The 46,224-nt window shown below is 51.5% G+C and carries 45 protein-coding genes; 8 read left to right on the top strand and 37 right to left on the bottom strand.

The features are described 5' to 3' along the window. From B5D58_RS07575 to B5D58_RS07585, 3 genes are all read right to left on the bottom strand, one after another. Window positions 1-1,510: TonB-dependent siderophore receptor (locus B5D58_RS07575; protein ID WP_234989034.1), on the bottom strand; the 1,510-nt coding region annotated here is incomplete at its 3' end. A 265-nt stretch (window positions 1,511-1,775) separates the two neighbouring features. Beyond that, on the bottom strand, window positions 1,776-2,207 hold the full coding sequence (locus B5D58_RS07580; protein WP_011111666.1) for a type II toxin-antitoxin system VapC family toxin: 432 nt from the start codon (window positions 2,205-2,207) through the stop codon (window positions 1,776-1,778). Further along, window positions 2,204-2,452 carry a FitA-like ribbon-helix-helix domain-containing protein gene (locus B5D58_RS07585; RefSeq protein WP_011111667.1) on the bottom strand — a complete coding sequence of 83 codons (249 nt, stop codon included), beginning with the start codon at window positions 2,450-2,452 and terminating at the stop codon, window positions 2,204-2,206. The genes B5D58_RS07580 and B5D58_RS07585 overlap by 4 nt, the downstream gene beginning before the upstream one ends. A 245-nt stretch (window positions 2,453-2,697) precedes the next feature. Between B5D58_RS07585 and B5D58_RS07590 the strand changes: the two genes are divergently transcribed. From B5D58_RS07590 to B5D58_RS13965, 3 genes are read left to right on the top strand one after another with little or no spacing between them, the layout of a single operon-like run. Beyond that, entirely contained in the window at window positions 2,698-2,955 is a 258-nt protein-coding gene (locus tag B5D58_RS07590; protein ID WP_011111668.1) for a type II toxin-antitoxin system Phd/YefM family antitoxin, read from the top strand. Then, window positions 2,955-3,110, top strand: coding sequence for a PIN domain-containing protein (locus B5D58_RS13960; RefSeq protein ID WP_198407862.1), 156 nt, complete (start codon window positions 2,955-2,957; stop codon window positions 3,108-3,110). Before B5D58_RS07590 ends, B5D58_RS13960 begins: the two co-directional genes overlap by 1 nt. Before the next feature lie 30 nt (window positions 3,111-3,140). After that, window positions 3,141-3,404 (top strand): PIN domain-containing protein, encoded by a 264-nt coding sequence (locus B5D58_RS13965; protein WP_011111669.1) that lies wholly within the window; start codon window positions 3,141-3,143, stop codon window positions 3,402-3,404. Here the strand turns inward: B5D58_RS13965 and B5D58_RS07600 are convergent. The 26 genes from B5D58_RS07600 to B5D58_RS07730 form a co-directional block, all read right to left on the bottom strand. Beyond that, window positions 3,385-3,603, bottom strand: a complete 219-nt coding sequence (locus B5D58_RS07600; RefSeq protein ID WP_041356644.1) for a FecR family protein — start codon at window positions 3,601-3,603, stop codon at window positions 3,385-3,387. The two genes, B5D58_RS13965 and B5D58_RS07600, sit on opposite strands and share 20 nt — an antisense overlap. A 30-nt stretch (window positions 3,604-3,633) precedes the next feature. Next, window positions 3,634-3,963, bottom strand: a complete 330-nt coding sequence (locus tag B5D58_RS07605; protein WP_041356646.1) for a helix-turn-helix domain-containing protein — start codon at window positions 3,961-3,963, stop codon at window positions 3,634-3,636. Beyond that, window positions 3,947-4,204: a type II toxin-antitoxin system RelE family toxin gene (locus B5D58_RS07610; protein ID WP_041356648.1), complete on the bottom strand. Its 258-nt coding sequence runs from the start codon at window positions 4,202-4,204 to the stop codon at window positions 3,947-3,949. The genes B5D58_RS07605 and B5D58_RS07610 overlap by 17 nt, the downstream gene beginning before the upstream one ends. A gap of 205 nt (window positions 4,205-4,409) precedes the next feature. Further along, window positions 4,410-5,378: a FecR domain-containing protein gene (locus B5D58_RS07615; protein ID WP_011111670.1), complete on the bottom strand. Its 969-nt coding sequence runs from the start codon at window positions 5,376-5,378 to the stop codon at window positions 4,410-4,412. A gap of 7 nt (window positions 5,379-5,385) precedes the next feature. Continuing rightward, window positions 5,386-5,922, bottom strand: a complete 537-nt coding sequence (locus B5D58_RS07620) for a sigma-70 family RNA polymerase sigma factor (protein WP_011111671.1) — start codon at window positions 5,920-5,922, stop codon at window positions 5,386-5,388. Between the two features lie 270 nt (window positions 5,923-6,192). Beyond that, window positions 6,193-8,469 (bottom strand): TonB-dependent siderophore receptor, encoded by a 2,277-nt coding sequence (locus B5D58_RS07625; protein WP_234989035.1) that lies wholly within the window; start codon window positions 8,467-8,469, stop codon window positions 6,193-6,195. A 552-nt stretch (window positions 8,470-9,021) separates the two neighbouring features. Beyond that, window positions 9,022-9,186, bottom strand: a complete 165-nt coding sequence (locus B5D58_RS14360) for a helix-turn-helix domain-containing protein (RefSeq protein WP_425311373.1) — start codon at window positions 9,184-9,186, stop codon at window positions 9,022-9,024. A gap of 100 nt (window positions 9,187-9,286) precedes the next feature. Next, window positions 9,287-9,664 carry a HepT-like ribonuclease domain-containing protein gene (locus B5D58_RS07635; RefSeq protein ID WP_011111673.1) on the bottom strand — a complete coding sequence of 126 codons (378 nt, stop codon included), beginning with the start codon at window positions 9,662-9,664 and terminating at the stop codon, window positions 9,287-9,289. Then, the gene (locus B5D58_RS07640) at window positions 9,661-9,951 is read right to left on the bottom strand and encodes a nucleotidyltransferase family protein (RefSeq protein ID WP_011111674.1); all 291 of its coding nucleotides are present in this window, start codon (window positions 9,949-9,951) and stop codon (window positions 9,661-9,663) included. Before B5D58_RS07640 ends, B5D58_RS07635 begins: the two co-directional genes overlap by 4 nt. A gap of 85 nt (window positions 9,952-10,036) precedes the next feature. Continuing rightward, window positions 10,037-10,354, bottom strand: coding sequence for a CcdB family protein (locus B5D58_RS07645; protein ID WP_011111675.1), 318 nt, complete (start codon window positions 10,352-10,354; stop codon window positions 10,037-10,039). A gap of 143 nt (window positions 10,355-10,497) precedes the next feature. After that, entirely contained in the window at window positions 10,498-10,761 is a 264-nt protein-coding gene (locus B5D58_RS07650; RefSeq protein WP_011111676.1) for a type II toxin-antitoxin system CcdA family antitoxin, read from the bottom strand. 168 nt (window positions 10,762-10,929) lie between these two features. Continuing rightward, a complete protein-coding gene (locus B5D58_RS07655) occupies window positions 10,930-11,973 on the bottom strand; it encodes a FecR domain-containing protein (protein WP_011111677.1) in 1,044 nt (347 codons plus the stop codon). Window positions 11,974-11,977: 4 nt separating this feature from the next. Further along, on the bottom strand, window positions 11,978-12,496 hold the full coding sequence (locus B5D58_RS07660; protein ID WP_011111678.1) for a sigma-70 family RNA polymerase sigma factor: 519 nt from the start codon (window positions 12,494-12,496) through the stop codon (window positions 11,978-11,980). Between the two features lie 106 nt (window positions 12,497-12,602). Then, entirely contained in the window at window positions 12,603-13,985 is a 1,383-nt protein-coding gene (locus B5D58_RS07665; RefSeq protein ID WP_011111679.1) for an efflux transporter outer membrane subunit, read from the bottom strand. An 8-nt stretch (window positions 13,986-13,993) separates the two neighbouring features. After that, the gene (locus B5D58_RS07670; RefSeq protein ID WP_011111680.1) at window positions 13,994-15,973 is read right to left on the bottom strand and encodes a MacB family efflux pump subunit; all 1,980 of its coding nucleotides are present in this window, start codon (window positions 15,971-15,973) and stop codon (window positions 13,994-13,996) included. Continuing rightward, window positions 15,967-17,163 carry an efflux RND transporter periplasmic adaptor subunit gene (locus tag B5D58_RS07675; RefSeq protein WP_011111681.1) on the bottom strand — a complete coding sequence of 399 codons (1,197 nt, stop codon included), beginning with the start codon at window positions 17,161-17,163 and terminating at the stop codon, window positions 15,967-15,969. Before B5D58_RS07675 ends, B5D58_RS07670 begins: the two co-directional genes overlap by 7 nt. 159 nt (window positions 17,164-17,322) lie before the next feature. Further along, on the bottom strand, window positions 17,323-17,667 hold the full coding sequence (locus B5D58_RS07680) for a DUF3325 domain-containing protein (protein WP_011111682.1): 345 nt from the start codon (window positions 17,665-17,667) through the stop codon (window positions 17,323-17,325). A 1-nt stretch (window position 17,668) separates the two neighbouring features. Continuing rightward, complete coding sequence (locus B5D58_RS07685; protein WP_011111683.1) at window positions 17,669-19,615, bottom strand: PepSY-associated TM helix domain-containing protein; 1,947 nt, start codon at window positions 19,613-19,615, stop codon at window positions 17,669-17,671. Between the two features lie 99 nt (window positions 19,616-19,714). Next, on the bottom strand, window positions 19,715-20,728 hold the full coding sequence (locus B5D58_RS07690; protein WP_011111684.1) for a FecR domain-containing protein: 1,014 nt from the start codon (window positions 20,726-20,728) through the stop codon (window positions 19,715-19,717). Between the two features lie 58 nt (window positions 20,729-20,786). Further along, complete coding sequence (locus tag B5D58_RS07695) at window positions 20,787-21,299, bottom strand: sigma-70 family RNA polymerase sigma factor (protein ID WP_011111685.1); 513 nt, start codon at window positions 21,297-21,299, stop codon at window positions 20,787-20,789. Window positions 21,300-21,582: 283 nt separating this feature from the next. Further along, complete coding sequence (locus B5D58_RS07700; RefSeq protein WP_011111686.1) at window positions 21,583-24,084, bottom strand: TonB-dependent siderophore receptor; 2,502 nt, start codon at window positions 24,082-24,084, stop codon at window positions 21,583-21,585. Window positions 24,085-24,286: 202 nt separating this feature from the next. Beyond that, window positions 24,287-26,740, bottom strand: a complete 2,454-nt coding sequence (locus B5D58_RS07705) for a TonB-dependent siderophore receptor (protein WP_011111687.1) — start codon at window positions 26,738-26,740, stop codon at window positions 24,287-24,289. 123 nt (window positions 26,741-26,863) lie between these two features. Further along, window positions 26,864-29,059 carry a TonB-dependent receptor gene (locus B5D58_RS07710; protein WP_011111688.1) on the bottom strand — a complete coding sequence of 732 codons (2,196 nt, stop codon included), beginning with the start codon at window positions 29,057-29,059 and terminating at the stop codon, window positions 26,864-26,866. Window positions 29,060-29,422: 363 nt separating this feature from the next. Beyond that, the gene (locus tag B5D58_RS07720) at window positions 29,423-29,689 is read right to left on the bottom strand and encodes a type II toxin-antitoxin system RelE/ParE family toxin (RefSeq protein ID WP_011111689.1); all 267 of its coding nucleotides are present in this window, start codon (window positions 29,687-29,689) and stop codon (window positions 29,423-29,425) included. A 67-nt stretch (window positions 29,690-29,756) separates the two neighbouring features. Further along, the gene (gene relB / locus B5D58_RS07725) at window positions 29,757-30,212 is read right to left on the bottom strand and encodes a type II toxin-antitoxin system RelB family antitoxin (protein WP_011111690.1); all 456 of its coding nucleotides are present in this window, start codon (window positions 30,210-30,212) and stop codon (window positions 29,757-29,759) included. A gap of 425 nt (window positions 30,213-30,637) precedes the next feature. Further along, on the bottom strand, window positions 30,638-32,296 hold the full coding sequence (locus B5D58_RS07730; RefSeq protein WP_050731248.1) for a TonB-dependent siderophore receptor: 1,659 nt from the start codon (window positions 32,294-32,296) through the stop codon (window positions 30,638-30,640). Between B5D58_RS07730 and B5D58_RS07735 the strand changes: the two genes are divergently transcribed. Beyond that, window positions 32,283-33,806: an IS1182 family transposase gene (locus tag B5D58_RS07735; protein ID WP_011111691.1), complete on the top strand. Its 1,524-nt coding sequence runs from the start codon at window positions 32,283-32,285 to the stop codon at window positions 33,804-33,806. The genes B5D58_RS07730 and B5D58_RS07735 overlap by 14 nt on opposite strands. 167 nt (window positions 33,807-33,973) lie before the next feature. On the opposite strand, the gene B5D58_RS07740 is transcribed toward B5D58_RS07735, so the two are convergent. From B5D58_RS07740 to B5D58_RS07765, 6 genes are all read right to left on the bottom strand, one after another. Then, complete coding sequence (locus B5D58_RS07740) at window positions 33,974-34,804, bottom strand: TonB-dependent receptor (RefSeq protein ID WP_041356658.1); 831 nt, start codon at window positions 34,802-34,804, stop codon at window positions 33,974-33,976. A 175-nt stretch (window positions 34,805-34,979) separates the two neighbouring features. Further along, window positions 34,980-36,011: a FecR family protein gene (locus B5D58_RS07745; RefSeq protein WP_011111692.1), complete on the bottom strand. Its 1,032-nt coding sequence runs from the start codon at window positions 36,009-36,011 to the stop codon at window positions 34,980-34,982. Between the two features lie 14 nt (window positions 36,012-36,025). Beyond that, the gene (locus tag B5D58_RS07750) at window positions 36,026-36,541 is read right to left on the bottom strand and encodes a sigma-70 family RNA polymerase sigma factor (protein ID WP_011111693.1); all 516 of its coding nucleotides are present in this window, start codon (window positions 36,539-36,541) and stop codon (window positions 36,026-36,028) included. 243 nt (window positions 36,542-36,784) lie between these two features. After that, window positions 36,785-39,259: a TonB-dependent siderophore receptor gene (locus B5D58_RS07755; RefSeq protein ID WP_011111694.1), complete on the bottom strand. Its 2,475-nt coding sequence runs from the start codon at window positions 39,257-39,259 to the stop codon at window positions 36,785-36,787. Between the two features lie 93 nt (window positions 39,260-39,352). After that, window positions 39,353-40,339 (bottom strand): FecR domain-containing protein, encoded by a 987-nt coding sequence (locus B5D58_RS07760; RefSeq protein WP_011111695.1) that lies wholly within the window; start codon window positions 40,337-40,339, stop codon window positions 39,353-39,355. Between the two features lie 13 nt (window positions 40,340-40,352). Further along, window positions 40,353-40,856 carry a sigma-70 family RNA polymerase sigma factor gene (locus B5D58_RS07765; protein WP_011111696.1) on the bottom strand — a complete coding sequence of 168 codons (504 nt, stop codon included), beginning with the start codon at window positions 40,854-40,856 and terminating at the stop codon, window positions 40,353-40,355. Window positions 40,857-41,408: 552 nt separating this feature from the next. On the opposite strand from B5D58_RS07765, the gene B5D58_RS07770 reads away from it, so the two are divergent. After that, window positions 41,409-41,918, top strand: coding sequence for a sigma-70 family RNA polymerase sigma factor (locus B5D58_RS07770; RefSeq protein ID WP_011111698.1), 510 nt, complete (start codon window positions 41,409-41,411; stop codon window positions 41,916-41,918). Between the two features lie 24 nt (window positions 41,919-41,942). Next, window positions 41,943-43,001: a FecR domain-containing protein gene (locus B5D58_RS07775; RefSeq protein WP_011111699.1), complete on the top strand. Its 1,059-nt coding sequence runs from the start codon at window positions 41,943-41,945 to the stop codon at window positions 42,999-43,001. A 31-nt stretch (window positions 43,002-43,032) separates the two neighbouring features. Here the strand turns inward: B5D58_RS07775 and B5D58_RS07780 are convergent, their stop codons facing one another. Together B5D58_RS07780 and B5D58_RS07785 are read right to left on the bottom strand one after the other, a co-directional pair. Continuing rightward, window positions 43,033-43,527: a GNAT family N-acetyltransferase gene (locus B5D58_RS07780; RefSeq protein ID WP_011111700.1), complete on the bottom strand. Its 495-nt coding sequence runs from the start codon at window positions 43,525-43,527 to the stop codon at window positions 43,033-43,035. Beyond that, window positions 43,524-43,796, bottom strand: coding sequence for a type II toxin-antitoxin system TacA family antitoxin (locus B5D58_RS07785; RefSeq protein WP_011111701.1), 273 nt, complete (start codon window positions 43,794-43,796; stop codon window positions 43,524-43,526). Before B5D58_RS07785 ends, B5D58_RS07780 begins: the two co-directional genes overlap by 4 nt. 244 nt (window positions 43,797-44,040) lie before the next feature. Here B5D58_RS07785 and B5D58_RS07790 point away from each other — a divergent pair, with 244 nt between their 5' ends. Continuing rightward, window positions 44,041-45,909, top strand: a complete 1,869-nt coding sequence (locus B5D58_RS07790) for a TonB-dependent siderophore receptor (RefSeq protein ID WP_050731249.1) — start codon at window positions 44,041-44,043, stop codon at window positions 45,907-45,909. Between the two features lie 24 nt (window positions 45,910-45,933). Further along, window positions 45,934-46,224, top strand: a 291-nt coding sequence (locus B5D58_RS07795; RefSeq protein WP_078737667.1) for a transposase, incomplete at its 3' end; no start/stop codon positions are given.

Here is a 46,224-nt window from a genome sequence, read left to right on the forward strand (position 1 = left end):
ATCGGTCAACCCAGACAGATGACAGTGGTTCGTTTCCGAAAGATGCTCCCCAGTCTGGCTCCGGTAAATTCTTGAGTTCATCCAGTGAAAGGCTTGTGCCAGATCGGGAAACAGGGCCGTTACCACGCACAAAGTAATCATAAAGAGTAGAAGAATAGCCAAGCGTCAATTTGTGGTCGACAGCAAAGGTTGAGAAGCGAGTATCCAGGTAAATATATCCTCCATAATTTTCATGCTTTTCCCAGGGTGAGTTTGATATTCTGACGGGAATAAAGGTCCTGTCCACCTGCTGATTTAAAGATATTTGATTGACTCTCATCCGGGTATCCTGATAGAAAAAAGCACTTCTGAGCGTAAAATACTTACTGGGATCCCAGCGCAGGCTGGTATAGGCTTTATGGCTTTCTATATCATTAGAAGTCCATTTGGGAGAGTAGCGTTTACTGGTATCGATAGAGATTCTTTCCGTCATATAATAAAATGGTTGTATCGCCTCTTTGCTGTAATCGTTATAGGTATATTTGATATCCACATAGAGGGTATCGGTAAGGTGGCCATCCAGCACAATGTTGGCCACTTTCTGGTTGACTGGTTCACCGATAGCGGTATCTCCGCCCTGATAGAGCAGATTGGCCCGGTAACCGAAGCGGCCTCGTTCATCAAATTTTCCGCTGATATCAGCATGGCCATAAAACTGGGTGCCGCCGTAATTACCGAATGTCAGCCTTCTGAGTGGAACATTGGTCGGGCTTTTGGTGACATAATTTATCGCCCCCCCTACTCTTCCACCGCCATAGAGAAAACCTGAAGTTCCGCTGAGAATTTCAACCCGATCGATTTCGATTACTGACACAGCAGAACCATTTACGCCAGCCATAGGTATACCATCATAAATAGGATTAAGTGTTGGAAAACCCCGTATGGTGACATGAGGTGTACCAGTAAAATTTTGGATCATTGGTTCCTGAGTCAGGGGATTCATTTTGAAGATCTGCCCCATATTCTGAGCGTTGACATTCTCGATCAGGTCTGAAGGAACGATACTCATCGAATAGGGCGTATCACGCAAACTACGTTCTCCCCAAAGACCAATACCGCTGATATTACTAACCCGATAACCTTCTTCTGCTGTGCCTTGTTTCAGTGAAGCTGTGCTGACTGTCAATGGTGGCAACGTTACCGGTCCACCCGCGGCTGCTATCCGGTGCAATGAATAACCACCATTACCTGCCTCCACCAGTTCATAACCACTGCCGGCCAGCAAGCGTGAAAATCCTGCACGGACGGTGTAGCGGCCTTGCAATCCTTTTCTGCTCAGTCCCGACAGCATTTGTGGATCGAAGGATAGCGGCACACCAGATGCAGCGGCGAATTGCGCCAGTGCATCGCCGAGCTGGCTGGCAGGAATGGCATAGTCCCGTTGAGCTGTGTTATCGAGGGCTTCAGCAGCCATGACAGAATTCGGTATGACTACTGCACCAGTGAGACTGGCCAGGATGCAAGTGATCATAAATGCAAGTGCATTGGTTTTGAGAATCGATAGGATGGTGCGGCAGAAATGAATGAGGGAAGAGAATGCAAACCCTGCAGTGCAGGCTGATTGCCCGAGGTGGAAACGCCTGAAGACCATAATTCGTGACCCTTTCGTTAGTGTTGATCAAGTAGTTGAAGCGCGTTCAAAACACGCTTTCACCTGATACACCGGATGAACACGAAAAAGGTATCAGCCGAATCGCAGATTTTTTGCGGTTGAAGTATATGCGGCCTGTATCCCCTTATTTGAGGTATGAGGTACTCCAGGGATTAACCAGATCGATCCCGCAATCGACAAAATCCTTGAGGTTACGTGTAGCCAGGCTGGCACCCTTGGATTTAGCCATAGCAGCAATCATGGCATCGAACTGACTGATCGGCTTACCGACGGCCTTACGGGATGCTGCAATTTTGGCGTAGGTATCGGCAGCCGTGCTATCGAAATTCAGAACATGTCCGGCCAGATCTTGATCGAAAATGCTCTGAATGGCATCCAGCAGAGCTGTCTGACGTTGGCCATCAGGTAGTAGACGCACACCGTAGAACAGTTCAGCTCGTGTAACCGTAGTAGTGAATAGCACTGACCGTGGCTGGGCCGCCAGCCATACCAGTACCTGTGTATCTGGTACAGGGCGCAAAATCTCGGAAAGTACATTGGTATCCAGAACGATCATGCTCCCGGCTCCAAAGGATCACGAATAGCTTCCCGTTCAGGCAGATTCAGCTCGATCCCGCCCAATGGCTCTATACGTGAACGAATTACTTCCACCAGCGAGACAGTCTGCACTGGTTCAGCAGATAACGCTGTACGCAAAATATCCTGTACTTCATCTTCCATGGAACGTCCATGCATAGCAGCACGCACACGCAGCCGGGCCTTGAGTTGCTCATCGATGTTGCGAATAGTCATAGTCGCCATATCAATCTCCTGTTAATCAATGGCTTGACGGTCATTAGCTGGTGTTAAAACAACCAACCATTGTACATGCATCGTACATCAGAAATCCTTGTCTGCTTTCCGGGAAATCAACGAACCCGCACCGTAATTCACCTGAAGATAATGCGATTACCGCACGCCACCAGTCAGGAGATCCGGAGCGAATGAATTCATCATCGGCACATTTGTAGTAACATAACTACATTAACTGTTTGTGGAGGTATGCCATGGCTATTACAACGCTTTCCAGCCGGGAACTCAATCAGGATATCGGACGGGCCAAGCGCGCTGCCCGCAACGGCCCGGTCATCATCACCGACCGGGGTAAGCCCGTGCATGTGCTGCTGTCTTACGACGAGTACCAGCGCATCATCGGCCAGCAGGAAAACATCGTCGATCAGCTCGGCCTGCCATCGGGCATCGAAGATGTGGAAGTGGAGTTCCCCCGCTCGCGCGAACTGGCACGGCCTGCGGACTTCACCTGATGCTCCTGCTCGATACCAACGTCATTTCTGAGCTGCTCAAAGTCCGTGCTGGAAAGGCCGATCCGCACGTGACAACATGGGGCCGGACAGTGCCCGGTGCGAGTCTCTACGTTTCGGTCATCACCGTGCAGGAATTGGAGATCGGTACCTTGTAGGTCGAACGCCGTGACCCGGCCCAAGGCATTTTGCTTCGCACCTGGCTGGAGGAACATGTACTGTCGAGCTTCGCTGATCGAATCTTGCCGGTCGATACAGTCGTAGCACGCCGCAGCGCCGCGCTCCACGTACCCAACCCGCGCCCATACCGGGACAGCCTGATCGCCGCCACCGCGCTGGTATATGGCATGACTCTGATTACTCGCAACGTAGCTGATTTCGAACCGATGGGTGTCACATTGCTCAACCCATGGACGCCATGCTGGCCGCGAATCAGCGGGCTTGTACCGTAATCCACCGGGAAATGGTACGACTGATGTGTATCGGCAAGGTCGTTTCCAGCAAACTCAGGCTGGCGGGTATGTCAGTCACCGGGAAAGCACCGGAGACGGCCAGACTGGCAACAGAAGGATCGCAACGCAGAACACCACGGTAATAGCGGTTCAGTTCGGCGATCAGCTCACCGAGATGCATATCACGAGCCAGCAGCATGCCATGCTCCCACAGCGTAGTGTCTTAGATTTAGTACGCTAATTGTTCCAGGGTGATACCCATCGCCGCCGCGGCTTTCTCAAGCGTTGCCTTGCGCGGACGCTTGGCAGCCTCAATCTGTGCATAGCCTGCTTGCGTGATCTCCATGCGTTTAGCCATTTCTTCCTGGGTCAGCATCAGGTATTCACGCCAGGCTTGCAGCATACTCATTCCATTGATAGCTTTACTGACGACAGCGTGTGGCGCACCATCTTTAGGCACGTATACTTGGGAATGCACAAAATCAGCGTAGGGAATAACGACAAAGGCAGGCCGTCCATCTACATCATTGATAGTTTGATAGTTAGTAAGTGGTCTCATCGCGCTTTTTAACTTCCTGAATATTAATGATATGGATTTCTCCATCGAAATCAAAGAAAACTCTATAGTCCCCCGCTCGCAAACGGTAGGGATACCGGTGATTTGTCAGTTTCTTGATACTGTTACAATCAGGAAATACTGACAATTTTTCTTCAACAGTATCCCGGATAACTTGCGCCGTTTGCCTTGGCAATTTCAGCACCTGCTTAATCGCTTTTGTTTTCCAGATGATTCTGTTCATCTGCTTATTATAAGAATAATATAAGCAATATCAATATAGATATAAGAATTGACCCGTTCCGAAAACTATGCCTTGGCGGTCTGCATTTGCCAGCTTTGCATGGCTAACCTCCAAACTATAAAAGTCAGACTAGATAAGTCTGAGTTCTATCCAAGAGCGATGTCCATGTCCATACGGGCATGAATGCCGACCCCCAACCAGCGGATCAACGAGCCTGCACCGTAATCCACCAGGAAGTGGTGCTGCTGATGCGTATCGGCAGAGTCGTTTCCAGCAGCGCCAGACTGGCGGGTATGTCAGTCACCGGGAAAGCACCGGAGATGGCCAGACTGGCAACAGAGGGATCGCAACGCAGAACACCACGGTGATAGCGGTTCAGTTCGGCGATCAGCTCACCGAGATGCATGTCACGAGCCAGCAGCATGCCATGCTCCCACAGCGTGGTACTGGCTTCCACGGGTCGTACGGGCTGCATGTCGAGTCCGGTAAAGGTCATCTGCTCACCTGCACGCAGAACAGTTGTTTGAATGGATACAGCCGGATGAACTTCGACAGCCCCCTCAAGCACAGCGACCTGAGTGCGGTCATCGAAATGGCGCACGGTGAAGCGCGTACCCAGTGCGCGCAAGCTGCCATGAGCGGTCTGCACGATGAAGGGGCGCGATACAGGAGACGGATCACGCCCGGTAGTCACAAGGATCTCTCCAGCCAGTAATATAAGACGCCGTTCAGCAGTGGTAAAAGCGACATTCGCTGCACTGGTAGTATTGAGCACCAGATGCGTGCCATCATTCAGATCGATGAGTTTCTGTTCACCGGTGGCGGTACGCAGATCAGCCACCCATTCCTGCCAGGGGCTGTGTCGCCAGGTGATCCAGGCAGCAGGCATGGCAAGTGCAAGTAAGCCCAGGCGCAACATCTGCCGACGGCCAGGATTGCCCAGATGCGAAAAGGTATCATGACCCAGTTTTGGTGGTACCTGATCAAAAGTGCTCAGCATATTTTCAGCACGTCGCCAGGCGGCTTCATGAGCAGGGTTGCGTTCACGCCAATGTGCCAGAGCCATCCGATCGCGCTCCGTCGCTTCGCCGGACTGGAGCAGTACCAGCCAATCGGCTGCTTCCAGCAGGATAGCTGGATCGATATCGGGCTCGGGGGAATGGAGCACTGTCATGAATGAATCAATCCAGCATCAGGCAAGCGACAAAGGCTGTGCGCATGTGTCGCTTGATCGTAATGAGTGAAAAACCGGTTTGATCAGCGATCTGCCGGTAAGTCAGCCCGTCGAGCTGGGCCAGCAGGAAAATATCCCGTGTACGTACCGGCAAACCGCGCAACATGGTTTCGATGCGGCACAGCGCTTCCAGGATCAGCAGTCGTGTTTCAGGCGAAGGGATTTCTGTCTCTGGCAGGTGGGCAAGTGCTTCCAGGTAAGCACGCTCTACATCCTGTCGCCGCCAGTGGTCGATGACCAGACCCTTGGCAATGTGCGTCAGCAACGCACGCGGTTCCTCACCCAAATGTACCGGCATCCTTTGTGAAGCCATGACACGCAGAAAAGTATCGTGCGCCAGATCGGCTGCATCACAGGCATTGCCGAGTTTGCAGCGCAGCCAGCCATACAACCAGCCGTGATGGTCGGTATACAGAACATGGATTCGGTGTGCTGCAAGGTCAGTGGCCGGCACAGCGCCCTCTTCGTCATCGGTCATGCACATGTGCGAACACAAAAATAAAATGAGAACGATTCTTATTTTATAAGGTAAGGTGCCCGACTTGCAAGACTGGTTTTATATATGACCAGACACCCAGTCAGGGCAGCAGACTCGCAAACTTTGCTGATCTGAGGGAACGAATACTGATAGCACAGACAATCGAGGAAATGTTTGATGCGTGAGTAGTTCGGGAAATGACAGGAGTTTCTGCCGGATTTTGCAGGAAGAAGTCCTCCGGGCTCTATTCTGAGCCCGGAATATCAAGCTAAAACGTTAAAACATCGTACTGACAGAAAACGCAACAGTCCTCGGTACGCCTAAATAATTAGCATCTTGCCAGTAGTTTTTACCAGTCAGATTGATGACATTCAGACGTACTATTAGTGACTTATCCAGTACACGAGTTGCATATCGTGCTCCGATATCATACAAGGTATAGCTGGGTATCTTGTCGGTATTGGCCGCATTGCCATATCTCTCGCTGGTATAGTAGATACCACCGGTCAAGCTCAATCCCGTAATCCAAGGCAGAGCATATTCCGCATAAATTTTGCCCATTCTGGAAGCAGCATTGACTGGTTTCTTTCCTTCCAGAGCAGGATCATTGGCTTTCTCTACGCTGATATCCATCAGGGTGCCGCCTCCCATGATAGTCAGATTGTCGGTTACTTTTCCGGTCAGGATCAATTCCACCCCGTTATGTACTTGCAAACCATCCTGAACGTAAGTGGGGATAGGCATAGCTTGATTTGAAAACTGATTGGCTTTCTCGATTCGGAACAGCGCAGTACTCAATAATAAATTAGGATTGACATCGTATTTCAGACCCACTTCATATTGTTTACTGACGAGTGGTGGGAATACTTCCCCAAAATTAGTATAGGTATTACCTACTCTCGTTCCTCTTTCAAGTGCTTCCATATAAGAGACATAGGTGGTGACATCTTTAATCGGTTTATACAGCACCGAGACGGAGGGGGTCAGCGCAGATTTTTCATATTTAATACCATCGCCATAAAAACCGGATGCTTTATTCATCGTAGTAGCATAGTTGAATCCGATCATCGCAGACCATTGATCATTGAAAGTAATATCATCTCCAATCAAAACATTATTATATTGATCAATCCAGGGAGATGATACGGTTCCCTTTCCGAAAGATTCTCCCCAATCCGGCTCAGATAAGTTTTTAACTTCATTTAACGAGAGGCTTGTACCAGACCGAAGAACAAAACCATTACCACGCAAAAAGTATTCATAATAAGTAGAGGAATAACCTAAGGTTAGTTTATGGTCGACAGCAAACGTTGAAAATCGCGTATCCAGGTAGATATAACCCCCATAATTTTCATGCTTTTCCCACGGGGCGTTTAACATTCTAGGAATAAAGGTCCTGTTCGCTTGCTCATTTAAATATATTTGGTTGGTTCTCATATTAGTATGTTGATAGAAGAAAGCACTTCTAAGGGTGAAATACTTACTGGGATCCCAGCGCAGGCTGGTGTAAGCTTTGTGACTTTCCAAGTCATTAGATGCCCATTTGGGAGAATAGCGTTTACTGGTATCGACCCCAGTTCTTTCTATCACACTATTAAATGTTGGTTGTGTTGCTTCTTTGCTGTAGTCGTTATAGGTATATTTGACATCCGCGTAGAGGGTATCGGTAAGATGACCATCCAGCACGATGTTGGCGACTTTCTGTTTTACGGGCTCACCTATAGCGGTATCTCCTCCTTGGTAGAGCAGATTGGCTCGATAACCGAAGCGGCCCCGATCATCGAATTTTCCACTGATATCAGCATGGCCATAAAACTGAGTACCACCGTAGTTACCAAACGTCAGCCTTCTGAGCGGGACACTGGTTGGGCTTTTGGTCACGTAATTTATTGCCCCGCCTACTCTGCCGCCACCATAGAGAAAGCCTGAGGTTCCACCGAGAATTTCGACTCGATCGATCTCGATGACGGATACGGCAGAGCCGTTCCCAAGAGCAAGAGGTATGCCATCATAGACCGGATTTGTTGATTGAAATCCGCGCATGACGACCATAGGTATACCGGTAAAATTCTGAATAGGTGGTTCCTGAGTCAAGGGATTCATTTTGAAGATCTGCCCCATATTCTGGGCATTGATGTTTTCAATCAAATCAGAAGGGACAATACTCATTGAATAGGGCGTATCTCGCAAGCTGCGTTCATCCCATAAGCCAATTCCGCTGACATTACTGACCAAATACCCCTCTTCTGCTGCGCCTTGTTTCAGGGAATCTGCTTTTACGGTCAGCGTGGGCAACACTGCTTTTCCATCAGTAGTCAGATTCCCGGTAGCCGGTACTTTATGCAAGGTATACCCTCCGCCCGGTTGCCTGATGACCTCTATACTGTTACCGGCCAGCAGCAACATGAGTCCTGCTGAAATATCATGGCGGCCATTCAACCCTCTGGTCACTTTGTTGCTGATCAGTGCAGGATCATAGGTCAGATTGACGCCTGCAGTACGGGCGAAGCGATCCAGTGCGCTATCCAGCGGGCCAGCAGGAATATCAAACATTCTGGTATTGGTTTCAACTGGCCCGGCTGCGTTGTTCTGTGCCTGTGCAGGCTGTATAAAACAGATCCCACTCAACACAAGAAAACCCGGTATCACGCTGCAGAGTACTGCAGTACGCAACAACCGGATCAAACTGGAGATGGAGATAAAACAATGAGTGACGATACAAGGATGAAAGATAGTCATATTATTTTCGGTCAGATAGGTTAATGATCAACAAACAAGGCTCCCACCTGATAGGTCGATCGAGAATCGAAATCCCCTCACCTTTTCCGAAAAATTTTTCTGACGCTTCTCCTGTTTTTATTCAACGAATAAATTTACGAACCATTTAGGAACCTCTGCAAAACTATCTGCATTGCCATTTCTGCGTTAAAAGTCGGCTCAGAATACTCATTTATTACGTATAAACTCCGCTTCTTCGCCGACTTTTGCCTTGAACTGACTGCCTCGCTAACGTTTTTCAGAGGTTCCCTTACTTATCGCCAGGACAGCGATGCAGTTCGTACCTCACCGTATCCTGTTGCACTATAAAACGGAAAAAATCGTATGCTAAGGCTGCACTGAGGCAGGAATCCAGCGATAAAGCGTAGGAATGGACACGCCAAAGTTCTTGGCCACGTCCCTGGGCGGAACGCCGTTGGCCAGCAGCTTCATTGTCGACTCGATCTTACTGTCGGTCATCTTGGGTTTGCGGCCTCCCCTGCGACGTGCCACTCACCTTGTCCTCGAAGATCTTTTTACATCCGGCCCTGGTCAAGGCTTCGCGTTGCAGCTCCAGGTTCTGATCTTGCGTCGAGATTCACGTATAAGCCAATCAACATGGCTTGTCTCTTGCTTCATTGTCGGCGTCCTGGCGCACGGCGGGCAATTGCTTGAGCAACTCCGGCAGTGCTGCCTGCACGGTGTCCCACACCACATCGAGGTTGATGTCGAAGTAGCCGTGGGCGATGCGGTTGCGCATGCCGCGCATATTGCGCCACGGCACTTGAGCATGTGCCTGGGCAAACTCGGCATAGCCATCCATCACCTTCGTGACGGCTTCGCCGATGATGATGAGGCTCATGATGACGGCCTGCTGAGTTTGCTTGTTCTCAAGGAAATCCTCTTTGGCCAGGCCCTCTACGAAGCTGCACGCGTCGGTTGCGGCCTGCTGTATGTGGTCGAGGTAATCGAGCAGGCGGCTTTCGCTCATATCGGTCGCGCCTCCGCGAGTACCTTGGCCCGGAACTTTGGCGGCAGGTCGCCGGGCGTCAGCAAATCAACGTGGAGGCCGAGCAGTGATTCCAGCTCGACTTGCAGACCACCCAGATCGAACAGTGTCGCACCAGGCAGCGCATCGACCAGCAGATCGAGGTCGCTGCCATCGTGGTCGGTGCCATGCAGCACCGAACCAAAGACACGCGGGTTCGTGGTGCGGAAGCGGCCTACCGCTTCACGCACTGCGCTTCGTTTCATGTCAAGCACAACAGACGGTCTCATGGGCATCCTTTTTTATCAAAACTCGTTGAGATGGTATGCAATCAAGAATAGAGCTTCAAGAACTATTTTCGAGAATCACAATACCTTAATATCCGTGAAATAAAAAATCGAGTGCACTGGTAATCTCGGGTTGCATATCTCGTAACGACAGCACGGGCATTGTAAGTAGTCGCCGGGGGATAGCCCCCATTTTTGGAGTTTCCAGCAGAAAATCCTGGCCTTTGATCGTTACAACCGGAGTCAGCCTGCCGGGTAATTTAACTTTGGGGAAGTGCTCAAGGCTGCGCAATGGAATGACCATGCAGCTATCCAGCACATCAAGCAGATCGCTCTGGACATCCAGCAGATAAGGTGTCGTAGCGGCGTGACTACCCGGGTTAACATAAACATCGAAACGTGCCACAAGGGAGCCTCCAGAAAACTACCTGCGTTGTCATTTCTGCGTCAAAAATCGGCTCAAAATGCTCATTTATTACGTATAAACTCCGCTTTCTTGCCGATTTTTGCCTTGAACTGATTGCCTCGCTAATATTTTTTAGAGGTTCCTTAGAAACTTCTCCACTCGTCCAGTGGCAGATTCTCAGCTTCGATAGTGGCATTGTAGGCAGTAATAAAATCCGCATGTTCCTCACGCCAGCGGCGCTCTTGCTCATGACGCACCACTTCACGCAGGTAAGTATCGCAGACCTGAGAAATATTGATATCCAGTTGCCTGGCAGCGTCCAGTACATCAGCACTCAAGCTCAGATTGATTGCACGTTTGCCAGGTCGGCCAGATTGGGTACGACGGACAGACTGTATCGTTGGCATTGATGTCTCCATGCGCATAATAATATGTGCATAGCCTAACCCGTATTATTCATTGTGTCCATGGTTTGCAACAAAACGATCAAGCCACTGGATTGCTTCAGCGTACCATTTCGCAAGGACAGCGATGCAGTTCGTACCTCACCGTATCCTAACGCACTCCTATCTCTGTTAACGATATAAGCTCTTCGGGCCCACTATCACCCAGAAACGTGTGCGATACATCACGCTGACCGGCTGCGTCTGTGCAAGAAATTGCAGTGCCTTATCCGTATCTTTCACATGAAAAATACCCGATATCGGCAGATCGGCCACACGTTCGTCACAAACGATGTAACCCGGACGATAGCGTGACAGCTCAGCTACCAGATCGGCCAGCCGGATATTTTTACCGGCAATGACACCACTGACCCAGCCATCTTCCTCGAAATACCGGTCTGCTTCAGGCAGGATGCTGCTTCCGGTCAGTCGGCGGCTCTCACCCGCCTGCACGATGGCTGACGAACCACCGGCAGATGGATGCAACTCCACCGCGCCTTCCTGCACACTGACGCGGGCATGCTGTTCGTCCAGCCGTACGACAAAACGGGTACCGAGTGCCTGCAGTTCACCGAATGGCGTACGTACCCGGAACGGACGCTTCCTGCCGATTCGGGCCGATACTTCGCTATCGGGGCCGGTAGTGATATGCATCTCACCTCGCTGCAAGACGATGAGCCGCTGTGCTTCCGTCAGATCAAAGCTGACCGCACTGTCGGTATTGAGCACGACAACCGTACCATCGGTCAGATGGAGTACACGCTGTTCACCCGTGACGGTACTGGCATCCGCCAGCAGACGCTGCCAGGGAGTATGCTCACGCACAGTCCAGCCGGTTGCGATGGTAATACCCGCCAGAGACAGCAGTTTCATCGCATTTCTGCGGCTCAGTTTGCGTGACTGGCGTCTGCTGTCCACTTCCTGCAGTGTATCGAATGCCAGTCTGGAAGGAAGACTCCTGCAGTCATTCCTGAGATTATTCAGAGAATCTACCCGTTGCCAGGCAAGCCTATGCAACGGATCGGCGTGCAGCCACTGGTCGAAGGATTGACGGGTTTCAGGTGTGGGATCGTTATAATCGAGTCTGATCGACCAGGTGATGGCAGCCTCGATGATGTTTTCAGGAAGAGAGGCAGTTTGTGGCAGATTTTCCTGATCGACGGACGGGTGTGTCATCCGGTCATGCTTCGAAATGCAATGCGTAACACTGGCGCAGTGCCTTGGCAATATAGCGCTCGACAGTCGCCACGGATACGTCCAGATGTTTTGCGATCTGCGAACAGGTCAGCCCATCGATCTGTGCCAGTAGAAAGGCGGTGCGTACTGCCGGTTTGAGTGAATCGAGCACCCGGTCTATCTCGACCAGCGTTTCCAGAAAGATCAGGCGGCTTTCAGGGGCAGGCGTTTCGGGCTCAGGCAGAACTGCCAGTATCTCCAGCCAGACCTGCTCCAGCTCGCGCCGACGCCAGTGATCGACGACCAGGCCACGGGCGATGGAAGACAGATATGCCCGTGGTTCGTGTATCTGGGAGGGTTGCCGGCGAGTAAGTACCCGCATGAATACATCCTGGGCAATATCTGCTGCATCGAAAGTATTACCCAGCCTGCGATACAGCCATTTCTGCAACCAGCCATGATGATTATTGTACAGATCATGCGCTTGCTGCCACGTTACCAGCTTGACAACCGGGATGGTCATTTTCCGTCTTCCGATCAGATAATATTAATGAGAATAGTTCGCATTCTATAAGATGTACGATTGGCCTGCAATGCAATCTCGAATAGATGGTCACTACTTTCCACGGTCACAAAACATTCGGACGAGCATCAGCAACAGTCTTCCACCCGCCTCCCAGCGCCCGGTAGAGCGATACTCTGGCCTGCAGAGTCAGCAGTTTGAATTGCATAGCATTGTCCAGCGCAGCATAGAGGGTGCGTTGCACGTCGAGCAACGTTATCAGAGTCTCCGCGCCCGCCTTGTAGCGTGATTCAGCCAGATCGAACGCCCGCCGGGCCTGGATGAGCTCCTGCGTTTGTGCGGTTGCCTGCAGGTCGTAACCCGTTACCGCATTGAGCGCCACTTCGACATTGCCGAATGCACTGATGATGATACTGCGATAACCTGCCAATAATTCCTCATGTTGAGCAACGGCCAGATCACGTCCGGCCGCCAGCCGGCCCGCATTGAAGATCGGCGCCATCAGACCAGCCGCAACACCGTAGAGAGGGCCATCGAGAGGTGTCACGACTCCCATGCTGGCAGTCAGCTGCAGACTTGGGAACATGGCCGCACGGGCAGCGATGATGCTGGCATTTGCTGCTGCCAGTTGTGCTTCAGCACTGGCGATATCCGGCCGGCGCACCAGCAGATCGGATGGCAATCCGGCACTGATGGAAGGTACCTGCAGCGCATCGAGCCGGCTGCTTTTCACGGTAAACGTGGAAGCCGGCAGACCCAGCAGCACCGCCAGAGCGGTTTGCGTATCGCTTGCCTGCTGGTGCAGAGCAGCCAGGAAACGCTGTTGTGCAGCCACCAGTCCGCGTTGTCGTGCCACATCCAGCAGCGTAGCGGCACCTGCCCGCCGGCGTGCTTCCACCAGTGTCAATAAACGGCTGGCATTATCCAGATTACGCTCGGCAATATCGATACGCTGACGCAATGCCGTTGTCTGCAGCCATAGCTGGGCCGTACCGGCAGTGACTGTCAGTGAAACCGTATCGTGATCAAATTCAGTTGCGCGCAGAATCGCCCGTGCAGCATCACGCCGTGCACGATTCTTGCCCCAGAAGTCGATTTCATAGCTGGCTGCCAGCCCACCGGAAAAAGTATTGTCGTGAAATGCATTGTCACCATATTGCCCTCTCCTGCTGAAATCGGCATTGGCAGACAACTCCGGCAGTAATGGTGCGCCGGCAATACGGGCGGCAGCTTCGGCCTGGTGCACACGCGCCACCGCGGCTACGACATTGAGACTCTGTTTTTGCGCCTGAACGATCAATAGCTCCAGCTCTGTGCTACCGAAACTGCGCCACCAGTCGCGCGTGACATCCGGCGCAGCAAGATCAGACGTTGCGCGCCACTGTGCCGGTACATTGATGGCTTCCGATGGCATATTCGATTCCGGCGCAGTCAGGCTGGTACAAGCAGCCGGCAACCATACCAAAAGAAATAATACGACTCTGTTCATCTGGCGATTCACTCCGAAGACAATGCCACGACCGGATCCAGCCGCGCTGCGGTCCGGGCCGGCATATAGCCGAATATCAGCCCGGTGATCACTGCACAGGCAAATGCGCCGATCATCACACCAAATGAAAAAACGACCGGTACCTCCCAGAAAACAAGCAATGCGCCTACTGTCAACCCAAGTATCACACCCACCGTCCCTCCTGTGATCGTCACCAGCATCGCTTCGATCAGGAACTGGCTGAGAATGTCGTATTCCCGCGCACCGGTCGCCATCCGGATGCCGATCTCGCGCGTGCGTTCCCGGACGGTCATCAGCATGACATTCATCACACCAATTCCCCCGACCAGGAGTGACACCGCTGCGACCAGACCCAGCATCCTGGTCATGGTATCGCGCGTTTCCAGTTGCGTCTTCAATCTGGCTGCTGCATTACCAATACGAAAATCCTCGCGTCCATGGCGCTCCAGCAGCAGCGCTCTGATTGCTTCTTCAGCTTCCTGTACCTGATCCATCGAAGCTGCTTCCATGACGATGTAGTCAGGCTGTTCCTGCGCCTGATAGACGCGTGCGCGGCCGGCCCGATAAGGAATGAATACCATATCGTCATAATTCTGGGAGCCGGATTCGGCACCGCGTTCAGCCATGACCCCGATCACTTCGAACGGGGAGGTACCAATCAGCAGATATTGACCCACCGGGTTCGACAGATGCGGAAAAAAGCTGCGATAGATTTTATGGCCGAGGACAACCACGGGAGCCAGTTCACGATCTTCCGTCTCGGTAAAAAAACGTCCTTGTGCCACACGCCAGTGATGAACCATCGGCATGATATAAGGGCTGGAAAATACATAGATCTGTTTATCTACATTCTGATGCCTTACCAGAATCGGATCACCAATCACTGGCATGACCCGGCTGATTTCTGGCAAACGTGCCACCTCATCCAGATCTTCTTCAGTGATCACCCCTACCGGCCCACCTGTGGACGGAACATCACTGCTCATATACATAATGGTCGTCCCCATTGATCCCATCTGATCAATCACCCGCTGTTTGGTCCCTTCACCGATAGCCAGCATGACGATGACAGAGGCCACCCCGATGACGATCCCCAGCAGTGTAAGACTGGTACGCACACGGTGAATCCACATGACGCGCCAGGCAGCCCGGATCGTTTCATGCAACCCCTGCCAGAATGGTGTGCCGGTATCCTCATGGGCTTGGGTCATCTCCAGCGATGACAGTCCGGCGTGATGCAGAAGCGGCTGTTCGCTCGGCTGCCGGTCAGTCACGCTATCTGCCACGATCCGGCCATCGCGGATTTCGACTACCCGCTGGGCCTGTGCGGCTACATCACGGTCATGGGTGATGAGAATGACAGTATGGCCAGCGCCGGCCAGTTCACGGAGCAGTTCCATCACTTCGGCGCCGCTTCTGGAATCGAGTGCGCCGGTCGGCTCATCGGCCAGAATGATATGCCCGCCGTTCATCAGGGCACGGGCAATCGAAACACGCTGTTGCTGACCTCCGGAAAGCTGGTTGGGGCGATTGTTAAGTTTATCGCTCAGGCCGAGCCGTCCGAGCAGATCGGCAGCACGCTGCATCCGTTCACCCGGCGGCAAACCAGCATAAATCGCCGGGATTTCCACATTCTCCCGGGCTGATTCAGTCGGGATCAGATGGTAACCCTGAAACACGAAGCCAAACGCCTTGCGCCGCAGCCAGGCCAACTCATCCGATCCGAAAGTGGAAACATCTTCTCCGGCAAACCGATAACTGCCGCTGCTGGGTCGATCCAGACAGCCCAGCAGATGCATGAGTGTGGATTTACCCGATCCTGATGACCCGACGATGGCGATAAACTCACCTGCCCGGATATCCAGATCGATACCGTGCAACACTTCGACTTCCGGCTTGTCTCCTCCGCCATAACGCTTGCGGATACCTCTCAGCTCGATGAGCGGCGGTAGGTCAGTACTTACCACCGGAATCTCCGAGGCTTGGTCGATTCAGTCTGTTCACTGACAATGATCTGCTCCCCCTCCTTCAGCCCGGCCACGACTTCACCCTGCAACCGGTTACGTATACCAAGCTGCAACTCGCGTACCTGCACCTGACCATCCTGACCCAGGATGCGTGCCTGGTACAGATCATTCTGATCTTTCCGCTCCACCGATGACAAGGCAGGTATCGGAACGGTCAGTACATTACTGGCACTGGCAATCATAAATATGACCTGTGCCGTCATTTGCGGCATCAGCTCACCATCGCTGTTGTCGACATCGAACAAAACGGTATATTGCACAGCTTTGGTACCCGCCGCCGGCGTTTTGTTGTTATCACCCCCTCCCTGTGCCGGAACTGCCTGGGGAGGCGCAGGCAATATCTGCCGCACGGTGCTGTGCCAGCGACGCCGATCTCCTCCCAGTGTGGTGAAATAAACCGGCATGCCAGCCTTGATCTGCCGGATATCTGCTTCGGAAACATCGGTCCATACGGTCATCCGGGTCAGATCAGCTACGCGCAGAACTGTCGGAATCTGATAGGTTGCGTTCAGTGTCTGCCCTTCTTTGGCGTCGACCCCGACCACCACCCCGGCAATAGGTGCATAAATGCGGGTAAATCCGAGCAGCGTTTCATTACCCTTGAGCGTGGAGCTGACCTGCTGGATCTGGGCACGCAGTTGGTCGATACGCGCAGCTGCAGATTTGAGGGCGGCAGCAGCCACCTGTACATCCTCCAACCGTGTGGCGTCATCCTTTTCCATCTGCTGCTGACGTGCATACTGCTGTTTGGCCAGCTCATGCTGTGCCCTCTGATCAGCCAGCTGGGCTCGCAGACCGGCCAATTGGGCCCGCCCGGCATCGACTGTCGCCTGATGGACACGAGCGTCGATCTCAGCCAGCAGCTGACCTTTTTCGACCGTATCGCCAACCTCCACATGTAATCGCATGATCTGTCCTGAAACCTGAGCGCCGATCTCGACCGATTTCAGTGGTTGCAGCGTACCGATTGCAGCGACACTGGCTTCGATATCACCACGGGCGACTGGTACCGTCTGATAGGCAGGATCAGCATCACCCTGCCACCACATGCCTGTGCCGGTCAGCAGAACAATCAGGAGAAGCAAAAACAGCCAGCGATTCTTGCGCCGGCCCGATGTGGAAACAGCCATTCAGTGAAGCCTCGGTAACGATAAAATAAATCCGGGATTATCGATGCCATCGAATGATTTCATCGATATCGTAAAGCGATTTCTGCTGCTGTCTTCGCACACCGCACAAGCAATACGAGCGGACAGCAATCCGATACTGCTGCAGCAAGCCAGCAGTTTTTATGTGACAAGCAATATCAGCACACCGGCAATCGTTGTCCCCGCGGCGGCCAGAGCAGCCAGACGTGGCAAATAGGGCAACATCAGAATGATCAGTAACCCGCCCGCTGTCAGAAATCCGAACCATACCACCACACCGACAGCCGTCCCCCATGCCTGTATACAGGGTACAACCGCCAGTATCAACAACAGCCAGCCCAGGATCCTGAAGAAATGACGCCGGCCGGAGGGCAGTACACGCTGCCCGGCCACCTGTTCATAATGGCGCGGCATGGCCAGGCTCAGGCCCGTCATTCCGGCATACGCCAGTGTAAACGCTGCAAGCGCAGCCAATGGAACGGACATTTCACATTCCTCCAAAAGTAGCATTGAACAAAATAGTCAGTGCACAACCGATAGCCAGAAAAAATACACCCTGCCATGCCCGTTTCGGTGCTCGCGCAGAAAAAACCCAGATGATCACTCCTGTGTAGGCAGCAAAACTGAGCAGCGTGGATGCCAATACCGCTTCTGCCCGGGCTATCGGCAACACCATGGGCAACAGGATCGCCAATCCGCTGGCAACTGCATATCCTCCCAATGTCGCAGCCAGTACGCGCATCAGAATGCTGTTACGGTATGGGACGGACGCAGTGATTGTTTTCTGCTGAGTAGCAACTACCGCAGATCGAGGCGGCAAAACAGGTGCCATGCTGCGAGCCTTTTGCGCCATCGTTGCCAGCAGCAGACCGAGGCCGATGACGGTCAATTCCACACCCACCCTTTCCCAGTCTCCCTGCAATCCGTAAGTCAGCACCTGCTGGCCGGTGGTCAGCCAGTTGAGCAGTGGCAATGCCAGACACAGCAGTGCCGCCAGTGATAATTGTTCCACCCAGGCACTGGCAACAGGGCGAATCGAGGCATGCAGCAATGCCATCAGCCAGACAGTGAAAAAGGTGGTGATTTCCCAGTGCGACCGATCTTCGATCCCGACCGGAATCAATCGGTTACTCCACAGATAAGCAATACAAGCAATGCACAGCCCGGCAATGACGGCGACATTGAGTGTTTCGATGAGACGATAGACTCTGCGCGTATGCGAACCAAATTCATTCAACGCCTTTTGCCGCCGCTTGACCATGAACAGAATGGAACCGGTCGCCATCATGATTGCGCCAGCCAGCCCACTGATAAAATAGAGCCATTTGATGGTGTCGCCGCCAAACCTTGCAAAATGTAAAGTCCCCATCACCCGCTGGACGGCCTGTGCCTCCCCTCCGCGATGATCGCCCGACATCTGTATATCCAGCGTTTCACCGGTGATCCCATCGAATATCACATTGCCACTACCTGGCGGAAGCAGATATTTTTCATTTTCCTCTTCATCGAAAAGGCCGAACACCGTAACAGAAGCACTGCTGTCACCTGGATGGTTGACAGAAACGAAGCTGGCTCGTCTGCCCAGCTCCGTTTCAGCAGTCAGCAGCAATTTATCCAGTGATGCCACCTGTGCATCGATATGGGTCTCTTCCCGGGGAGCCGGTCGGGACAGCAACTGCGAGAAATAAGTATCCTTGTTCGGATAGTGTGCGAATATGCCCGCCGGCATATAAAGTGAATAAAAAATGGCCAGCCCGGTATAGACAATCATGAACTGGAAAGGCAGTGTCAGTACCGATGCGACATTATGCGCATCCAGCCATGATCGCTGGCCTTTCTTCGGTCGAAAAGTGAAAAAATCCTTGAAGATACGTTTATGCGTAATGACACCACTGACCAGAGCAACCAGCATGATCATGGCAAAAAATCCTACCATCCAGATACCGGCTTCCCCGGCATGAAACTCGAAGTGCATATGCACGAAATGGTGACCACCTTCGGTTTCACGATCGACCGCCTTATCCAGTTCTGTACCAGTCACCGGATCGAGTCGTGTCTGCTGAAACTTGGCATCTTCATTTTCCCGCCAGAACAGACGGATAGCCGGATCGGATTCACCCGGTAATCCGATACTCCAGAATTCTCCCCGGGGCATCGCCTGCTGCAGGTAGGTCTGAGCCAGGCGGACGGCCTGTGCCCGCTGCTCGGCGCTGCCCGGCGCCACTTCCGCTACAAGCGGCCGTTCCGGTTTCATCCAGCGGGTAATGGCATCATCGAATACCCCCAGCGTTCCTGTCAGAAAAATGGCAAACAGTACCCAGCCGGCCCATAATCCTCCCCAGGTATGCAGCCAGGTCATCCGCTGGCGGAATCCCCGTACGGGAGGATCGGATTCAGTAGCAGTGTCTGTCAAACTATCAGCATTGGATTTCATATTCGTTTTCACCCGGAATAATGTTTCTCAATTTTTATGCAGGTAGAACCCCTATCTGCATGCGTCTGCGAAAAATAGAGTCTGTATACGCACTGTTGATCATGTATCCTCCTGCCGTGCTCCTACCCGAATCCAGTATCGGGTAAACAGCTGCACATCGATCGGCAGAGTCTTCTGCAATATGGCCAGTATCTTGCCGATATCTGCCAGTGGATAGGTCCCGGTTACTTTCAGCTGTGCAACAGCCGGGTCACAACTCAACCAGCCGGATCGATGGCGCCCCAGCTCAGCCAGAAAATCAATGAGCGGCATATCTCTCGCGACGATCATGCCCTGACGCCAGGCAGTATCAGCCTCACATGCCATTCCCACAGCGATCACGCCATCACGTGTGAAAGCTGCCTGCTGGCCGACTTCCAACTGTCGCAAACGACCGGTGATCGGTTGAATCTCGACTGCACCTTCGAATACTGCCACGCTACTTTTGCCTTGTTGTGACACATCGAACTGGCGCACGGTAAAACGTGTCCCGATCGCACGCAATATTCCCTGTGCAGTCTCAATCAGCAGAGGACGTGCAGCCCCGATTCCATTCGCCAGCCGGGGGTCAGGCGCAGTGGTCACCATGATCTCCCCATTCATCAAACGGATCAGACGCCGTGTATCGTCAAAATTGACCGTAATGGCGCTACCGGAATTGAGTTCTATACCTGTTCCATCGGAAAGCGTAACAGCCCGGTGCTCACCGATACCGGTACAGTAATCTTCCGGCCACCAGCACCAGAGCCGCCCTTCTCCGGCCACCCATGTTCCACCACCCAGGAAAATCAATACAGTCAGCGCCTTGATTGCTCTGCGCCGGCTCGAAGAATGAGGAGGAGTCAGAGCAGCATGTGCCAGTGGAGAAGGAAGTCCCCGCAATTTTCTGGAAAAAACCTCTACCTGCTGCCAGGCGTATTCATGATCAGGATGAGACATGCGCCATTTCTGCCACTGATCACGTGTTTCATCCGTCACGATATCAGACTGTAATTCCACCAGCCAGTTGACCGCCTGACGCCGCACATCTGGTGGTACGACCGAATCTCTGGCTATTTCTTCGGTATCAGGCATCAGATATCAAACAACAATTTTGCTATAGGGTACTGATCCACCCGTAAACACTTCCTGATCATCCGATAAAGCAGCATTGTTCCAGCGCTTTTGCTACATAACGCTTGACAGTGGGAACAGAAATACCGCAACGCTGAGCGATCTCGCTCTGACGCAGGCCATCGATCTGTGACAACAGAAAAACCTTGCGTACCAGAGGCGGCATACCATCCAGCAGCGCATCGATTTCCACCAGTGTTTCCAGCATGATGGCCTGAGCCTCGGGTGACGGCGCCAATGACTCCGGTATCTGTGCCAGTGCATCGAGATATGCCTGTTCGATGCGCTGATGACGATGGAAATTGGCTACGATACCCTGTGCGATCGTAGTGAGCAGCGCACGTGGCTCATGAATGACAGGGAGTGAATCCTTGCTCAGAATCCGCAAAAAAATATCATGCGCCAGATCCGGAGCCTGCAGAGCATTGCTCAGCCTGCGACGCAACCACCCCACCAGCCATTTGTGATGATGGCAATAGAGCGACTCGATACTGCAGGAAGCAAGGGAATTTTCCGGATTCTGGATCGTCACGATGGGGTTCGAACAATAAAGCTTAAGCCTGATTTGAGATAACAATAATAGGAATAATTATTATTTATTTGGAACGGATACCTGTCAAGTCATACCCCTATTTGCAACAACATTTCCAGCCATTACACTCACCTTGAGCGCCTCTGACCAAGCCCTCCATGAGCCACATTACAGGCAAAATCATGATGATCGCAAGAAGCGCGATGAAGGTCATAGCTATGTTGGGATTTGATCAGAGATTCCCTGGCTGCCGGCCGTTTACAACAGCCGGCAAGATGTTGCTTCAGAATCTTATATTGAGTGCAACACGAACATTACGCGGTGCGCCGTAGTAACTCGCCGGTACCGTTTGGTAATACTTCTCATCGAAGAGATTGTAGAGATTGGCGGATAAAGCGACCATTTTGGTAATCTCGAGGCGCGCCATCAGATCAACCACCGCATAACCGCCCTGGGAAATCTCGACTCTGGCAGGACCCTGGTCATTACGATAGATGCGATTCTGCCAGCGTACGCCACCACCGATCGTCAAACCTTCTGCAACAGTCGGAAAACGGTAAGTGGAAAACAGTTTGAACGTATTCCGGGGAACCTGGGTATTCAGCTTCACTTTATCCCGGTCTTCCGTTACGTTATGAGCAAACCCGACTGATGCCTGCCAGTTCCGGGTCAGCATACCGGCCAGTTCCATCTCGAAACCATCGGTTCTGGCCCCGGATACTGACCGGTAAGCGGTTGAACCATCCGGTGCCAGTACATTATTCGGCAGTGCAACGGCGAGGTTATCCTGCTGAATTCTGTAGACTGCACCATGCAGATTCAAACGATTATCAAAGAATGCCGCCTTGATACCTGCCTCATAACTGTTGCCCAGCAATGGATCGATAAATGCACCATTTTCGCTGCGTACCGTCTGTGGCTTGAAAATACTGGTATAGCTGGCATAAACCGTCCAGTTATCGAGAAAATCGTAGGTAATCCCTGCAAATGGAATAATTTCCGGATCCTGATTGGAATTGATCCGTGTTATGTTGCCAGTCTGATAGTTTTCGGAAAAACGCTTGAACTTCCAGTGCGTTACTCTGGCTCCCCCAATCAGGGACAATGAATCGAGTAATCTGAATCGGCCTGTCGCATAGCCGCTGATAACCTGCTCATCCTGACCCCACTCACCGATAGGCGTATCGTTGGTGGGTGGCATAGTGGGTGTATTGCCATCCCAGGTGAAAATATTACCGATCGAGTTGCTCCAGTTGTCGAAAAACCATAGCCGGTAAGTAGGTGTGTGATCTTTCGTGAACGAGAACAGGGTCCCGGCAATCAGATCATGCTTGCGTCCGAACAGAGAAAATGAACCCATGGTGTAAACATCGAGTGTATTTTGTGTAGGCGCGCCTTTCCAGCGACCGGCCCAGAGGTTGACTCCCGCACCGGTTGCTTTATCAGGATAACCACCCAGCGCATAACCCAGTACTTCATCGTATTTAGTGACTGTACGATTCCACGATATTCTCGCCAGCCAGTCCTCGTTGAAGCGGTGATCCAGTGTCACGAATACCATCTCACCATTCCTTTTGGAATAAGCCCAGTTTGCGGCCGCGGTATCGGATCGTCCCCAGGTAGTGCGTGTCCCGTCAGAGTAGAAAGCCGGTAAAGCGCCTCTTGCATTTGCGGTTTGATCCTGCTCCTGGAACATGAAACCGGCCGTTGCCAGTGTGGAAGGTGTCAGATCTGCCTCGACAATCCCATAAAGCAGCGATCTTTTCTGTTCCTCACGATCGATATAGGAATCGCTGGTATTCAGCACACCCACCAGCCTGCCGCGCACTTTTCCCGATGGAATCAGTGGCATGGAAATATCCCCTTCGGCTCGGCGATATCCCCAGTTTCCTCCTTCGAATCTCGTCGCGGCCCGGAATGTATCTGTCGGACGCTTGCGTATCAGATTGATACTGGCACCGGGTGTGCCGACACTATTCATCAAGCCATTAGCGCCCCGCACGATCTCGACACGATCGAAGATCGCCATATCATTGGTCTGAAAAATACGGTTGTAGTTATTGTAAATCTGCGGCACGCCATCGATCTGATAGTTATCGACAGCAAACCCGCGCGCATAAAAAGTGGCGGAATCGGACTGACTGCTCCCGCCTGACTGGAATACCATCCCGGTGGTCTGATTCACGACATCAGAAAGTTGTGTCAATCCTTGATCTTCCATACGCTGGCGTGTCATGACACTGACAGACTGGGGTGTTTCGCGCAGAGTCAATGGCAAACGGGTAGAAGTATTGGTCGAACCGGTCGTATAAGAGCCAGTGTCCTCAGTCGTCGGATCAACTATCCCGGATGTCATGACAGTCATTGCCGGCAATGTCAACGCCCCCTCTGAAGGTTGAGAAACAGTGGCAGACGATCCTCTCAGGGTATAGCTGCCGTCAGCCGTTCTTACTGCTTCCAGCCCGCTACCAGCCAGTAAAGCAGATAATCCGTCGTGAGCCGTATAGTTACCATTCAATCCTGCGCTTTGCAGACTGTTGGTCAGCTCTGTCGAGAATGACAGCAAAATGCCTGCTTCCCGACCGAAATCATTGAGTACAGTAGTCAGTGAACCGGCTGGAATGTGGTAATGCCTGACAACCCCGGATTGCTGCGCACTGACTGGCGATATCATGGTCAGGTACGATACAGCCAGCATCACGATCAGGAACAGGCGCGCGATCGCCCTGCCGTTCCACAAACGTTGAAATGATGGTAATAAAAAATAATGTTTGATGATGATCATATTGTTTTCTCGATATTGGAATGTAAATAGCCCTCCTATCTACATTGCCCCTCGAAAAACAAAATGGGATCACCTCTCACCAAAAAATCCAGAGCATGCTGTAAAGTTTGGCAAGTGAAAAGAAGATGCTGATTGATCAGATTTCCGGCATCAGGTTCTGCCTGTAATACCACCAGCATGGCCGGTGGCTTGTTTCCATAGGTTAAAACCTGAATTTCAAAGTACCCAGGACTGTTCGCTCCAGACCGGGGTAGGCTCGCCAGCCGGGATCATTGTAGGACAGGTATTTATTATTGAAGAGGTTGCTCGCATTGATGGTAAACATCCAGGGCCCGTTATCGTAGCGAAGCATGGCGTCAAACAAAGTATAAGAAGGTGTCGTACTGGTATTCTCCAGGTCATTGAAAATTCTTCCCACATAGCGTACGCCTCCGCCGATTCCAAAACCTCGCAGCCAATTTACCCCCAGATTTCCCAGGGAATAATCCAGCCAGGCAGAAGTCATGAGATGAGGCACCTGAATTGGCATTTTATCTTTGTCGATATCCGTACTTTTGGTTACGGTTACGTCATGATAGGTAAATGATCCAATAAAATTCAGCCCGCGTAACAATTCTGCTCTTGCTTCCACTTCGACTCCACGTGACCCGATTTCACCAGTCTGCCTGTTACGAAAAAAAGGATCATCGGGATCAGGCGTAGGCACGTTGGTTTTGGTCAGATCAAAGAATGCCACTGTATACAGGCTTCTTCCTCCTGCAGGTTGATATTTGACACCGACTTCATATTGCGTGCCACGAGTCGGCTCGAAAGGGCGATTGCTGGAATCGAGTCCTGGTAACGGAAGAAATGATTGTGAATAGCTCACATAAGGTGCAACCCCGCTGGAAAAAAGGTAAGTCAGCCCTGCTCGTCCGGTATAGGCATTGTCCCTGTTGCGAGTATTGGTAGTGCTTAAAAAATCAGCATCTTTAGTATCAACTCTGTCATAGCGGCCGCTCAATGTCAGAATCCAGTTCTCTCCGTACCTGATTTGATCCTGAAGATAGATACCGAGCTGATCGATCTCTTGCTTTGCATCGATATCCAGACTATCGGGTACAGGAACCGATATGCCATAGATCGGATTAAACACATCGATACCGGGAGCCTCTCCTGAAAAGAATCTCAGGGAAGCATTCGTCCTGTTCCAGTCAACACCCAGTAACGCCGTATGATTCAACGGGCCTGTATCGAGCCCGGCTTGAAGATGAGTATCGAGCACTGTTTGAGTCAGGCGCTCTTTCGTTGTCATGGCACTTCTTTGCATCAGCGTGGGAATATCGGCATCAAAACCAGCACGAAACATATCGTTGAAATTGCCATCTTGCTGCATATAACGAAAATTCTGCCGTGCAGTGAATGTCTCATTAAAGTTATGTTCGATCTGATAGCTGAATGAGGATTGATTCGTCGCGTATTTAACGAACTTTGAATCTGTCTGTACAACATCGGTATGTCTGCCATCAGGTGTCGTAAGAAAGAAGGGGGAGGCTTCCGCCCGGTTATTGAGAACCTCTCCCATGAGCGTGACAGTCGTATCAGCTGTCGGGTGCCAGGTCACCGAAGGAGCAACATAAAAACGCCTGAGCCCCGCACGATCTCCTCCTGTATTGGGATATCTGACCTGTGTGTCTGAATCGAGTCCAAGCGTTACCAGGCGAAACATCAAGCTACGATCATTATTTGCGAAGCCTAAATCGGCGGCAATCCGCTTACGATCGAAATTACCATATTGCAATTCGATCTCCCGAATGGGATCGGCACTCGGTCGTTTAGTAATCCGGTTGACGATACCTCCGGCATCCCCTCGCCCGAAAGTCACTGAAGTAGGTCCGCGCAGCACATCGACACGTTCCAGGCCGTAAGTATCGGTAATGAAAGAACCGAAATACAGCCCTTGAGCAGCCATGCTCAAACCATCGCGAAAAAGAGAAGTCGTGAGCCCCTGAAACCCGCGCAAAAGCAGATATTCATAGCCTCGCCCTTCAAATCCCCATTGATCGACCACCACACCGGGGGTGTAACGTAAAGCTTCGCTCATATCCTGTACGCTGCGCATATCGAGCTCACGGCGCGTAACCACAGAAATCGATTGCGGCACCTCGATCAACGGTGTATCTGTTTTCGTTCCCGAACTGCTGCGCTTTGCGACATAGCCAGTATCATCAGCATTTTCCGTACTGGTCGAGACAGTCACGACCGGTAATGCCGTTACACCTGCCTGAGCTGCTTTGATGGGTGCCCGGCGCAGTGTATAGCTGCTGTCAGCATTACGTATCAGTTCCAGATCACTGTTTGCCAGTAACCGGTTGAATCCTTCACTTACTGAAAAATTTCCTGTCAGCGCGGGGCTGGTAAGCCCCTCTGTGAGTGCCGGATCAAACGAGAGTGCGATACCGGCAATTGTTGCAAAATGTGAAAGTGTCCGTCCCAGTGGGCCTGCCGGAATGTCATAGTGCTTTCGGGCAGCTGCATCGGGTGTATCCAGTGTGTTTTCAGCCGCCTGGGCGGGAAATGTTGTGGCGGCGACAATCAGTAGCAGTAGCGACAATACGGCATACCTCACCCGGCCTGATAGGAGGCGGATGGAGTGAACAAGAGGGGCAAACAGCATGGACTTTTTCCTTCAATTTCCGGTTATAGAGAGTTTTCATCTCTATTGCCAGTCGAAGCAGGAAAAAGTCTCACACCCTGGTGAAAATAGTCGGCAGTTTACCGGCCATTAGAAAGCGATGTATCAATAATCGATGCTGGCACTGACTACGAAAGTACGCGGCATACCGGCTACCAGATAACCCTGTCCAGGGTAGCCGCCTACAGAAGCCCAATGTTTGCGATTGGTGACGTTATCGACGCGGCCTCGCAATGTGACCAGATGCCCCCTGAATTCGGTGAGATAACGCAAACCCAGATCCAGCCGTGTCCATCCTGCCACCTTCACCGTATTGACATCATTGGCGTAACTTGAACCGGTATGAACGACACGACTGTCAAAAGTCACGCCCTGTAAACCGGGAATATCCCAATCCGCTCCCATACTGGCCTGGAAACTCGGTACCCCGATCACACGCTGGCCATCAGTAGTGACGTCACCGGTAGATCGTTGTTTGGCATCCAGCCAAGTGGCACCGCCCAGCAGGCGAAGACCGCGTATTACTTCCCCATAGATACCGAGCTCTACCCCTCTGTGTCGATCTCGTCCGGATGAAGTGAATACATTGTCTGCATCGATGATTGAACGTGGCTTCGTTGTCGTGAAAAGTGCAATCGTAGCGCCAATGTGGCCACCATCGTACTTGGCCCCGATTTCCTTTTGCTTGGAAACATAGGGAGCGAGCACTTGACCGCTATTGATTGCTGTACCCGGGGCAGTGTCACCCTGGGTCAATCCCTCGATATAGTTGCCATAGATCGAGAATTGCTTATTGATCTTATAAACAGCACTTACGCTCGGGCTGATCCGATTACGATCGTATGCAGGTGACTTGGCTTCTGTGTCATAAGCATAACTTTCCGTTCGCAGATTCTGATGCCGGAATCCGGCTGTCAGGAGAATCCTGTCTTCCAGGATAGATACAGTATCTCCTATGGCAAAGCTCAGTAAGCGGGTACGTCCGGTCAAACCCGGGGAAGACAGATTATTACCCCGGAAAGCACTGCTGCTGAAATCGGGTTTTTCCCACGATACCGGGGAAAATATGTTGGTATTCAGTTGGTTGAAGAAATCCCAGGCGTAAGCATTTTTCCTTTCGTTTTCGAAGTATGAGCCTGCTATTACCACGCGATGATCTATTGGCCCGGTACTGAATTTACCTCTGATACCAATTTCTCCGGTATCGACATTATCCTTGCGAGTATTGTCAAACCGGGTAGCATAACCATCCCCTGTATCTCTGTCGGCCAGTGTGAAATTGGCCAAGGAATTTTTTTCGTCAGTACGACGCAGACCATAGGCTGCCCATGCAGTCAGATAGGCATTGATGTCATATTCGCCGCGCAATGTTCCAAAAATATCGCTCTCGTTCGAATATGACCAGGGCTGTGCAAAGTTGGTGGTTGGATCAGGCAACCTGGGTGAACCAGTAATCCCCGATCCGAGGGTAACGTTGGTACGGGTACGTTTCAAACGGTTATCCTGCCAGCCGATGTCCGCTGACAGACGAAGCTTGTCACCACGCCAGTCCAGCCCAACTGCAGCAAGTCCCGTTTGTACTCCTTCTTTATCAACTGCCGTACCGCCACCTCGATATGCGCCATTGAAACGGATACCTATTTTCTGATCTGGTCCAAATCGGCGGGCAACATCCACCCCCACATTATGATGCCAGCCGCTGCCGACATGCGTGGTCAAACGTGTCAGCGGTTCATTGGGTGCGCGTTTGGGCAGCAGATTGATCGCCCCGCCGATTCCACCCCCACCGGGATTGGCACCCGTCAGAAAGGCAGAGGCACCACGCATTACCTCGACCCGTTCAAACAATTCGGTAGCGATATATTGACGTGGCAGCAAACTGAAAAGACCATTGAACGCAACGTCGTCTGAACCCAGAATAAACCCGCGAATGAAATAGGATTCCTGGAAATTACCAAAACCACGGGCTACCCGAACACTGGGATCATTCTGCAGAACATCACCTACACTGCGTGCCTGCCGATCTTGAATCAGCTCATTGGTATAACTGGTAATCGAGAACGGTGTATCCATATTGTCGTTCGTACCAAGAATACCAGCTCTTCCCCCACGCGCCACCTGACCACCGGCATAAGGAGGTGATAATCCTTCAGCTGAAGCATCGGCACTGGTACTGACGGTAATTCCGGGCAGAAACGTTTTACCGCTGGCAGTATCATTATCCTCATTCGATGGTGATTGAGCATAGATAGTAGTAATACTGGAAACCAGTATTACCAGGACTCCCCCAAATTTATACATGATTTATTTTGTCTGAAAAAAAACCACATAATACAAAATAATAATGATAATGGTTATTATTTGTGAATAATGGCTCAGAAGACTTTTTAAATCCGTGATCGTAGTGATCTGAATTGCCTGCGCTCGATTGGCGCTGGTAATCGCCTGCCGCCGCAGATGCTCGATCAACACTTCGACCAGCACAAATCCCCTGTCTGCATCGTCGGCTCGGTCAGCAGCTGGAATACAGGATCGATCAAAGGCGTTAATCAGGCTTTTTATGACTGTTCATCCCAGGCTCCAGGAAAAGTTGAAAGGATTTGAAAACCCGCATCTTCTCTTATGTAGATGAACAACCTGTTGAGAAATGACAAAAAAATTAAGTCACGATGATTGTTGCGCCGCGTGTTTCACTCGTAAAATCTCCACGGTGCAGGCTTCGTCCAGCACACGATAGAACACTATGTAATTCCGATGGGCAACCAGCTCGCGCACAAAAGCAGACGAGCCCGGCCGGCCAGTGCGACCCATCTTCGGATTCTGTGTAAGCGGCAGGATCTTGTCGCGCAGTTCCTGGCCGAACTCCTCGGTCCTGGTTGGATTGTCCTGAGCAATGTAGTCAATGATGTTATCCAAATCGGCCTCGGCCATCGGACGTCAGACGATGCGGTAAGGGGTTTTCACCTTCACCATTGGCCAGCCACCGGCGGCTCAAAGTTCATGCACGCTTGGCTCCCGCTGCCTTGTGGCGAACAATGCGGGCATCCATTCGGGCCATGACTTCATCGTGCGGGATGCCTGGCCGGGGGTCGTCGATGGCTTCCTGAATCTCAGCAGCAAGCCACTCGTTATAGGCGGCCGCTTCATGAGCCTTGTGTAGTGCTTTGGCACGATTATCACTGGAACGTGCTACTGGCTCACGTTCGTCCGGGTTCCATTCGCTGGCATCAAACTGACCGATAGTAATACCCACCTCACGCAGCACATTTAAGGCAGCAGCCGGGTTGCCGAAGCGACGCGGTTCACTGTTGCGAGCCTTCGTCAGAATAGCTGCGACACCGCTGCGCGTGTTGATCTGAACAAGGAATGCACCGCCTTGCCCTTTCAGAGTTACACTCGAAACGCCACCGGTTTCACTGGCCGTCCGAAGCTGTTCAAGAGTCATGCTTCGCATATTTCTCTCCTTACCGTAGCGCAATACCTACGTAAATTGGTGCATTACTTATTAAAAATGTGCAAACCCTGATGGGGAACGATGAGTGGAATTCGAGATTTAGAGTTGCTGAGGAACTTCTGTCAAACCCTTCATGAGCCGCATTACAGGCAGAATTGTGATGATCGCAAGAAGCATAGCAGGATGCGGTGAGGTACGAACCGCATCTACATGCTAAGTAACGTTGATTGATGGTTCCTGCGCTCCGGCAGCCAGTATGCCCCGCTAGAGCTAGGCAGGTTGCATTCCCATGCAGAGCATGGGAACGATCAACCATATCTTACAGATGAACAAAAGTGTGTCATTGCGAACCCCGAAGGCCTCGCGATGACAGCGGTTAGGGTTCTCCGGGCTCTATTTTGAGCCCGGAATATCAAGCTAGAACGCTAAAACATCGTACTGACGGAAAATGCAACAGTTCTTGGTACGCCTAAATAAGTAGCCTCTTGCCAATAGTTCTTGCCGGTCAGATTGATGACGTTCAGACGTACGGTCAATGCTTTATCGAGTACACGGGTGGTATATCGCGTGCCTATATCGTACAAGGTATAGCTTGGGATCTTGTCAGTATTGGCCGCATCGGCATATTTTTCACCGGTATAGTAAATACCGCCGGTCAAACTCAACCCTGGAGCCCATGGCAGCGCGTATTCTGCATAAATCTTGCCCATCCGAGAAGCAGCATTGGTTGGTTTGTTGCCTTCAATAGCAGGATTATTGGATTTCTCCACACCGATATCCATCAAGGTACCGCCCCCGATGATAGTCAAATTATCTGTTACCTTCCCGGTCAGGATCAGTTCCACGCCGTTATGAACATGCAAACCATCCTGGACATAAGTCGGGATTGGCGCTGCATTATTTGAATATTGATTGGCTTTTTCGATTCGGAACAGTGCAGTACTCAACAATAAATTAGGATTGATATCGTATTTTAAACCTGCTTCATACTGCTTGCTGACCAGTGGCGGGAGTGCTTCTCCATAATTAGCATAAGTACTACCTACTATCGTACCTTGTTCAAGCGCTTCCATATAGGAGACATAGGTGGTTACTGTTTCAATTGGTTTATACATTAATGAAACGGTGGGGGTCAGTGCAGATTTTTCATAGTCAATATCACCAAAACTACGGAATGCTTTAGTTACTGTAGTACCATAGTTAAATCCGATCATTGCAGACCACTGGTCGTTGAAGGTAATATTATCCCCAATCAGAATATTGTTATACCGGTAAGTCCAAACAGGCAACTTTGGTTCGTTTCCAATAGCTCCTCCCCAGTTAGGTTCAGGTATGTTTTTCAGTTCATTCAATGAAAGGCTGCTCGTCCCGTTTTGACGAATGCAACAGTCATCACTCATAAGATAATCCCAAACAGTAGAAGAATAGCCCACGGTCAGCTTATGGTCGATCGTAAAAGTTGAAAATCGAGTGTCCAGGTAGATATATCCTCCGTAATTTTCATGCTTTTCATTTGCTGTATCCGTGAGTACTTGGGTAAAAGTCTTCTCCACCTGTTCATTTAATTGTATCCGACTGGCTCTCATATGGGTATTCTGATAGAAAAAAGCACTTCTGAGAGTGAAATATTTACTGGGATCCCAGCGCAGGCTGGTGTAGGTTTTGTGGCTTTCTACGTCGTTGGAGGCCCATTTTGGGGAGTAACGTTTACTGGTATCGATCCCAGTTCTATTCCTTACATTATTAAATGTAGGTTGTGTTGCTTCTTTTCTATAGTCGTTATAGGTATATTTGACATCGGCATAAAGGGTATCGGTAAGATGGCCGTCCAGCACGATATTGGCCACTTTCTGGGTAACCGGCTCACCGATGGCAGTATCCCCGCCCTGATAGAGCAGATTGGCCCGGTAACCGAAACGACCTCGGTCGTCGAATTTTCCACCAACATCGGCATGGCCGTAAAATTGTGTGCCGCCATAATTACCAAACGTTGACGCTGTAGGAAAACCTAAGCCTATTGGTTTTTCCGTGGAATAATCAGGATTGGTGAAGATTATCAGGAGATATAGGATGGCGCGATTCAAACCGGTTCAAAAGGGCCTGATGCTGTTACCTGTTGATTTCTCCCGGCAGATTATTCCAGGCAGTTTCGAACACGCCTTATGCTATCTCGTCGATCATGAATTGGATTTTAGCGGTCTACGTGAGCGTTACCGGAACAATACGCAAGGAGCTCCCGCTTATGATCCTGCTGTACTGCTCAAGATCATTTTGCTGGCTTACAGTCGCGGTCTGATTGGCAGCCGCCGAATCGAGGCGATGTGTCGACAGAATATATTGTTCATAGCGGTTGCCGGGGACAATCAACCTCATTTCACTACCTTGGCGGCATTTATTGCCGAACTAGGCGATGAAGTGGCAAAATTATTCGCCCAAGTGCTAGTGGTGTGCGACCGGCAAGGGTTGATTGGCCGGGAATTGTTTGCGATAGATGGTGTGAAGTTACCTTCCAACGCCAGTAAGGCCAAGAGTGGTACACGTGCAGACTACCAGCGCCAGGCTGAAAAGATGGAAAAGGCTGCGAAGCAGATGCTGGTACGTCACCGGGAGATAGATATGACCCCTGTGGATGAACGCCAAGCCCAACGAGAAGCCTGCATGCTGGAACGATTGCAAAAGGAAGCGAAACAACTCAAAGACTGGCTGGCGGCTAACCCGGAAGATCGCAAGGGGCCAAAGGGGGGTGTACGCCAATCCAACCTCACTGACAATGAATCGGCCAAAATGGCTACGGGCAAGGGCGTCATCCAGGGATACACAGGTGTAGCGGTAGTGGATGAGAAACACCAGATCATTCTGGATGCGCAGGCTCATGGCACCGGTTCAGAACAAGAATTGCTTGTTCCAGTGGTCCAGGCCATCAAGCCACAAATGAGCAATCAAACTGTTATTACCGCTGACGCTGGCTATCATTCTGAAAACAACCTCAAGATGCTGGCAGCAGAGGGCATCGACACCTACATTCCCGATAACGGCTACCGCAAGCGTGACGAACGCTACCATGGGCAAGAGGCACATAAGACCAAGCCCGATCCACTCTGGGATAAGCGTGGACAACCTTCGATCTCGAAACGGTTTGGTCCAGGTGACTTCCAGCTTGCCGAGGATGGCTCGCACTGTCTCTGCCCGGCTGGCAAACGACTCTATTCGAACGGTTCGAACTGCACCTTCAACGGCTATGCAGCGATGAAGTTTCGAGGTGCCGAGCGGGATTGCCTGCCTTGCACCCTCCGGACTCAGTGTTTACGTACACCGGAGAAAACCAAGACCCGGCAGGTTGCATTTTTCCGAGGCAAACGCGACGGCTATGAAACCCATACTGACCGGATGAAGCGGAAGATCGACTCTGATCAGGGCCGACAGATGATCACCCGCCGCTTTGCGACGGTCGAACCAGTATTCGGTAACCTCCGCAATAACAAACGCCTTGATCGATTTACCCTGCGGGGTCGGAGCAAAGTAGACGGACAATGGAAACTATACTGTCTGGTTCACAACATTGAGAAGCTTGCCCATTATGGGGTAGGCCAATGAAAATAGGGGATCAAAGACAAAATACGCTGTTCATGTACCTATGCGCATCAGGCCAGGTATAAACAATACGTTGGCACTATGAATATAGTTCTGAAAAACCCAATTTCCTGCTTGTCAAAGTATTTCAAAAATTTAAAGCTTGGATAACGCCTGAAAAACGAGTTTTTCTACATCCTCGTTAGTCTTCTTAGGGGGATATCGGTTGGGCTTTTGGTGACGTAATTTATTGCCCCACCTACTCTACCACCCCCATAAAGAAAGCCTGAGGTTCCGCTAAGAATTTCAACCCGATCGATCTCGATAACTGATACAGCAGAGCCATTTCCAGCAGCCATAGGTATGCCATCATAGATCGGATTAGCTGATTGAAATCCTCGTATAGTGACAAAGGGAACACCGGTAAAATTCTGGATATTTGGTTCTTGAGTCAGAGGGTTCATTTTGAAGATCTGCCCCATGTTTTGGGCGTTGATGTTTTCTATTAGATCTGAGGGAACGATACTCATCGAGTACGGCGTATCACGCAAACTACGTTCATCCCATAAACCAATCCCGCTGATGTTACTGACCCGATAACCTTCTTCTGTTGTGCCTTGTTTCAGGGAAGCGGTGCTGACTGTCATCAGGGGCAGTGTTTGCCCAGTGATGATGGGCGCTCGCTGCAGGACGTAGCCAGCATCGGTTTTACGGATTTGATAGCCGCTGCCCGCCAGAAGCGTGGCGAACCCTGTTTCGATACTATAGCTGCCTGTCAGGCCGGGTGTCTGTAACCCCTTGAGCTGGTCGGCTTTTATCGATATCGCCACACCGGATTGCCGGGCAAAGCGGCTGAGCGCATCGATCAGCGAGCCGGCTGGAATATCATAATGAATGGTCGTATTGCGAGTCTGAATCTGATCAGAATGATGATCGGCTGCGATGACTGTGGCAGCCGGCACAGAATGGATGACAATGCCGAGTACAATACAGCAGAGCGTAATGGAAACCCGAGGTTGCATGGTTAAAAAATCCCCTTATTAACGTTTCGTATAGGCAGTAGTGAACGAAAGCGGAAATAAGGATATGCCGGTACAACCTTCCCTATTGGCTATGCGCCGTTGATGCGGCCCGTATTTGCGCTTTCAATCACCTTGACGGATGAAGCGCAAAAACACGAACCAGTTTTAAAAATTTTTATTCAGATGCGGGCGCCAAATCCACCAGCACCAGATAGGGGGTAAGCGTGCGTATACGGATCATGGGCAGGCTATCGACCAGCAACTGCAGTGCGCGGTCGGTATCGTCCAGCGGCAGGACGACTGCCATGTCGATTCCCTGAAGCTGCGCACGGTCATAAAGAATATGACCACGGCGGTGGCGATTCAACTCGTCCAGCACTTCGGTCAGCGGCCGATTCTGGACGACGAGATGACGATACTGCCAGGCATCTGAAATAGTACGTGTATCGATCGTTTCAATGGCACTCACTCCCTGGGCAGTGATATGGATACGTTCACCTGCCTGGACGAGGGTGCTCTCGTGGCTGTGTTCTGCTCGCTGCTCAGCAGTCTGTACGGATACTTTCGATTCGAGCATGGTCAGTGTCGTCGTCTGTTCGTGTCGATCCACCACGAAACGTGTTCCGAGTGCCTGAATGCTGCCTTCCGCTGTTTCGATCAGGAAAGGCCGGTCAGTATCCTGTGCAACATCGACCAGTATTTCGCCTTTGATCAGCTCCAGTATGCGGCGCTCTATATCGAAGTGCAGATTCACTGCGCTGATGCTGTTGAGCGTGATGCGAGTTCCGTCAGGCAGGTCATGGGTTTGCCATTGCCCGGTCGTCGTGCGTAAATCGGCCATCAGATAAGCTGGCGGGTAAATCTGCAGAAGTTGCCAGGCCGGCAACAGCAATGCGCAGGCAACGACAAGCGTGGCAACCGTTTTTCTGAAACGGCGGCGGGAACGGTTTCCTTCAGCCAGTGCTGCTTTCAGTGCGGCATGGGCCGGTTCAGGATTGCCATGGGTCGTGGCACGAACCTCATTGACCCGGCCGATGACCTGCTGCAGGCTGGCGGCTGCTTCCGCATGGAGAGGGTGCTGCTTTTTCCAGACTTCGAAACCGGATTGCGCCTGCTCGCGCTCGGTGGCATCGCCAGCGGTAAGTCGTACGATCCAGTCCGCTGCCTGTTCGGCAATATCGTCAGGAATCGGTTGTTTCTCCGGCATGGGCAGGCTGCCGTTTAATCGGTGAGCGCCCGGTGGCAGCACAGCAGTGCCTGTGCCAGATATTTCTGCACCATGCGCACTGAAACACCGAGCCTGGCAGCAATGGCCGGCTGGGTTTCATCGAGGAGATAATGTTGCAGAAAAGCTTCACTGGCATTTGCCGGCAAGCTTTGCAGAGCATCACTGAGTTGTTTCAGTGCTTCCAGTGCCATCAGAATGGCTTCCGGTGAGGGTGCACCTTCCATCGTGGCCGTCATCAGCGCAAGTTCATCCAGATAGGACTGCTCGACCCGTCGATGACGGGCACGATCGATCAGCAATCGTTTTGCGGTAGTCGTCAGGTAGGCACGCGGTTTAGTCAGCCCTGTCAGCACCTCTCCGGAATTCAGGATACGCAGAAAAGTATCATGCACGAGATCAGCCGCCTGTTCACTGCAGCCCAGCTTTTTGCATAACCACCCGCGCAGCCATCGGTGATGGTCGCTGTAAAGGGTTTCTACCTGTTTGCAGTGGATATCGGGCGGAGGCATGGAAGCCAGTGTTGTAATAGCGTTGACTGGATACAGGAAATGCACGAATAAGAATTGTTCGCATTGTAAGGGTGAACGGGTATTTTCTGCAATGCAAATCAGGATGTGGAAAGATATGCCACGCTCTGTGGGATAACCAGCGAAAGCGAATCAGAGATTTTTATCCGGGGGGAGAAGCGTGCCGGCAATCCAACCAGACCAGCCATGCGCCCGCCCTCGGGAGCTACTAAAAACCGTGGTAGTTCACCATTTATAACGCAGCGTCGCGTAAACCGTCCGACGATTGCCATAGAAACAGGCCATATCCGCGCAGGTGGCAATGTATTTGTTATCGAACAGATTATTCACATTCACGCTCAGACTGGCACCCTGCAGCACACTGTGCAGATGCTTCATATCGTAGCGTACCGCCGCATCGAACAAGGTGTAGACAGGCGCCTTCAGGTTATTGACGAGATCACCGAAGTTCGAGCCGATATGTCGCACCCCGCCGGCAAGACCCAACCCGGCGAGTTGATTACCTCGAAAAGTGTAGTCCAGCCAGGCAGAAGTCTGATGCCTGGGAGTCAGTGATAACCGGTTGCCAAGCTCGTCCGGATTGTTACTCTCGGTCACCTTCGAATCAGCAAAAGAATACGCAACGATGAGATTGAGATCGTTCATGAGGCGCGCTTTACCTTCCACCTCTACTCCTCGTACACGCGCTTCACCGGTTTGCACGTTATAACCGAAATGCCCCGGCGTGAGATCAGGAGTGACGACATTCTTCTGTGTCAAATGATAAGCCGCGACAGTCAGCAAGGCATTATGGTTGACCGGCTGGTACTTGATACCCGCCTCATATTGCCGACCGGTAGTCGGTTTGAATGGTGAACCGAAAAAATCGGTTCCTGCAATCGGTTGAAAAGATTCGGCATAACTCGCGTATGGTGCGATGCCATTGTCGAACAGATAGTTTATTCCTGTCCGATAAGTGAAAGCGCGATCATTCTGCCGGGTGCTGCTTCTCTCATCAAAGAACAAATCATGATTTCGCGTATGTGCACTGGAAAAATCGTAACGGACACCCAGCGTGAGTATCCATCGATCATATTTGATCTGATCCTGGGCATAGAGACCGATCTGGTCACGCTGCTGTTTGCTGATGTAATCAATGACCGGCAAACCAAACGGCTCACCATAAACCGGATCGTAGATATCCAGAAGCAGCATGTCTTCGGAAAAACCACGGCGGTTACTGCCGGAAAGATAGCGGTAATCTATACCCAGCAGCAGGTTATGCCGGAGCATGGCAGTATCAAATATACCCTGTACCCGGGTATCCATCGTGAACGTACCCGCCTTGTCCTGATAAAGGGCCGCCAGCCGATCAATCGTCCGGAAATCCAGTGGTACCCCATCATCATCTCTCAGAAAATCGAGATAAAACGTAGTGGGGTAATTGCTGGATACATTGGCATAACGTAAATTCTGTTGCACTCCCCAGGATTCATTGAAACGATGATCAAACGCGTAACCGATCGTATATTGCTCTCTATTGTATTTATCGAAACCGGGTTCTCCGATAAAGCGGCTGGTTGGTATTTTGCCGTTCGGATTTTCCAGCAGTGAGCCTTCCGGGGGCAGAAACTGGAGTGTATTGCCAGCATCATCCTTTTGAAAATGACTCAATAGCGTAAAAGTGGTATCGCTAGTTGGCCGCCAGCTAATGCTCGGTGCGATGAAGTAACGATCTTCATGAGCGTGGTTGATCTGCGTATCACTATTGCGCACCAGTCCTGTGAGCCGATAAAGAAACTGACCGTTGCTGTCGATCGGCCCGCCGAGATCGAGTCCGCCCTGAATACGGCCAAAGCTTCCGCCGGTAATGAACGCTTCACGTACCGGTACGGCCGTTGGACGCTTACTTACCATAGCAACCAGCCCGCCGGGTGAACTCTGGCCATACAGGGTAGAAGAAGGCCCTTTCAGCACCTCGATGCTTTCCATTCCATACGGTTCGATACGGAGGTTGGCATAATTCACCCCCCATAAACCCAGCCCGTCGAGAAATTGCGGCGCATCGAATCCCCGGATATTGAAATAGTCATCCCGCATTACAGGTCCGTACATTTCTGTCAGCACACCGGGCGTATAGGAAACTGCCTGGCTGATATTCTGCACCAGCCGCGCATCGAGCTCACGGCGCGTAATCACTGAAATCGACTGTGGTACCTCGATCAACGGTGTATCTGTTTTCGTGCTCGAACTGCTGCGCTGCGTGACATAGCCAGTATCATCAGCATTTTCCGTACTGGTCGAGACAGTCACGACCGGTAATGCGGTTACCCCTGCCTGGGTCGCTTTGACGGGTGCCCGATGCAGTGTATAGCTGCCATCATCATTGCGTATCAGTTCCAGACCACTACCTGCCAGCAGCCGATTGAATCCTTCATCTACTGAAAAATTTCCTGTCAGCGCCGGGCTGGTACGTCCTTCTGTCAGTGCCGGATCAAACGAAAGTGCGATACCAGCAACCATTGCGAAATGTGAGAGTGCCCGTCCCAGCGGGCCTGCCGGAATGTCATAGTGCTTTCGGGCAGCAGCAGGCGTATCCAGTGCATTTTCAGCCGCCTGGGCAGGTAATGCTGTGACGACAATGATTGGTAGCAACAGCGACAATAGCCTTACCGGGTCCAATGGGAATCGGATGGGATGAACGAGGGAGGCAAACAGCATGATTTTTCCTTCAGTTTCTGGTTATAAGGGCCTTCACCTCTATTGCCAATCGAAACAGAAAAAAGTCTCACCTCCCTGATGAAAATAGCTTGATCAGCGTGGTACCAGCGTAACCCAGTAAGGAGTGCGATAAACGATACGCACTGGATAGGTGGCTTGCAGCATTGCCAGCGTACGATCAGTATCACGGATCGGAAAAGCGCCCGATATCCGCAAGTCAGCCAGGACGGGATCACACCGTACGATACCCTGCCGGTATCGGGACAGCTCATCGGTAAAATCAGTCAGGTGCATCTTGTCAGCCAGCAGCATACCTTGCGTCCAGGCAATGTCGGTATCGTCAGCCGGTCTGGATACTTCGATTGCTTCCGCAGTGAACACAGTTTTGTTGCCGGCATGCAATACTTGCGCCACGCCGCTATCGCCTGATTTGGGATGAATTGCCACTGCTCCATCGAATACTGCAACGTGACTGCGTTCCTCACCCTGACGAACTGTAAAGCGGGTTCCCAGCGCATATAGCCGCCCTTCTGCAGTAAGTACCTGAAAAGGACGAGGTGTGACTGCGTTGTCTGCTGCGGTCTGGATCAGAATCTCACCGGTATGCAAAACGATTAAACGTTGTACCGCATTAAACCGCACATCGATTGAAGTCGCTGTATTGAGCCTGACCTGGCTGCCATCGGCGAGCTCGATTTCGCGCTGCTCACTCACCATCGTACGGTATTCCGCCATCCATGCTTCCCATGGTGTTACACGCCAGGCTGCCCAGCTCGCAGGCAGTGCTGTCATCAGCAGGGCAAGTTTCTTGATCGCAGCACGCCGGTTATTACCACCGGGATGAGTCAATGCAGCCATTGACAGTGCTGGAGGGAGCCCCCCCATTTTATTCATCAGTTGCTCCGCCCGCTCCCAGGCCTGCCTGTGCTGCGGACTGCGCAAACGCCACTGTTCCCAGGCATTGCGTTCCATATCGGTAACCGTACTGGCGTGCAATTGCATCAACCAGGCAGCCGCTTCATCCAGTATCCGGGGATCGATTGGCGAGTGTCCTGAAGTATCCTTTAAGCGGGTATTCATGCTGTTTGCTTCATTACATCAGAAGCAGGCACTGGCGGAAAGCCTGCTGCATATAACGTTTGACTGAGCCGAGTGAAACCCCGAGCTGCTCTGCAATCACTTCGTATTTCAAACCTTCGATCTGTGAGAGCAGGAATGCCTGTCTGACTTTGGGAGCAAGCGAATCGAGCATCCGGTCTATTTCATGCAACGTTTCGAGAATGATCAGATGCTGTTCGGGTGCCGGTACTTCCGTTTCAGGTATATGTGCCAGGGCATCCAGATAGGCACGCTCAAGTGCCTGGCGACGATACCAGTTGACCATCAGACTTTTGGCGATCGTAGTCAGATAAGCACGTGGTTCGCATACAGTCGTGGCATCCCGTGAAGCCAGTATACGGGTGAAGGTATCCTGGGCCAGATCAGCGGCGTTATGAGCGCATCCCAAACGGGAGCGCAACCACCTTACCAGCCAGTCATGGTGATCACTGTAAAGCGTATCCACAGCGTTCAGGTGTGCGGGATCGTCGATCGACATCAATAGCCCTCCCAGGCTTCTCTTGTAAAGTTATGTAAATGCCGGCCAGGGAACCTCTGCAAAATTATCTGCGTTGCCATTTCTGCGTTAAAAGTCGACTCAGAATGCTCATTTATTACGTATAAACTCGGCTTCTTCGCCGACGTTTGCCTTGAATTGACTGCCTTGCTAACGTTTTTCAGAGGTTTCCTGACGTTGTGTGCCGAGTACCCCGGGTATCTGGAAACTACCTTTCAATTATTTTTATATTGTTCCGGATCTCGCTGACGCTTCTCAGAGATGTTTTTACGGCCTGAACAGAGTAAATTGCCAGCCAGCCTGTAAAAACAACCGGTATAAAAATGATAATTGTTCTTATTCCATAAGGTCAAGTTATGAAAATACTGCTTCACAGATCACCCCGTCACTGCGTGATCTTGATGACAACATTTATGAGTCTTGCAAGCGTGCAGCAAACCTGTTGACTGCCTGATCTTGCATGAACAGTTTCATATCCATTAGAATGAAAACGATTCTCATTAAATAATAATCAAACTTTTTCAGGGAGATATCGTGTCAGCCGATGAATTCATACTGCAGCAGAAAGTTCATGCCTTGTACAGCAACCACCGTAGCTGGTTACAGAGGTGGTTGTACCGCAAGCTGGGCAATGCCTGCGATGCTGCCGATCTGGTGCAAGACACATTCATCAGCGTGATCACTGGAGGCTACGCGGATGACATTCGCGAGCCGAAACCTTTCCTCGCCACGATCGCCGGCCGGCTGGTTGCCCACCGGTGGCGCCGCAATCAGCTCGAAACGGCCTACCTCGAAGCCCTGGCAGCACTGCCTGTAGAGTTGATGCCTTCGCCCGAAGCACATGTGCTGGCGCTGGAAGCCTTACTGGAAATCGATCGTGCGCTCGATGGCCTGCCGACCCGTGTCAAGGAAGCCTTTCTGCTCGCCCATCTGGAAGAACTCTCGTATGCACAGATCGCGGAACGGCTCAACGTATCGACCAGTTCGGTCAAGCAATACCTCACACGTGCCAACCGGCAGTGCCTGTTTGCTCTGTCAGTCTGAAACAGATTCAACCGGAGAAAAACAGTGTCCACTCCCGGTTCCACACCGCCTCCCTCGGTCGCTGACCAGCCACACCCGCTACCACTGGCCAATGGTCACCCGATCAGCGGTGCTACGGCGGATGCAGCCGCGCAATGGCTGACGTTACTGATGTCGGATGAAATGACCGATTCAGACTATCAGTGCTGGCAACAATGGCGTGCGGCACATCCTGATCATGAACGTGCCTGGCAGCACATCGAAGCAGTGACCGCACGATTCAGGGAACTGCCATCCACAGCAGCTTATAAAAGCCTGTCACCCCTTACCAACCCTGTAAGTGCCGGCAAACCCGGATCGCCGGGCCGGCGCAAGGCAATGGGTACGTTGTTATGGCTGGGAACAGCAGGTGTCGGCAGCATGCTGGTATCACGTACACAGATCTGGCAGCAAACCGTTGCCGATTACCGTACCGGTACTGGCGAACAACGTGCGATATACCTGGCCGACGGCACGCATATCATGCTCAACACGTACAGTGCAATCGACGTAGCCTTCGATGCACAACACCGTACGATACGGCTGATCACCGGCGATATCCTCATCACCACCCACCCTGTGCATACGCCGATATCCGATCCGCGTCCTTTCATCGTCGAAACTGCCGAAGGCCGCATTCGTGCACTCGGCACCCGCTTCACGGTCAGTCAGCGAAAGGGACGTACCCATGTCGCTGTACTCGAACATGCGGTAGAAGTCACCCCTGCTGCTGCTCCCGACCGGCAATACATACTGCCGGCTGGCCAGCAACTCTCCTTCACGCGCCACACCCTGAATAACGCTACTACGCTGGATAAGCAGACAACCGGCTGGACGCAGGGACAAATCATCGCTGATAACATCCGGCTGGGTGATTTCATTACTGATCTGGGACGCTACCGCACCGGCCTGCTGCGTTGTGATCCGGCCGTGGCTGAATTGCGTTTATCCGGAGTGTTCCCGCTGGATGATACGGATCGTATCCTGGAAACCCTGCCGAGTGTATTGCCGGTACGGGTACGTCTGCGCACCCGCTACTGGGTGATAGTGGAAGCGGCGTCATAGAATCATCCTCAAAACAGCTTCTTGGAAGCTATTATGCCTTTGTCGTGTTTAGGCGCAGCATTAAAGTCATTGGATGCTGGGGTGATTCCTTGAAACCGTAGTGCGCGTAGAACTGCTTGGCACGGTCATCGAGCGCATGGACGAGAAGCGCTCGGACACCAACATTGTGCGAAACGTTTACCACTCGATTGACGGCATCTTGCAGCAATGCTGCCCCGAGTTTGATACCTTGGGCACGCTGATCAACGGCCAGTCGTGCTAACACCATCACCGGAACAGGATCGGGCATGTTGCGCCGCACACCGCTCGTTGCCGCTTGATGCGAGACTGCACCCGCAGCCATGGCGTAGTAACCATAGACGCGACTATCGTGATCCGCGACAACGAATGTACGGCTGGCTCCGCTATGCTGGTTGGCTAATGCCCGGCGCTTGAGCCATTCATCGAGACTGTTTACTCCGCACTCGAAGTCGTCCAGAAGATGCGTTGCGACGAGCAGCTCTGGCGGATTGAGTTGCAAGCTCATACCACATCGGTATTCCAGGGAGCTTTCACGGCCATAAGGCGTTCAAGCCCTGGGTTGGGGCCGGGAGGTGCATCGAGTATGGTAGTAAACTGCTTAAACTTGTCGGTGTCCAGGCTAAAAAAGACCTGATCCAACACAACGGCCTGTGCTCGGTCGCACGCTGCTTCGAGCATGAAGTCCGAACGGTTTTTGCCGAGCAAACTGGCGGCCTGATCAATAAGGTCGCGTTGTTCGGGCAGGGCACGCAGGTTAATGGTAGCGTCACGCATGGCGTATTCCTTAAATACATAACTATGCGATAGCGTATAGCTATTGTCAATACACCAAACCGAGGCTCCAGGAAAAATTGAAATGAATAACTTCCGGATTTTCCGGAAATTTTTACGATTTCTTCTGCCCGATTCTGATTCTCGCGGCACCTGCTCTATAAGGAGCTTCTAAAGAACATCAGCGATGTTTTGCAGAGGCTCCGCAGAAGCTTTATCGATCCATTGACTTCTTGAGGAGTAAGGTATGCCATTCGACCGACGCCACGCCGCGCGCCGATTTATCCAGCCATGCTGTCAGGGGCAGCAGCAATCCCGACCTGTTTCACTTTTTCCGGTGCACCCCCTGGCACAGATAATCGCCTTCCTCTCAGGAGGGTTCATCCTGTCAGTCAGTTTGCCAGATCCGGCAATTGCTCAAATTGTGGCTCAAGCCCCCGCGGATAGCCAAACATCCACCGCACGCCAGTACTACAACATTCCAGCCGGCCCGCTGGCCCCTGCCCTGCGCAGCCTGGCCAGTTCGGCAGGACTGCTGCTTACCTTTACAGAGGATCAGATCAGCGGAAAAACTACCGGTGGTTTACGGGGGCAATACACCGTGCAGGAAGCACTTGCCCTGCTGCTTGGAAATAGTGGATTACAAGTCACACGACTGGCCAATGGCAGTTATGTCGTACAGAAAATGAGCACAACCGGATCCTCCCCGGCCAATGTCACTCTGCCCCTCATGACAGTGAGTGCACCAACTCTGAAACAAGGCACAGCAGAAGAGGGCTATCGGGTTAGTAATATCAGCGGGATTGGTCTTTGGGGAGAACGCAGTTTGCGTGATACCCCCTATTCGATAAGTGTCGTCCCTTCAGATCTGATCGAGAACGTCAATGCCCAGAATATGGGACAGATCTTCAAAATGAATCCCCTGACCCAAGAACCATTCATCCAGAATTTTACCGGTGTTCCCTTTGTCACCATACGAGGATTTCAAACAAGCAGCCCGGTTTATGATGGCATCCATCTCTATGCCAATGGTTCTGCTGTGTCAGTCATCGAAATCGACCGGGTTGAAATTCTCAGTGGAACCTCAGGTTTTCTCTATGGCGGCAACAGAGTAGGTGGAGCCGTAAACTATGTGACTAAGAACTCTACCAATGTCCCGCTCAGAAGGCTGACGTTTGGTAATTACGGTGGGATCCAATTTTACGGCCATGCAGATATCGGCGGGAAATTTGATGACCGGGGCCGATTCGGTTACCGGGCCAATCTGCTCTATCAGGGGGGAGATACCGCTATCGGCGAACCGATCAACCAGAAAGTGGCCAACATCGTGCTGGATGGCCACCTTACCGATACCCTCTATGCAGATGTCAAATATACCTATAACGACTACAGCAAAGAGGTGACACAACCTCTCTTTTATATGAGAGAAAGAACTGCTATTGATACCAGTAAACGTTATTCTCCCAAATGGGCATCCAACGACTTGGAAAGTCATAAAGCTTACACCAGTCTGCGCTGGAATCCCACTAAATATTTTACCCTCAGAAGTGCTTTTTTCTATCAGGATACGAGGATGAGAACGAATCAAATATCTTTAGATGAGCAGGCGAACAAGACCTTTATTCCCAGAATGACAAACTCCCCTTGGGAAAAGCATGAAAATTATGGAGGGTATATCTACCTGGACACCCGCTTTTCAACGTTTGCCGTCGACCATAAGCTCACGCTTGGCTATTCTTCTACTTTTCATGAAATGCTTTTACGGGGTAATGGTACTGTTTACCTGTCTGGTAGCACAAATTTCCTGCTGAGTGAACTTAAAAATATAGCTGAGCCGGATTGGGGGGCATCTTTCGGGAGCGGGTCGATGGCGACTGCCTATACTACCCGAAATGACAATATCCTGATTGGAGATGACATTAGCTTCAATGACCAATGGTCTGCAATGGTTGGGCTCAACTATGCTACGACAGCATATAAATTGGATGGTATCTACGGTGACAGCAACTATGAAAAATCTAAGCTGACTCCTACAGCTTCACTTCTGTATAAACCAATCGAAAAGGTAACCACCTATGTTTCTTATATGGAAGCACTTGAAGCTAGGGCCTGTTAACACTATTTGTATTAAAATTACCGAATGGAAATATCTGCATCGCAATTCAAGCTTATTGAAAATCTACTGCCGATACAACGGGGTAACGTCACACTTTCGAATTTGGAAGTGCTCAACGCGATTCTGTATGTTGCAGAGCACGGCTGTAAGTGGCGTGGTCTGCCTGTGAAATTCGGCAATTGGCACAGCATTTACACGCGCGCCAACCGTTGGGCCAGGAATGGCGTCCTGGATCGGGTTTTCCTCGCGCTTCAGCAAAACAAGCTGATACAGCTGGAAGTGGATCACATGTCGCTGGATAGTACGATAGTCAAA

The sequence above is a fragment of the Nitrosomonas europaea genome (assembly GCF_900167395.1).
Taxonomy (GTDB): Bacteria; Pseudomonadota; Gammaproteobacteria; order Burkholderiales; family Nitrosomonadaceae; genus Nitrosomonas; species Nitrosomonas europaea.

What these genes read in the sequence shown, in the direction of transcription:
- B5D58_RS07585 (WP_011111667.1), bottom strand. Translation starts at nt 2,452, where the DNA reads ATGGCGACTATGACTATTCGCAACATCGATGAGCAACTCAAGGCCCGG.
- B5D58_RS07650 (WP_011111676.1), bottom strand. Translation starts at nt 10,761, where the DNA reads ATGCCAACGATACAGTCTGTCCGTCGTACCCAATCTGGCCGACCTGGC.
- B5D58_RS07740 (WP_041356658.1), bottom strand. Translation starts at nt 34,804, where the DNA reads ATGCAACCTCGGGTTTCCATTACGCTCTGCTGTATTGTACTCGGCATT.
- B5D58_RS07635 (WP_011111673.1), bottom strand. Translation starts at nt 9,664, where the DNA reads ATGAGCGAAAGCCGCCTGCTCGATTACCTCGACCACATACAGCAGGCC.
- relB (WP_011111690.1), bottom strand. Translation starts at nt 30,212, where the DNA reads ATGCGAAGCATGACTCTTGAACAGCTTCGGACGGCCAGTGAAACCGGT.
- B5D58_RS07720 (WP_011111689.1), bottom strand. Translation starts at nt 29,689, where the DNA reads ATGGCCGAGGCCGATTTGGATAACATCATTGACTACATTGCTCAGGAC.
- B5D58_RS07745 (WP_011111692.1), bottom strand. Translation starts at nt 36,011, where the DNA reads ATGCCGGAGAAACAACCGATTCCTGACGATATTGCCGAACAGGCAGCG.
- B5D58_RS07735 (WP_011111691.1), top strand. Translation starts at nt 32,283, where the DNA reads ATGGCGCGATTCAAACCGGTTCAAAAGGGCCTGATGCTGTTACCTGTT.
- B5D58_RS07675 (WP_011111681.1), bottom strand. Translation starts at nt 17,163, where the DNA reads ATGGCTGTTTCCACATCGGGCCGGCGCAAGAATCGCTGGCTGTTTTTG.
- B5D58_RS07750 (WP_011111693.1), bottom strand. Translation starts at nt 36,541, where the DNA reads ATGCCTCCGCCCGATATCCACTGCAAACAGGTAGAAACCCTTTACAGC.
- B5D58_RS07620 (WP_011111671.1), bottom strand. Translation starts at nt 5,922, where the DNA reads ATGTGCATGACCGATGACGAAGAGGGCGCTGTGCCGGCCACTGACCTT.
- B5D58_RS07600 (WP_041356644.1), bottom strand. Translation starts at nt 3,603, where the DNA reads ATGCTGCTGGCTCGTGATATGCATCTCGGTGAGCTGATCGCCGAACTG.
- B5D58_RS07685 (WP_011111683.1), bottom strand. Translation starts at nt 19,615, where the DNA reads ATGAAATCCAATGCTGATAGTTTGACAGACACTGCTACTGAATCCGAT.
- B5D58_RS07705 (WP_011111687.1), bottom strand. Translation starts at nt 26,740, where the DNA reads ATGCTGTTTGCCCCTCTTGTTCACTCCATCCGCCTCCTATCAGGCCGG.
- B5D58_RS07780 (WP_011111700.1), bottom strand. Translation starts at nt 43,527, where the DNA reads ATGAGCTTGCAACTCAATCCGCCAGAGCTGCTCGTCGCAACGCATCTT.
- B5D58_RS13960 (WP_198407862.1), top strand. Translation starts at nt 2,955, where the DNA reads ATGCTCCTGCTCGATACCAACGTCATTTCTGAGCTGCTCAAAGTCCGT.
- B5D58_RS07700 (WP_011111686.1), bottom strand. Translation starts at nt 24,084, where the DNA reads ATGATCATCATCAAACATTATTTTTTATTACCATCATTTCAACGTTTG.
- B5D58_RS07660 (WP_011111678.1), bottom strand. Translation starts at nt 12,496, where the DNA reads ATGACCATCCCGGTTGTCAAGCTGGTAACGTGGCAGCAAGCGCATGAT.
- B5D58_RS07590 (WP_011111668.1), top strand. Translation starts at nt 2,698, where the DNA reads ATGGCTATTACAACGCTTTCCAGCCGGGAACTCAATCAGGATATCGGA.
- B5D58_RS07680 (WP_011111682.1), bottom strand. Translation starts at nt 17,667, where the DNA reads ATGTCCGTTCCATTGGCTGCGCTTGCAGCGTTTACACTGGCGTATGCC.
- B5D58_RS07615 (WP_011111670.1), bottom strand. Translation starts at nt 5,378, where the DNA reads ATGACAGTGCTCCATTCCCCCGAGCCCGATATCGATCCAGCTATCCTG.
- B5D58_RS07610 (WP_041356648.1), bottom strand. Translation starts at nt 4,204, where the DNA reads ATGAACAGAATCATCTGGAAAACAAAAGCGATTAAGCAGGTGCTGAAA.
- B5D58_RS07605 (WP_041356646.1), bottom strand. Translation starts at nt 3,963, where the DNA reads ATGAGACCACTTACTAACTATCAAACTATCAATGATGTAGATGGACGG.
- B5D58_RS07690 (WP_011111684.1), bottom strand. Translation starts at nt 20,728, where the DNA reads ATGCCTGATACCGAAGAAATAGCCAGAGATTCGGTCGTACCACCAGAT.
- B5D58_RS07785 (WP_011111701.1), bottom strand. Translation starts at nt 43,796, where the DNA reads ATGCGTGACGCTACCATTAACCTGCGTGCCCTGCCCGAACAACGCGAC.
- B5D58_RS07665 (WP_011111679.1), bottom strand. Translation starts at nt 13,985, where the DNA reads ATGAACAGAGTCGTATTATTTCTTTTGGTATGGTTGCCGGCTGCTTGT.
- B5D58_RS07580 (WP_011111666.1), bottom strand. Translation starts at nt 2,207, where the DNA reads ATGATCGTTCTGGATACCAATGTACTTTCCGAGATTTTGCGCCCTGTA.
- B5D58_RS07790 (WP_050731249.1), top strand. Translation starts at nt 44,041, where the DNA reads ATGCCATTCGACCGACGCCACGCCGCGCGCCGATTTATCCAGCCATGC.
- B5D58_RS07655 (WP_011111677.1), bottom strand. Translation starts at nt 11,973, where the DNA reads ATGACACACCCGTCCGTCGATCAGGAAAATCTGCCACAAACTGCCTCT.
- B5D58_RS07710 (WP_011111688.1), bottom strand. Translation starts at nt 29,059, where the DNA reads ATGTATAAATTTGGGGGAGTCCTGGTAATACTGGTTTCCAGTATTACT.
- B5D58_RS07640 (WP_011111674.1), bottom strand. Translation starts at nt 9,951, where the DNA reads ATGAGACCGTCTGTTGTGCTTGACATGAAACGAAGCGCAGTGCGTGAA.
- B5D58_RS07765 (WP_011111696.1), bottom strand. Translation starts at nt 40,856, where the DNA reads ATGTCGATCGACGATCCCGCACACCTGAACGCTGTGGATACGCTTTAC.
- B5D58_RS07625 (WP_234989035.1), bottom strand. Translation starts at nt 8,469, where the DNA reads ATGTTTGATATTCCTGCTGGCCCGCTGGATAGCGCACTGGATCGCTTC.
- B5D58_RS07760 (WP_011111695.1), bottom strand. Translation starts at nt 40,339, where the DNA reads ATGAATACCCGCTTAAAGGATACTTCAGGACACTCGCCAATCGATCCC.
- B5D58_RS07755 (WP_011111694.1), bottom strand. Translation starts at nt 39,259, where the DNA reads ATGCTGTTTGCCTCCCTCGTTCATCCCATCCGATTCCCATTGGACCCG.